General features: G+C 70.5%; 47 protein-coding genes and 2 pseudogenes (1 of these 49 only partly in view). 29 read left to right on the top strand and 20 right to left on the bottom strand.

Annotated features, from left to right (window positions below; translation table 11 throughout):
• Positions 1-1,614 carry the 3' portion of a transglycosylase domain-containing protein gene (locus tag ACYVMZ_RS18875; RefSeq protein WP_461081046.1) on the top strand. It extends 711 nt beyond the left edge of the window, so only the last 1,614 of its 2,325 coding nucleotides appear in the window; its start codon lies off the left edge, out of view; the stop codon is at positions 1,612-1,614.
• Positions 1,615-1,684: 70 nt separating this feature from the next.
• Here ACYVMZ_RS18875 and ACYVMZ_RS18870 read toward each other — a convergent pair whose 3' ends face one another.
• From ACYVMZ_RS18870 to ACYVMZ_RS18855, 4 genes are all read right to left on the bottom strand, one after another.
• A complete protein-coding gene (locus ACYVMZ_RS18870; protein WP_461081044.1) occupies positions 1,685-3,853 on the bottom strand; it encodes a SpoIIE family protein phosphatase in 2,169 nt (722 codons plus the stop codon).
• Between the two features lie 285 nt (positions 3,854-4,138).
• A complete protein-coding gene (gene fomD, locus ACYVMZ_RS18865) occupies positions 4,139-4,831 on the bottom strand; it encodes a cytidylyl-2-hydroxypropylphosphonate hydrolase (protein ID WP_461081042.1) in 693 nt (230 codons plus the stop codon).
• 84 nt (positions 4,832-4,915) lie between these two features.
• Positions 4,916-6,304 (bottom strand): class II fumarate hydratase, encoded by a 1,389-nt coding sequence (locus ACYVMZ_RS18860; RefSeq protein ID WP_461081040.1) that lies wholly within the window; start codon positions 6,302-6,304, stop codon positions 4,916-4,918.
• Positions 6,305-6,536: 232 nt separating this feature from the next.
• On the bottom strand, positions 6,537-8,222 hold the full coding sequence (locus tag ACYVMZ_RS18855) for a fumarate hydratase (RefSeq protein ID WP_461081038.1): 1,686 nt from the start codon (positions 8,220-8,222) through the stop codon (positions 6,537-6,539).
• 165 nt (positions 8,223-8,387) lie between these two features.
• Between ACYVMZ_RS18855 and ACYVMZ_RS18850 the strand changes: the two genes are divergently transcribed.
• Positions 8,388-9,059: a DUF1707 SHOCT-like domain-containing protein gene (locus ACYVMZ_RS18850; protein WP_461081036.1), complete on the top strand. Its 672-nt coding sequence runs from the start codon at positions 8,388-8,390 to the stop codon at positions 9,057-9,059.
• 163 nt (positions 9,060-9,222) lie between these two features.
• On the top strand, positions 9,223-9,600 hold the full coding sequence (locus ACYVMZ_RS18845; protein WP_461081034.1) for a WhiB family transcriptional regulator: 378 nt from the start codon (positions 9,223-9,225) through the stop codon (positions 9,598-9,600).
• 95 nt (positions 9,601-9,695) lie between these two features.
• Here the strand turns inward: ACYVMZ_RS18845 and glpX are convergent, their stop codons facing one another.
• On the bottom strand, positions 9,696-10,730 hold the full coding sequence (gene glpX / locus ACYVMZ_RS18840; RefSeq protein ID WP_461081032.1) for a class II fructose-bisphosphatase: 1,035 nt from the start codon (positions 10,728-10,730) through the stop codon (positions 9,696-9,698).
• Positions 10,731-10,856: 126 nt separating this feature from the next.
• Here glpX and ACYVMZ_RS18835 point away from each other — a divergent pair, with 126 nt between their 5' ends.
• Complete coding sequence (locus ACYVMZ_RS18835) at positions 10,857-11,381, top strand: DUF4245 domain-containing protein (RefSeq protein WP_461081030.1); 525 nt, start codon at positions 10,857-10,859, stop codon at positions 11,379-11,381.
• Positions 11,382-11,457: 76 nt separating this feature from the next.
• Here ACYVMZ_RS18835 and ACYVMZ_RS18830 read toward each other — a convergent pair whose 3' ends face one another.
• From ACYVMZ_RS18830 to xseA, 3 genes are all read right to left on the bottom strand, one after another.
• Complete coding sequence (locus ACYVMZ_RS18830) at positions 11,458-12,048, bottom strand: malonic semialdehyde reductase (RefSeq protein ID WP_461081028.1); 591 nt, start codon at positions 12,046-12,048, stop codon at positions 11,458-11,460.
• Positions 12,049-12,225: 177 nt separating this feature from the next.
• Positions 12,226-12,516 (bottom strand): exodeoxyribonuclease VII small subunit, encoded by a 291-nt coding sequence (locus tag ACYVMZ_RS18825; protein ID WP_461081026.1) that lies wholly within the window; start codon positions 12,514-12,516, stop codon positions 12,226-12,228.
• Between the two features lie 9 nt (positions 12,517-12,525).
• Positions 12,526-13,734, bottom strand: a complete 1,209-nt coding sequence (gene xseA / locus ACYVMZ_RS18820) for an exodeoxyribonuclease VII large subunit (RefSeq protein ID WP_461081024.1) — start codon at positions 13,732-13,734, stop codon at positions 12,526-12,528.
• Positions 13,735-13,843: 109 nt separating this feature from the next.
• On the opposite strand from xseA, the gene ACYVMZ_RS18815 reads away from it, so the two are divergent.
• Together ACYVMZ_RS18815 and ppgK are read left to right on the top strand one after the other, a co-directional pair.
• On the top strand, positions 13,844-14,869 hold the full coding sequence (locus ACYVMZ_RS18815; RefSeq protein WP_461081022.1) for a 4-hydroxy-3-methylbut-2-enyl diphosphate reductase: 1,026 nt from the start codon (positions 13,844-13,846) through the stop codon (positions 14,867-14,869).
• Positions 14,870-14,926: 57 nt separating this feature from the next.
• A complete protein-coding gene (gene ppgK / locus ACYVMZ_RS18810; RefSeq protein ID WP_461081020.1) occupies positions 14,927-15,685 on the top strand; it encodes a polyphosphate--glucose phosphotransferase in 759 nt (252 codons plus the stop codon).
• A gap of 21 nt (positions 15,686-15,706) precedes the next feature.
• Here the strand turns inward: ppgK and ACYVMZ_RS18805 are convergent, their stop codons facing one another.
• Positions 15,707-16,303, bottom strand: a complete 597-nt coding sequence (locus ACYVMZ_RS18805) for a DUF6542 domain-containing protein (protein ID WP_461081018.1) — start codon at positions 16,301-16,303, stop codon at positions 15,707-15,709.
• A gap of 188 nt (positions 16,304-16,491) precedes the next feature.
• On the opposite strand from ACYVMZ_RS18805, the gene ychF reads away from it, so the two are divergent.
• The gene (gene ychF / locus ACYVMZ_RS18800; RefSeq protein ID WP_461081016.1) at positions 16,492-17,580 is read left to right on the top strand and encodes a redox-regulated ATPase YchF; all 1,089 of its coding nucleotides are present in this window, start codon (positions 16,492-16,494) and stop codon (positions 17,578-17,580) included.
• Positions 17,581-17,801: 221 nt separating this feature from the next.
• On the opposite strand, the gene ACYVMZ_RS18795 is transcribed toward ychF, so the two are convergent.
• The 4 genes from ACYVMZ_RS18795 to ACYVMZ_RS18780 form a co-directional block, all read right to left on the bottom strand.
• The gene (locus tag ACYVMZ_RS18795; RefSeq protein ID WP_461081014.1) at positions 17,802-18,629 is read right to left on the bottom strand and encodes a glutaminyl-peptide cyclotransferase; all 828 of its coding nucleotides are present in this window, start codon (positions 18,627-18,629) and stop codon (positions 17,802-17,804) included.
• 151 nt (positions 18,630-18,780) lie between these two features.
• Entirely contained in the window at positions 18,781-20,301 is a 1,521-nt protein-coding gene (locus ACYVMZ_RS18790; protein ID WP_461081012.1) for a tyrosine-protein kinase domain-containing protein, read from the bottom strand.
• Positions 20,302-20,532: 231 nt separating this feature from the next.
• Positions 20,533-22,353 carry a DUF4012 domain-containing protein gene (locus tag ACYVMZ_RS18785; protein WP_461081010.1) on the bottom strand — a complete coding sequence of 607 codons (1,821 nt, stop codon included), beginning with the start codon at positions 22,351-22,353 and terminating at the stop codon, positions 20,533-20,535.
• Positions 22,354-22,562: 209 nt separating this feature from the next.
• On the bottom strand, positions 22,563-23,222 hold the full coding sequence (locus ACYVMZ_RS18780) for a sugar transferase (protein ID WP_461081008.1): 660 nt from the start codon (positions 23,220-23,222) through the stop codon (positions 22,563-22,565).
• Between the two features lie 193 nt (positions 23,223-23,415).
• Between ACYVMZ_RS18780 and ACYVMZ_RS18775 the strand changes: the two genes are divergently transcribed.
• The 6 genes from ACYVMZ_RS18775 (at position 23,416) to ACYVMZ_RS18750 (ending at position 29,228) form a co-directional block, all read left to right on the top strand.
• The gene (locus tag ACYVMZ_RS18775; protein WP_461081006.1) at positions 23,416-24,417 is read left to right on the top strand and encodes a UDP-glucuronic acid decarboxylase family protein; all 1,002 of its coding nucleotides are present in this window, start codon (positions 23,416-23,418) and stop codon (positions 24,415-24,417) included.
• Entirely contained in the window at positions 24,414-25,364 is a 951-nt protein-coding gene (locus ACYVMZ_RS18770) for a WecB/TagA/CpsF family glycosyltransferase (protein ID WP_461081004.1), read from the top strand. The genes ACYVMZ_RS18775 and ACYVMZ_RS18770 overlap by 4 nt, the downstream gene beginning before the upstream one ends.
• Positions 25,361-26,563, top strand: a complete 1,203-nt coding sequence (locus tag ACYVMZ_RS18765; RefSeq protein WP_461081002.1) for a glycosyltransferase family 4 protein — start codon at positions 25,361-25,363, stop codon at positions 26,561-26,563. Before ACYVMZ_RS18770 ends, ACYVMZ_RS18765 begins: the two co-directional genes overlap by 4 nt.
• A 39-nt stretch (positions 26,564-26,602) precedes the next feature.
• Positions 26,603-27,376, top strand: a complete 774-nt coding sequence (locus tag ACYVMZ_RS18760; protein WP_461081000.1) for an O-methyltransferase — start codon at positions 26,603-26,605, stop codon at positions 27,374-27,376.
• 44 nt (positions 27,377-27,420) lie between these two features.
• Positions 27,421-28,293 (top strand): glycosyltransferase family 2 protein, encoded by an 873-nt coding sequence (locus tag ACYVMZ_RS18755; protein ID WP_461080998.1) that lies wholly within the window; start codon positions 27,421-27,423, stop codon positions 28,291-28,293.
• Positions 28,294-28,436: 143 nt separating this feature from the next.
• Positions 28,437-29,228: a class I SAM-dependent methyltransferase gene (locus ACYVMZ_RS18750; protein WP_461080996.1), complete on the top strand. Its 792-nt coding sequence runs from the start codon at positions 28,437-28,439 to the stop codon at positions 29,226-29,228.
• Between the two features lie 11 nt (positions 29,229-29,239).
• Here ACYVMZ_RS18750 and ACYVMZ_RS18745 read toward each other — a convergent pair whose 3' ends face one another.
• The gene (locus ACYVMZ_RS18745; protein ID WP_461080994.1) at positions 29,240-29,974 is read right to left on the bottom strand and encodes an FkbM family methyltransferase; all 735 of its coding nucleotides are present in this window, start codon (positions 29,972-29,974) and stop codon (positions 29,240-29,242) included.
• 302 nt (positions 29,975-30,276) lie between these two features.
• On the opposite strand from ACYVMZ_RS18745, the gene ACYVMZ_RS18740 reads away from it, so the two are divergent.
• The 6 genes from ACYVMZ_RS18740 (at position 30,277) to ACYVMZ_RS18715 (ending at position 38,037) form a co-directional block, all read left to right on the top strand.
• Positions 30,277-30,609, top strand: coding sequence for a hypothetical protein (locus ACYVMZ_RS18740; RefSeq protein WP_461080992.1), 333 nt, complete (start codon positions 30,277-30,279; stop codon positions 30,607-30,609).
• A gap of 4 nt (positions 30,610-30,613) precedes the next feature.
• Positions 30,614-31,930 (top strand): O-antigen ligase family protein, encoded by a 1,317-nt coding sequence (locus tag ACYVMZ_RS18735; RefSeq protein ID WP_461080990.1) that lies wholly within the window; start codon positions 30,614-30,616, stop codon positions 31,928-31,930.
• Between the two features lie 220 nt (positions 31,931-32,150).
• Positions 32,151-33,047, top strand: coding sequence for an FkbM family methyltransferase (locus ACYVMZ_RS18730; RefSeq protein WP_461080988.1), 897 nt, complete (start codon positions 32,151-32,153; stop codon positions 33,045-33,047).
• Positions 33,044-34,525, top strand: coding sequence for an oligosaccharide flippase family protein (locus ACYVMZ_RS18725; protein ID WP_461080986.1), 1,482 nt, complete (start codon positions 33,044-33,046; stop codon positions 34,523-34,525). The genes ACYVMZ_RS18730 and ACYVMZ_RS18725 overlap by 4 nt, the downstream gene beginning before the upstream one ends.
• Before the next feature lie 1,132 nt (positions 34,526-35,657).
• Positions 35,658-36,335: a class I SAM-dependent methyltransferase gene (locus tag ACYVMZ_RS18720; protein WP_461081358.1), complete on the top strand. Its 678-nt coding sequence runs from the start codon at positions 35,658-35,660 to the stop codon at positions 36,333-36,335.
• A gap of 544 nt (positions 36,336-36,879) precedes the next feature.
• On the top strand, positions 36,880-38,037 hold the full coding sequence (locus ACYVMZ_RS18715; RefSeq protein WP_461080984.1) for a glycosyltransferase family 4 protein: 1,158 nt from the start codon (positions 36,880-36,882) through the stop codon (positions 38,035-38,037).
• 624 nt (positions 38,038-38,661) lie between these two features.
• Here the strand turns inward: ACYVMZ_RS18715 and gmd are convergent.
• Together gmd and ACYVMZ_RS18705 are read right to left on the bottom strand one after the other, a co-directional pair.
• Positions 38,662-39,705 (bottom strand): GDP-mannose 4,6-dehydratase, encoded by a 1,044-nt coding sequence (gmd, locus tag ACYVMZ_RS18710; protein WP_461080982.1) that lies wholly within the window; start codon positions 39,703-39,705, stop codon positions 38,662-38,664.
• Between the two features lie 69 nt (positions 39,706-39,774).
• Positions 39,775-40,428 carry a class I SAM-dependent methyltransferase gene (locus tag ACYVMZ_RS18705; RefSeq protein ID WP_461080980.1) on the bottom strand — a complete coding sequence of 218 codons (654 nt, stop codon included), beginning with the start codon at positions 40,426-40,428 and terminating at the stop codon, positions 39,775-39,777.
• A 236-nt stretch (positions 40,429-40,664) separates the two neighbouring features.
• On the opposite strand from ACYVMZ_RS18705, the gene ACYVMZ_RS18700 reads away from it, so the two are divergent.
• Positions 40,665-41,705: a GDP-L-fucose synthase family protein gene (locus ACYVMZ_RS18700; protein ID WP_461080978.1), complete on the top strand. Its 1,041-nt coding sequence runs from the start codon at positions 40,665-40,667 to the stop codon at positions 41,703-41,705.
• Positions 41,706-41,951: 246 nt separating this feature from the next.
• Here ACYVMZ_RS18700 and ACYVMZ_RS18695 read toward each other — a convergent pair whose 3' ends face one another.
• On the bottom strand, positions 41,952-42,455 hold the full coding sequence (locus ACYVMZ_RS18695) for an LPXTG cell wall anchor domain-containing protein (protein ID WP_461080976.1): 504 nt from the start codon (positions 42,453-42,455) through the stop codon (positions 41,952-41,954).
• A 294-nt stretch (positions 42,456-42,749) separates the two neighbouring features.
• Here ACYVMZ_RS18695 and ACYVMZ_RS18690 point away from each other — a divergent pair, with 294 nt between their 5' ends.
• Together ACYVMZ_RS18690 and ACYVMZ_RS18685 are read left to right on the top strand one after the other, a co-directional pair.
• The gene (locus ACYVMZ_RS18690) at positions 42,750-43,313 is read left to right on the top strand and encodes an arsenate reductase/protein-tyrosine-phosphatase family protein (protein ID WP_461080974.1); all 564 of its coding nucleotides are present in this window, start codon (positions 42,750-42,752) and stop codon (positions 43,311-43,313) included.
• 123 nt (positions 43,314-43,436) lie between these two features.
• Complete coding sequence (locus ACYVMZ_RS18685; protein ID WP_461080972.1) at positions 43,437-45,650, top strand: DEAD/DEAH box helicase; 2,214 nt, start codon at positions 43,437-43,439, stop codon at positions 45,648-45,650.
• Between the two features lie 203 nt (positions 45,651-45,853).
• On the opposite strand, the gene ACYVMZ_RS18680 is transcribed toward ACYVMZ_RS18685, so the two are convergent.
• Entirely contained in the window at positions 45,854-46,765 is a 912-nt protein-coding gene (locus ACYVMZ_RS18680; protein ID WP_461080969.1) for a LysR family transcriptional regulator, read from the bottom strand.
• Positions 46,766-46,825: 60 nt separating this feature from the next.
• Positions 46,826-47,214, bottom strand: a pseudogene (locus ACYVMZ_RS18675) (proteinase inhibitor I4 serpin); the annotation flags it as partial.
• Positions 47,215-47,298: 84 nt separating this feature from the next.
• On the opposite strand from ACYVMZ_RS18675, the gene ACYVMZ_RS18670 reads away from it, so the two are divergent.
• From ACYVMZ_RS18670 to ACYVMZ_RS18645, 6 genes are all read left to right on the top strand, one after another.
• On the top strand, positions 47,299-48,459 hold the full coding sequence (locus ACYVMZ_RS18670) for a DUF4190 domain-containing protein (protein WP_461080967.1): 1,161 nt from the start codon (positions 47,299-47,301) through the stop codon (positions 48,457-48,459).
• A gap of 146 nt (positions 48,460-48,605) precedes the next feature.
• Positions 48,606-49,358: a GntR family transcriptional regulator gene (locus tag ACYVMZ_RS18665; RefSeq protein ID WP_461080965.1), complete on the top strand. Its 753-nt coding sequence runs from the start codon at positions 48,606-48,608 to the stop codon at positions 49,356-49,358.
• 343 nt (positions 49,359-49,701) lie between these two features.
• On the top strand, positions 49,702-49,896 hold the full coding sequence (locus ACYVMZ_RS18660) for an SPOR domain-containing protein (protein WP_461080963.1): 195 nt from the start codon (positions 49,702-49,704) through the stop codon (positions 49,894-49,896).
• A 67-nt stretch (positions 49,897-49,963) separates the two neighbouring features.
• Positions 49,964-50,389 (top strand): (deoxy)nucleoside triphosphate pyrophosphohydrolase, encoded by a 426-nt coding sequence (locus ACYVMZ_RS18655; protein WP_461080961.1) that lies wholly within the window; start codon positions 49,964-49,966, stop codon positions 50,387-50,389.
• A gap of 179 nt (positions 50,390-50,568) precedes the next feature.
• A complete protein-coding gene (locus ACYVMZ_RS18650; RefSeq protein WP_461080959.1) occupies positions 50,569-50,994 on the top strand; it encodes an ATP-binding protein in 426 nt (141 codons plus the stop codon).
• A 297-nt stretch (positions 50,995-51,291) separates the two neighbouring features.
• Entirely contained in the window at positions 51,292-53,901 is a 2,610-nt protein-coding gene (locus tag ACYVMZ_RS18645; protein ID WP_461080957.1) for a SpoIIE family protein phosphatase, read from the top strand.
• Positions 53,902-53,989: 88 nt separating this feature from the next.
• Here the strand turns inward: ACYVMZ_RS18645 and ACYVMZ_RS18640 are convergent, their stop codons facing one another.
• Entirely contained in the window at positions 53,990-55,522 is a 1,533-nt protein-coding gene (locus ACYVMZ_RS18640; RefSeq protein ID WP_461081356.1) for a coiled-coil domain-containing protein, read from the bottom strand.
• Between the two features lie 211 nt (positions 55,523-55,733).
• Between ACYVMZ_RS18640 and ACYVMZ_RS18635 the strand changes: the two are divergent.
• A pseudogene (locus ACYVMZ_RS18635) lies at positions 55,734-56,843 on the top strand (glycoside hydrolase family 18 protein).
• Positions 56,844-56,976 lie beyond the last annotated feature (133 nt).

Here is a 56,976-nt window from a genome sequence, read left to right as displayed (position 1 = left end):
CCGCAGGGCGCCTATCTCGCCGCGCTGCTCCAGGCGCCGAGCCAGTACGACTGGGCGGTCGCCTCCGAGGCCGGTAAGAAGCTGGTGAAGGCCCGCTGGAACTACGTCCTGGACAACATGGTCGAGGAGGGCTGGCTCAGCCGGTCCGAGCGCGACGCGATGAAGTTCCCGGTGCCCGATCCGCCCAAGGGCGACCCCGGCCTGGAGGGTCAGAAGGGCTATCTGGTGAGCGCGGCCAACGCCGCGCTGGAGCGGCAGCTGATCGCCGAGGGCGCCGCCGCCAACGCCAAGGAGGCCGAGGGGATGGTCAGCGCCGGCGGCTGGACCATCACGCTCAACATCGACAAGAAGAAGCAGGCGGCCCTGGAGAAGGCCGTCAGGACGCAGCTGACCAGCAAGCTCGAACCGAAGAAGCGCAAGGTCGACGCCAACGTCCAGGCCGGCGCGGTGTCCGTCGACCCGAAGACGGGCGCGGTCGTCGCGATGTACGGCGGCGTGGACTACCTCAAGCACTACACGAACAACGCCACCCGCGACGACTACCAGCCCGCCTCCACCTTCAAGCCGGTCATCCTCGCCGCGGCCCTGGAGGAGAACGCGCAGACGCAGGACGGCACGCCGATCAGGGCCAACACGATCTACGACGGCACGAGCAAGCGCCCGGTCGTCGACAACGGCAGGAAGGTCGGCTTCGCCCCCGAGAACGAGGACGACAGGAGCTACGGCAAGATCACCGTCCAGACGGCGATGAACAAGTCCGTCAACTCCGTCTTCGCACAGATGGGCGTCGACGTCGGCATGACCGACGTGGTGGACGTCGCCGGCAAGCTCGGCATGGAGACCAAGGGCATGCAGGCGGTGCCCGCGCAGACCCTGGGCTCCATGGGCGCGAGCCCCCTGGAGATGGCCGGTGTCTACGCGACCCTCGCCAACCACGGCGAGAAGGTCACCCCGACCATCGTCAAGTCGGCGGAGCACCTGAGCCGCACGGTCACGATGCCCGACCCGATCGGCGACCAGGTCATCACCCGTGAGGCCGCCGACACGGTGACGTCGGTGCTCACCGGCGTGGTCGACGACGGTACGGCCCAGCGGTCGGTGCGGGACAACCCGCTGCGCGACGGACAGCAGGTCGCGGGCAAGACCGGTACGTCCGACAACAACAAGTCGGCCTGGTTCACCGGCTACACGCCCGACCTGGTGACCTCCGTGGGCCTGTTCGGCGAGGACGCCAAGACCTACGCGCAGGTCGCGATGTACGGCGCGGGCGGCGAGGAACGCGTCAACGGCGGTGGCTTCCCGGCGGAGATCTGGGCGGCGTACACCTTCGGCGTGATGAAGGAGACCAGCAAGTTCGACCTGGAGACCGAGCAGGGCGCGGCCGTCCAGCCGACCCGGACGCCGACGGCCACCCGGCAGCCGACGACCGAGCCCCCGACCCGGGAGCCGACCACCAAGGCCCCGACGTCCGAGCCGCCGACGCAGACCCCGTCCCCGACCCCGACGAGCCAGTCGCCGACCCAGACGCCGACGACCCGTCCCCCAACGACGACGTCGGCACCGCCCACGTTCGGCATCCCGGAGCAGCCGCCGGACCCGAGCCGGGGGCAGTAGGCGACGCGAAGGGCGCCCGGCACACGCCGGGCGCCCTTCGCTGTGTACGGGATGTCGTGTAACGGGGGTGTCATGTGCGGTTCAGCTCGAACCACACCACCTTCCCGGTGCTCAGCCGGGTGGCCCCCCACCGCCGAGCCAGCCGGTTCACCAGGTACAGCCCACGCCCGCCCTCGTCCGTCGCCCGGGCCTGCCGCAGCCGCGGCAGCTGCGGCACGTCGTCGCCGACCTCGCAGCGCAGTACGTCGGTGCGCAGCAGACGGAGCGTGACCGGCCGGGTCGCGTACCGCACCGCGTTGGTCACCACCTCGCTGACCAGCAGCTCCACCGAGTCGGTGAGGTCCTCCATGCCCCAGCGGGCGAGCGCCCTGCGGGCCAGGCGACGGGCCCGCCCGGGGGCGGCGTCCTCCGGCTCCAGGAACCAGTACGCCACGTCGCTCGGCGCGATCCCGTCGAAGCGGGCGGCGAGCAGCGCGATGTCGTCGTCCCGGTCGCCCGGGCCGAGCATGTCGAGGACCTCGTCGCACAGGGCTTCCAGGGGCGGCGGATGGTCGGGGCCGGTGAGCTGCGCGGTCGCGGCGAGCTTCTCGCGCAGCTGCTCTATGCCGGTCCACACATCCCTCAGACGCGACTCGACCAGGCCGTCGGTGTAGAGCAGGAGCGTCGCCCCGGCGGGCGCGTCCAGCTCCACCGCCTCGAAGTCGACGCCGCCGACGCCGATCGGGGCGCCCGCGGGCACGCGCAGCACCTCGGCCCGGCCGCCCAGGTGCAGCAGGATGGGCGGCGGGTGGCCGGCGTTGGCGATGGTGATGCGGTGCGAGACCGGGTCGTAGACCGCGTACAGGCAGGTCGCCATGCGGTCCACGCCGAGCCGCTGGGCCTGCTCGTCGAGGTGGTGCAGGACCTCCTGCGGCGGCAGGTCGAGCCCGGCCAGGGTCTGGGCCGTCGTCCGCAGCTGGCCCATGATCGCGGCCGAGGTCATGGAGTGGCCCATGACGTCGCCGACGACCAGGGCGACCCGGCTGCCGGGCAGCGGGATCGCGTCGTACCAGTCGCCGCCGACCCGCGCGGTCTCCGCGGCCGGCAGATAGCGGGACGCCAGCCGCACGCCCGTCGGGCGGGGCAGGGTCTCGGGCAGCATGGTGCGCTGCAACTCGTCCGCGATGTACGCCTCACGGCCGTACAGCACGGCCTTGTCGATGCCGAGGGCGCTGTGCGTGGCGAGCTGGGCGGCGACCAGCAGGTCGTCGGCCTCGAAGGGGATGCGCTCCGGGCGGCGCAGGAACAGCGCCGCGCCGATCACCCGGCGCCGGCCGCGCAGCGGGGCCAGGATCGCGCGCTGTCCGCCGGGCACGGCGAACTCGCCGCCGTCCCCGAGGAGTTCGGGCAGCGCGGCCCGCGCGGCGGGGGCGTCCGTGAAAACGGGCCGCACGCCCCGCAGCACCTCGGCGAGCGCGCTGCCGGGCCGCACCTCGCACAGCTCGCCGCCGACCGAGTCCAGCTCGGACGGCTCCGGCTGGACCGCCGGCATGAAGCCGTTCTCGGTGTCGCGCTCGGCCGGGATCCGGTCCGTGCGGCGCAGCCGCAGCACCAGCGGACCGGTGGGCCGCTCGTCGCCGACCGGCAGCGGGTCGCGCAGATAGACCAGGATCGCGTCGGAGAAGGTCGGCACGGTGGCCCGGCACAGCCCCATCACGATCTCGTCGAGGTCGATGCCGCGGGCGATCCGCCGGGTCGCGGCGCCCACGAACCTCAGCCGGTCCCCGTCCCGCCGCATGGGCGTCGGCCGGCCGGGCGGCAGCACCTGGCCGGTGCGCCGCTCCTGCCCGTCGGGGCTCTGCGCCGGCTGGTCGGGCTCGCCGGCCGGCTGCACCGGAATGCCCTCGGGCACCGGCCGCGGCCGATGGATGTCGGGCTCGGCGGTCTGCTCGGCACCCGACTGGGAGTGCTCGGAGCCGGGGTCGCTCGCGGGGTTCATACCGTCCATGCCCTTGTCGCGGGGTCCGGCCGTACCCGGCGCGGCGGAGCTCTGCGTGGTCGTACCCGTCGTGCCCGGAGACGTCGTCGTGCCGGGACCGGTGCTCTCGCCGCCGGAGCGGGCCTGTGCCGGTAAGGCGGACGCGCCGGGCGCGTGCATCGGCGTCGAGGTACGCACGAGTGCCCCGCGGAGATCCGCGGGGTCGACGCCCGGCTGGGGGCGCTCGAAGGTCGGCTGCTCCGTCACGCGTGTCGAATCCATCCGTCCGGGGCTGCGTCTGCGCGCGGCGCGTGCAGTTCGTCCCGCCGAAACTCCGATACCCGGAATACGTGCCCCAGGAACGGAATTCCCGCGTGGTCAGAGGTTGTTCCTGTGCAATCGGCGGACCTCTCGCGGTCTGTACCGGTATTGCCCTCGTGCCCCTCGCTCACGTCCTGCCGCCCCTCGGTGACGATCGGTCAGCCCAGCGCGGGCTCCGGTAGTTGCCGCCGCGCGCCCTCGCGGAGGACGATCCTACGTTTCTTGCCCGGGGGCGCAGCAAGGGTCTCATGAGGACACACGCGCGGGCGTTCGATCCCAGTCCTCCGGCAGTGACGGTACCGCCCAGGACGGGTCGGGGCGCCAGTGCTGCCAGCCGTCCGAGAACGGCGGGCCCCAGGCGCGGATCACCTCCACCGCGGCACGCCCCGCCGCCCGCACCCGTTCCGCCTGCCGGTCGTCCATCAGCCCGTCCCGCTGGGCCTGCGTGAACTCGTCCTCGTCCCGCCAGTGCCAACTGCCGTCGGGGTGCACGGAGATGTCCAGGAAGTGGTCCTCGGAGTCGACCCCGCCCTCCCAACGGTCCAGCGGCTCCTCGAGGTTCACGTACCAGTTCTTGAACCGCCAGCCCGGCTCCCAGAACAGCCACACCGACCACGGCTCACCCGGCCGCGCCAGCTTCAGCACACCCGTGCCGAACCACCGGTCGCGCTGCACGGTCCGCGGCTTGGTGTAGCGGGACCGCAGCGGCTCCAGATGCACGGGAGTTCCGTCGGCGAGCACCGGCTTCACACACTCGGTGCCGGGGGCCATCCACACGGCGAGCAGCTCTTCGTCGTCCCGAACGACGGTAACGGGGCGCGCGATGTGGAAACGCGCGCCGCCGTTCTCCCGGTACCGCCACAGGATCGGTGTCCCCGGCGCCCAGAAGCCCGCCGCACCACCCGTTTCCACGCGTCTCACCGCTCCACCGTCTGCCATGCACAGATATTAGGTGCCATGGGCATACGACGCTGCGGCGCGTGTCACGGTTCACGCGCGGGCGTGACCAGGGGGCGCGACCTTTTACGGGTGGGTCATCCGCAGGACATCCAGCGCCTCGTCGAGCTGCGCCTCGGTGAGGTCGCCGCGCTCGACGTACCCGCTCTCGACGACGACCTGACGGATCGTCTTGCGCTCGGCCAGCGCCTTCTTGGCGACCTTCGCGGCCTCCTCGTAGCCGATGTACTTGTTGAGCGGCGTGACGACGGACGGTGACGACTCGGCGTACTCGCGGGCCCGTTCCCGGTTGGCGGTGATGCCGTCGACGGTGCGGTCGGCCAGCAGCCGGGAGGCGTTGGCGAGCAGCCGGATGGACTCCAGCACGTTCTTCGCGATGACCGGCAGCATCACGTTGAGCTCGAAGTTGCCGGCGGCCCCGGCGGTGGCGACGGTCGCGTCGTTGCCGACGACCTGCGCGCAGACCATGAGCACGGCTTCCGGAATGACCGGATTGACTTTGCCGGGCATGATCGACGACCCCGGCTGGAGGTCGGGCAGGTTGATCTCGGCGAGCCCGGTCCGCGGCCCGGAGGACATCCACCGCAGATCGTTCGCGATCTTCGTCAGCCCGACGGCGATGGTCCGCAGCTGCCCGCTGGTCTCGACGATGCCGTCCCGGGCGCCCTGCGCCTCGAAGTGGTTGCGGGCCTCGGTGAGCGGCAGCCCGGTGGCGCGGGCGACCTCCTCGATGACGGCGGCGGAGAAACCGGGCGGGGTGTTGATGCCGGTGCCGACGGCCGTGCCGCCGAGGGGCAGCTCGGCGAGCCGGGGGAGGGAGGCCTGGAGCCGCTCGACGCCGTACCGCACCTGGGCGGCGTACCCGCCGAACTCCTGCCCCAGCGTCACGGGTGTGGCGTCCATGAGATGCGTACGCCCCGACTTCACGACGTCGGCGAACTCCTCCGCCTTGCGCTCCAGTGAGGCCGCGAGGTGCTCCAGGGCCGGGACGAGGTCGCGGGTGACGGCGGCGGTGGCGGCGATGTGGATGGAGGACGGGAAGACGTCGTTGGAGGACTGCGAGGCGTTGACGTGGTCGTTGGGATGCACGTCGCGGCCCAGCCGCTCACTGGCCAGCGTGGCGACGACCTCGTTGGTGTTCATGTTGGACGAGGTCCCGGACCCCGTCTGGAACACGTCGACGGGGAAGTGCTCGTCCCACTTCCCCTCGGCGACCTCCCGGGCCGCCTCCTGAATCGCCTCGGCGATGTCCTTGTCGAGCACCCCGAGCCGCGCGTTCACCTTGGCCGCGGCGCCCTTGATCCGGGCCAGCGCCTCGATGTGCGCGCGTTCGATGCGCTGCCCCGAGATGGGGAAGTTCTCGACGGCGCGCTGCGTCTGCGCCCGCCACTTGGCGTCCGCCGGGACGCGTACCTCGCCCATGGAGTCGTGCTCGATGCGGTATTCGTCGCTCATACCGGCTACAGCGATCGAGGTGGCGTGGATGTTCCGGGCCTCGGCCGAACGGGGCCGCCGGCCCGTGGTGCCGGGATGAGACGTGGGGCGGTACGAGGCGGCGGGGGCGAGAACAACCCCCGCCGCACCCGGCGTACTACGCCGGCCCCGGGCCCGCACCGGTTGCGATCCCCGGTGCCGGCCCCGGCCCCGCACCGGTTGCGGTCCCCGGCTGCCTTCGGCAGCCGCCAGGTCAGGACGAGCGCACCGGAATGCTCGTGAAGGTCGGCTGCGGCGCCGGGTCCTGGAAGAAGTCGTTGCCCTTGTCGTCGACGACGATGAACGCCGGAAAGTCCTCGACCTCGATCTTCCAGACGGCCTCCATGCCGAGCTCCTCGTACTCGACGACCTCGACCTTCTTGATGCAGTCCTGGGCGAGGCGGGCCGCCGGGCCGCCGATGGAGCCCAGGTAGAAGCCGCCGTGCGCGGCACACGCGTCCGTGACCTGCTTGCTGCGGTTGCCCTTGGCGAGCATGACCTTGGAGCCGCCCGCCGCCTGGAACTGCTCCACGTAGGAGTCCATGCGGCCGGCCGTGGTCGGGCCGAAGGAACCGGAGGCGTACCCCTCGGGAGTCTTGGCCGGACCGGCGTAGTACACCGGGTGGTCCTTCAGGTACTGCGGCATCTCCTCGCCCGCGTCCAGCCGCTCCTTGATCTTGGCGTGCGCGATGTCACGGGCGACGACCAGCGGACCGGTGAGCGACAGCCGGGTCTTGACCGGGTACTTGGTCAGCTCGGCGAGGATGGCCTCCATCGGCTGGTTGAGGTCGATCCGGACGACGTCGCCCTCCGACTCCAGGTGCTCGTCCGTCGTGTCCGGCAGGAACCGCGCCGGGTCCTTCTCCAGCTGCTCCAGGAAGACGCCCTCGGGCGTGATCTTCGCCAGCGCCTGGCGGTCGGCGGAGCAGGACACCGCGATCGCGACCGGGCAGGACGCGCCGTGCCGGGGAAGCCGGACCACCCGCACGTCGTGGCAGAAGTACTTGCCGCCGAACTGCGCCCCGATCCCGATCTTCTGCGTCAGCTCGAAGACCTTCTCCTCCAGCTCCTTGTCCCGGAAGCCGTGCCCGAGCGGCGAGCCCTCCGCCGGAATCTCGTCCAGGTAGTGCGCGGAGGCGTACTTCGCGGTCTTCAGCGCGTACTCGGCGCTCGTACCGCCGACGACGATCGCGAGGTGGTACGGCGGGCAGGCGGCCGTACCCAGCGAACGGATCTTCTCCTCCAGGAACTTCATCATGGAGGCCTCGTTCAGGACGGCCTTCGTCTCCTGGTACAGGAACGACTTGTTGGCGGAGCCGCCGCCCTTCGCCATGAACAGGAACTTGTAGGCGCCACCGTCGGTCGCGTACAGCTCGATCTGCGCGGGGAGGTTGGAGCCGGTGTTCTTCTCCTCCCACATCGTCAGCGGGGCCATCTGCGAGTAGCGCAGGTTGAGCTTGGTGTAGGCGTCGAAGATGCCGCGCGACAGGTGCTTCTCGTCCTCGCCCTCGGTGAGGACGTTCTGCCCGCGCTTGCCCATGACGATCGCCGTACCTGTGTCCTGGCACATGGGGAGCACGCCCGCCGCCGCGATGTTCGCGTTCTTCAGCAGGTCCAGGGCGACGAACTTGTCGTTGGCGCTCGCCTCGGGGTCGTCGATGATGCGCCGCAGCTGCGCGAGGTGGGCCGGGCGCAGGTAGTGCTGGATGTCGTGGATGGCCTCCTCGGCCAGCTTGCGCAGCGCCTCCGGCTCCACCTTCAGGAACGTCCGCCCGTCCGGTCCCTCGACCGTGGAGACACCCTCGGAGGTCACCAGCCGGTAGGGGGTGGTGTCCTCTCCCATGGGGAGCAGATCGGTGTACGCAAACGCAGGGCGGGTTGGGGGGGAACTAGTCGGCATCTCGCCCATTCCTCACTCGACAGACGGCCGCTGGCCTCCATTGGCAGCGCCCACCAGCGTAGAACCCGCCTCCGACGGCGAGCTTGTGAGGTAAGGCTCAGTTCGTTCCCCACGGCTTGTCCACAGCCCTAGTCGCGATCTATCGCGTTTGGGTACGCTGCTGCCGTGGACCTTCAGAAGCACACCGAACTGCGCGCCTCGGACGCCGACCGCGACCGCGTCGCCGACATCCTGCGTGAGGCCATCGCGGAGGGCCGCCTCACCGCGGACGAGCACGCCGAGCGGGTCGAGGGGGTGTTGAACGCCAAGACGGTCGGCGAGCTGGACGTCTTCATACGGGACCTGCCCGTCGCCCACCGGCAGCGCATCGCCCCGGCGCACGCCCCGGCCCCGTACCGGCCCACGGCCGGCGCGATCCCGGTGTACCCCGACGACAACGTGGTCGCGGTCTTCAGCGCCGCCGTCCGCAAGGGCCGCCGGCGCACCGGGCGCCGCATCCACGCGTACGCGATCTTCGGCAGTGTGGAGATCGACCTCAGCGAGGCGCTCTTCGACCACCAGCAGGTCGTGGTCAAGGCGGTCTCGGTCTTCGGCAACGTCGAGGTCCGCGTCCCGGAGAATGTGTCGCTGCGCGGCATGGGCGGCGGCGTGCTCGGCAACTTCGAGGTGGACACGCTCGATTCGGCCGACGCCGAAGCCCCCGTGGTCTACGTGGACGGCTGGGCCGTGCTCGGCAACGTCGAGGCGCGGGCCAAGCGCGGCAAGGTCGTGGCGGACATCCTCGATCGCGTGCAGCACAAGGTGGACAAGAGTTTGCGCAAACACATGGACCGTTGACGGTTGTGAAGCGGACCGGGTTCGCAGCGGGCAGGTCGGGCGACGGCGGCGCACGGTTCCCCCGGGGGTCCAGCGGTTCGGAACTCAGTGCATAGGCGCGCGTACAGCGGGTAGGCCTTGCTGCATCGTCTCTCGCTCGCGAAGCCGTCGTCAGGAGTAGACCGTGCTGCAACCGCCGCATTCGTCCCTGCAGGTAGCTGCCGTTCCGGCCCAGCGGGTGCCAGCGCGAGACAGGGACCAAGACGCCCCGTGGCACACCGAGGCGGTGTGCCGCCGCGACGAGGCCGGCCTGTTCTTCGCACCCTCCAAAGAACCCACCGCCGCCCGGCTCTCCCGCGAGGAGGCCGCGAAGCGGGTCTGCGCACGGTGTCCGGTGATGGTCGAGTGCCGCGAGCACGCGCTGCTCCAGCCCGAGCCGTACGGCGTCTGGGGCGGCCTGACGGCCGCCGAACGCCGCGTGGTCCTGGCCCGGCGCCGCCGCCGCGAACTGGAACTGAAGAAGGCGGCCCGGGCAGCCGACCGCATAGCGGCGGCCGGCTAGGACGTACGTCGAAGGGCGCCCCCTCCGCACCGGGGGCGCCCTTTCAACGCCGGTGAGCGCGTCAGTCCACGGTCGCGCGGACCCGCTCGGCGGAGTTACTTGGCCTTGTCGAAGTCGATCGCGCTGTACGCCCGCAGCTTGCTCAGCCGGTGCTCGGAGTCGATCCGGCGGACCGTGCCCGACCTGGACCGCATGACGATCGAGGAGGTCGTGGCGGTCTCGGACCGGTAGCGCACCCCGCGCAGCAGCTCGCCGTCGGTGATGCCGGTCGCCGCGAAGAACACGTTGTCGCCGGCGACCAGGTCGTCGGTGGTCAGGACGCGGTCGAGGTCGTGCCCCGCGTCGATCGCCCGCTGCCGCTCCTCGTCGTCCTTCGGCCACAGTTTGCCCTGGATGGTGCCGCCCAGGCACTTCACGGCACAGGCCGAGATGATGCCCTCGGGGGTGCCGCCGATGCCGAGCAGCAGGTCGATGCCGGTGCCCTCGCGCAGCGCCAGGATGGAGCCGGCGACGTCGCCGTCCGAGATCAGCTTGATGCGGGCGCCGGTCTCCCGGATCTCCTTGATGAGGTCCTCGTGCCGGGGCCGGTCGAGGATCACCACGGTGACGTCCTCGGGCGTGGACCGCTTGGCCTTGGCGACGCGGCGGATGTTCACGGACACCGGCGCGGTGATGTCGACGAAGTCGGCGGCCTCCGGCCCGGTGACCAGCTTGTCCATGTAGAACACGGCCGACGGGTCGAACATCGAGCCCCGCTCGGCGGCGGCCAGCACCGCGATCGCGTTCGTCATGCCCTTGGCGGTCAGCGTGGTGCCGTCGATCGGATCGACGGCGATGTCGCACTCGGGACCGGTCCCGTCGCCGACGCGCTCCCCGTTGAAGAGCATCGGGGCCTCGTCCTTCTCGCCCTCCCCGATGACGACGACGCCGTTCATCGAGACGGTCGACACGAGGGTCCGCATGGCGCGCACCGCGGCACCGTCGGCGCCGTTCTTGTCCCCGCGCCCCACCCAGCGGCCCGCGGCCATCGCCGCGGCTTCGGTCACCCGGACCAGCTCCAGGGCGAGGTTGCGGTCGGGAGCCTCGGAGGGCACATCCAGTTCGGACGGCAAGTGATGATGCTCGGTCATCGGAGCGCACCTTTCTGTACGACGACGGCCGGATGAGGGTGTTGTCGCCGACTCTATCGTCAGGCAGACAAAATGAGCAGGGGCCCCCACGGATGAGCACTCCGGGGACCTGCGACGATAGGGGGCGTGGCAGGTACGAACGGCATGCAGAAGTCGGCCCGGGACATGGTCCTCTCCCTGGCTGTCATCCTGCTCGCGGCGGGGGTGATCTACCTCTTCATCCCGCACGACGACCGCGAGCCCGAGCTCAAGAGGGTCGACTACCGCGTGGAGCTCCTCACGGCGCGGCGCGCCGCGCCGTACCCGGTCGCCGCGCCCGAGGGCCTGCCGCAGAGCTGGAAGGCGACCTCCGTCCGCTTCCAGGGCGACGACTTCGACTCCTGGCACCTGGGCTTCCACAGCCCCGAGGGGCAGTACGTGGCGATCGAGCAGTCCACCGAGAAGCCGGCCGTCTTCATCGACGAGGCGAGCCAGGGCGCGCAGGAGACCAAGGTCACCCAGAAGGTCGACGGCCGGACGTGGCAGCGCTACGAGGGCGACCGGTACGACGCGCTGGTGCTCCAGGGCACCGAGGGCTCGACCACGGTCGTGACGGGCTCGGCGTCGTTCGCGGAACTGACGCGCATGGCCGAGGCGCTGAAGATGGAGTGAGGCCCGTACGCCCGTACGCACAGGACGGCGAAAGGCCCCCGGCGGTGTGCCGGGGGCCTTTTCCTGTCCGCGTGTCTCAGACGGTGGTGACGACCTGGTCGTACGCCAGGCGCGGCGAGCGCGGGTACCAGGCGTCCGGGCCCGGCCGGCCGATGTTGACGACCATCAGTGGGGTGTGGTCGTCGTCCAGGAACTCCTTGCGGACGCCCTCGAGGTCGACGCCCGTCATCGGGCCGGCGGCCAGGCCCGCGGCGCGGACGCCGATGATGAAGTACGCGGCCTGGAGGGCGGCGTTGAGCGCGGCGGCGTTCTCGCGTGCCGGACGCTCGGCGAAGAAGACGTCCTTGGCCTGCGGGAAGTGCGGGAAGAGGTGCGGCAGCTCCTCGTGGAACTCGTTGTCCGCGGAGAGGATCGCGACCAGCGGGGCGGTGGCCGTCTTGGCCTGGTTGCTCTCGGCCATGTGCTTCACCAGACGCTCACGGGCCTCGGGGGAGCGGACCAGGGTGATGCGCAGCGGGGTCTGGTTGAAGGCGGTCGGACCGTACTTGACCAGGTCGTAGATCGCCTGCACCTGCTCGTCGGTCACCGGCTCGTCGGTGAAGGTGTTCGCGGTACGGGCCTCGCGGAACAGCAGGTCCTGGGCGGCGGGGTCAAGAACGAGGGACATGGGTGAACTTTCTCGCGATGTCGTTCCGGAAGATCGGCTGACGGCACCGACGCTACGCGATGGAAGTTCAACGTTCAATTAAAAGGGGAGGGGGTGATCCGCTTCACAGCGCAGGCGAGAACCACCAGCACAGGCGAGAACCACAGCACCGGTGAGCACCACAGCACCGGCGGGCAACTACTCGGCGCCCCCGGCCTCCCCTTCCTTCTCGGCCTCCTCGGCCTCCTCCGCCAGGGCCGCGTCCAGCCGGGCCCGCGCCCCCTCCAGCCAGCGCCGGCAGACCTTGGCCAGCTCCTCGCCGCGCTCCCACAGCGCCAGGGACTCCTCGAGCGTCGTACCGCCCGCCTCCAGGCGCCGTACGACCTCGATCAGCTCGTCCCGGGCCTGCTCGTAGCCGAGCGCCTCGGGCGCGCCCGCGGTCTGCGCGGTCTCCGCGCTCTCCGCGCTCTCCTCAACGTTGCTGGTCATCCACCCACCCTATGCGTCGACTCGTACCGTGAACTCACCCTCGGACACCCGCGCGCGCAGCGCTTCCCCGGCCTGCACCTCGTCCGGGGCGCGCACCGCGTGCCCGTCGGACCGTTGCAGCACGGCGTACCCGCGTTTCAGGGTCGCGGCGGGGGAGAGGGCCACCACGCGCGCGTGCGTGTGCGTCAGCTCGGAGTCGGCGCGGTCGAGCTGATGCCGCAGGCAGCGCTGGCCCCGCTCCAGCAGCGCCGCCACCTCGTCGGCCCGCACGTCGATCATCCGGTGCGGATCCTCTATCGAGGGCCGGGCGAGCGCGTGGGCGAGCCCGCGCTCCTCCCGCTCGATCAGCGCCTGGACGCACCGCCGCGCACGGTCCCGCAGCAGCCGCACGCGCTCGTACTCCTCGCCCACGTCCGGGACGACCTTCTTGGCCGCGTCGGTCGGCGTCGAGGCGCGCAGGTCGGCCACGTAGTCCAGCAGCGGGTTGTCGGGCTCGTGCCCGATGGCGGACACGACGGGCGTACGGCAGGCCGCGACCGCGCGGATGAGCTGCTCGTCGGAGAACGGCAGCAGATCCTCCACGCTCCCGCCGCCCCGCGCCACGATGATCACGTCCACGTCGTCGATCGCGTCGAGGTCCTTCACGGCCTGCACGACCTGCGGCACGGCGTGCACCCCCTGCACGGCCACGTTGCGCACTTCGAAGCGGACGGCGGGCCAGCGGTGCCGGGCGTTCTCCAGGACGTCCCGCTCGGCGGCGGAGGCCCGCCCGCAGACCAGCCCGACGAGCTGCGGAAGGAACGGCAGCGGCTTCTTCCGCTCCGGGGCGAACAACCCCTCCCTGGCCAGCGCCTTCTTCAGCTGCTCCAGCCGCGCGAGCAGCTCCCCGACCCCGACGGGCCTTATCTCGGCGGCCCGCAACGACAGCTGCCCGCGCGGGGCGTACCACTCGGGCTTGGCGAGTACGACGACCCGGGCGCCCTCGCTGACGACATCCGCGACGGCGTCGAACACCTGCCGGTAGCAGGTGACGCTCACGGAGATGTCGTACGACGGATCCCGCAATGTCAGAAACACGACCCCGGCCCCCGGCCGCCGCGACAACTGCGTGATCTGCCCCTCGACCCACACCGCCCCGAGCCGGTCGATCCACCCGCCGATGAGCCGTGACACCTCACCGACGGGCAGCGGGGATTCGGGAGACGTGTTGACAGCCATGCCGCGAGGGTAGCGGCCGGTACCGACAACACCGTGCGCAGCCGGATGCGGTGAAAGGCCTGTGACCGCACCCGGACGCGATCTTCGACCCGCCTGACGCGGCCTTACGATGGGGGGCATGACTGCTTCGCCTGGCCGCCGTGTCCTGCTCGCCGCCCCCCGGGGCTACTGCGCGGGTGTGGACCGCGCCGTGATCGCCGTCGAGAAAGCCCTGGAGCAGTACGGGGCTCCCGTCTACGTCCGGCACGAGATCGTCCACAACAAGTACGTCGTGCAGACCCTGGAGAAGAAGGGCGCCATCTTCGTCGAGCGGACGGAAGAGGTCCCGCCGGGCAACATCGTGATGTTCTCGGCGCACGGCGTGGCCCCCGTCGTGCACGAGGAGGCCAAGCGCGGCCGGCTCGCCACCATCGACGCCACCTGCCCGCTCGTCACCAAGGTCCACAAGGAAGCCGTGCGGTTCGCCCAGGAGGACTACGACATCCTCCTGATCGGGCACGAGGGCCACGAGGAGGTCATCGGCACCTCCGGCGAGGCCCCCGATCACATCCAGCTCGTCGACGGCCCGGGCGATGTCGACAAGGTCGAGGTCCGCGACCCGTCCAAGGTCGTCTGGCTGTCCCAGACCACGCTGTCCGTCGACGAGACGATGGAGACCGTCGACGCGCTGAAGGAGAAGTTCCCGCAGCTGATCTCCCCGCCCAGCGACGACATCTGCTACGCCACGCAGAACCGTCAGCTCGCGGTGAAGCAGATGGGCGCCGAGGCGGACCTGGTGATCGTGGTCGGCTCCCGGAACTCCTCCAACTCCAAGCGGCTGGTCGAGGTCGCCAAGCTGGCGGGCGCCCGCGAGGCGTACCTGGTGGACTTCGCCGACGAGATCGACGAGGCCTGGCTGGAGGGCGCGTCGACGGTGGGCGTCACCTCCGGCGCCTCCGTTCCCGAGGTGCTCGTCGAGCAGGTGCTGGAGTGGCTCGCCCGGCGCGGCTTCGAGGACGTGGAGATCGTCAAGGCGGCCGAGGAGTCCATCACCTTCTCCCTGCCGAAGGAGCTGCGCCGCGACCTGCGCGAGGAGGCGGCGTCGCTGGTGGCGCAGCGCGGCGGGGCCGGATCCGGTGAGGATTCCGGGGAGTGATCAGGCGGGAACGGCCCCCCGGCCGTGACTGTCAGTCCTACGCCGTAACGTAGGGCCATGCAGATCTTCGGCGTGGACATCGGTGGATCCGGGATCAAGGGCGCCCCGGTGGACCTGGACAGGGGCGACCTGGCGGCGGAGCGCTTCAAGGTGCTCACGCCGATCCCGGCCACGCCCGACGCGGTGGCCGACGGCGTGAAGCAGGTCGTCGAGCACTTCGGCTGGACCGGGCCGGTCGGGATCACGTTCCCGGGCGTGGTCACCGGCGGCGCCACGATCCGTACGGCGGCCAACGTCGACAAGGGCTGGATCGACACAGACGCGCGCGTGCTGCTCGGCGAACGGCTGGGCGGCCTGCCGGTGACGGTGCTCAACGACGCGGACGCGGCGGGCGTCGCCGAGATGCACTTCGGCGCCGGCCGGGACCGCAAGGGCACGGTCATCCTGCTGACCTTCGGCACGGGCATCGGCAGCGCCCTGTTCGTCGACGGCGTCCTCGTCCCCAACACCGAGCTGGGCCACCTGGAGCTGGACGGGCACGACGCGGAGAAGCGCGCCTCCAGCAAGGCCCGCGAGGACCACGACCTGACGTGGGAGCACTGGGCGGCGCACCGCGTGCAGAAGTACCTCGCCCACGTCGAGATGCTGTTCTCCCCGGAGCTGTTCATCATCGGCGGCGGCGTCAGCCGCAAGGCCCACAAGTTCCTGCCCCACATCCACGGCATCAAGGCGGAGATCGTCCCGGCGCAGCTGCGGAACAACGCGGGGATCGTGGGAGCGGCGATGCGGGCGGCGACTCAGAGCGAACCGGGTTAGAACCGTCGGGTTGGAACCGGGTCAGCGGACGGGGCGGCCGGGTCCGGGGATCCTCCTGCGGCTGTTCATCCGGACCCTGCGGACCAGCACGATCAGTCCCGCGACCAGAGTGCCCCCGTACAGCCACCCCGCCTGCGTGGCGAGCGCGGTGAACAGCCCCATCAGCCGGCTCCCGGTCCCCCCGTCGCCGTCGGCCACCGGCACCAGCCCCACCGCGAAGGCGATCGGCACCACGACAGGCGCGGTCAGCAGATCCCCCCTGCGCATCCACAACGCGGTCAGCGCGCACACCGGCAGGAACAGCACGCCGTACACGATCGGCGACGCCCCGAACAGCGCCGCGTCGAGGCACCCGAGCAGGACCATCACCACACCACAGAACAGCCCGCCGCCCAGCCCCGTGAGCCGGGGGTTCGGCATCCGCCGTACCGCCGGGGGAGCGGTGCGCCGCACCGGTGCCGGACGTCGCTGGGCCATGCCCCGGGCCGCCGCGCCGGACGGCCGGGCGGACCGCACCGCACCACCGCCCGCCCCCCGCCCCGCCTGCGGGGGCAACGGCGGCCTCGGGCTGTCGCTTCGTAGTCCGTGCTGCGCGGGTCGCGTCCTTTGTTGCTCCATTGGACCAACTTAGGTCGGTTTATGTGCCGAATAGGCCGTCTGACACGCCGGGGCCCGATCTTGGCCAGGCGTTCGATACGCCGCCGGGCCGCGACGGGGCACGCCGTAGACTGGTGGATCGGCCCACGCAGCCCAGTCGGCCGGTCCTCGTCCGCCAGTCCTCATCCTCACGTACGGGAAGTCGCAACGTGTCGCTCACGATCGGAATCGTCGGTCTGCCGAATGTCGGCAAGTCGACCCTGTTCAACGCCCTGACCAAGAACGACGTGCTGGCGGCCAACTACCCGTTCGCCACCATCGAGCCCAACGTCGGCGTCGTGGGCGTGCCCGACGCCCGGCTCGCCAAGCTGGCCGAGATCTTCAAGTCGGAGCGGATCCTCCCGGCGACGGTCGACTTCGTCGACATCGCGGGCATCGTGCGCGGCGCCTCCGAGGGCGAGGGCCTGGGCAACAAGTTCCTGGCGAACATCCGCGAGTCCGACGCCATCTGCCAGGTCATCCGAGCCTTCAAGGACGAGAACGTCGTCCACGTCGACGGCAAGGTCTCGCCCAAGGACGACATCGAGACGATCAACACCGAGCTGATCCTGGCGGACCTCCAGACGATCGAGAAGGTCCTGCCGCGCCTCCAGAAGGAGTCGCGGATCAAGAAGGACGTCGCCCCGAAGGTCAAGGCGGTCGAGGAGGCCAAGGAGATCCTGGAGAAGGGCGACACGCTCTTCGGCCACGGCATCGTCCAGGGCAGCGAGCGCGCGGAACTCCTCCACGACCTGCACCTGCTGACGACGAAGCCCTTCCTCTACGTCTTCAACGTCGACGAGGACGAGCTGGTCGACGAGGACTTCAAGAACGAGCAGCGCGCCCTGGTCGCCCCCGCCGAGGCGATCTTCCTCAACGCCAAGCTGGAGTCGGACCTCGCCGAGCTCTCCGACGAGGAGGCCCTCGAACTCCTGGAGTCCGTCGGCCAGCACGAGCCCGGCCTCGCCACCCTCGCCCGCGTCGGCTTCGACACCCTCGGCCTGCAGACGTACCTGACGGCCGGCCCGAAGGAATCCCGCGCCTGGACCATCAAGAAGGGCGCCACCGCCCCCGAGGCCGCCGGTGTCATCCACACCGACTTCCAGAAGGGCTTCATCAAGGCGGAGGTCATCTCCTTCGACGACCTGGTGGCGGCGGGCTCGGTCGCGGAGGCCCGCGCCAAGGGCAAGGCGCGTATGGAGGGCAAGGACTACGTCATGCAGGACGGGGACGTCGTGGAGTTCCGCTTCAACGTCTAGCGGGCGCCTTGGCACCACGTCCCTGATCTGACGAACACGCAGGTCAGGAGGGGCCCGGCTCTTCGAGGTCGGGCCCGCACCACCGGCCGCCCGGGTGGGCACATTGCCAGGACCTGGGCGTTCACCGGATGCGCGCCTGCCACCCCTGGGCGCCGGCCGCCCCCGCCCTGATCCGTGCCCGGCCCTTCCGCGCGTCCCTGCCGACCGGACCGGAGACCGGATCACCTGGCGACGAAGACCACTCGGAACATCTTCGGCCACCATTTGCCGGTGAGCAGGAACTCATCGGTGCCGGGGACGGCGGCGATGCCGTTCAGCACCTCGGCGTGCTGCTGCTCCTTCGAGGTCAACAGCCCTGACGCGTCGATCTGAGCGGTCACCGCGCCGGTGACCGTGTCGACGCGCACGATCCGGTGGGAGGGCCAGACATTGGCGTACACACTGTCGCCCACGCATTCCAGCTCGTTGAGCCGCGGCACCGGACGGCCGTGGAGGGTGACGAGGAGTTCACCGGTCGCGGCCAGCGTCCGCGGGTCCCGGAAGGTCAGCCGGGCGGACCCGTCACTGGTGACCAGTCGCCCGCGCCCCGGCTGGTGGCATACCCCCCAGCCCTCCTGCGCGTAGGGGAGACGACGCAGCTCGGCCAGGGTCCGGGCGTCCCGTTCGATCGCGATGTGGTCCCGCCAGGTCAACTGCCACAGCGTCCGTCCGAGGACGGTGATCCCCTCCCCGAACAGCGGCGCCGGCAGGTCGACGCGGACGGTGGGAGGCCGGCCGGGCGGGCCCAGACGGATCGACGACTCGCCGGCCAGGCCCGTACCTTCGTAGAGCGTTCGCCCGGCCATCTCCAGGCCCTGCGTGTAGGCCTTCGGGTCATGGGGCAGGACGTCGAGGACCCTGACCCCGAGTTGCTCGACCCGCCCTGCGGCAGACCCGGCCGCGGCCCGCGTTCGCACCGGTGAGCGGCCGTCAGCCTCACACGAGGTGAGCACCATCGCGCCCGCCAGGGCCGCGGCCGCGATGGCCGGGAGCGCCAGGAGCGCACGCATCCGCGCGGACCGGGCCATCGGCCCGCAGACGCGAACCGCCGCGCCGGATCCCCGGCGCCCGCGAACGCCGGGCCGACGACGCGACGCCTGCCGGACGCCGACGCCCGGGCCGGCCGTACGGTCCCGGGCGTCCGCGGCGTCCCCCCTTCGCTCAGCGATGCTCTCCGCCCTCCGTGGCGGCCGCCGGGGTGGTGTCCTTCCCCGCCGGCGCGGTCGGCGCGGGGAAGACGCCGATCGTCGCCGTCGGCCTGCCGCGGCGGCGGAGCCGGAGGCGGCTGAGCCGGAGGCGGCTGAGCCGCCAGCCTCGGCGCCCCGAGGTTCTGGGCCGGTACGCGTACCCGTAGCCGTACTGCTCGCCGTCGCGCTTGGCGGGCACCATGTTGAGGACGCTGCCGAGCAACGTCGTGCCGACGTCCTGCAGGGCGCGCACGGCCTCGGTGAGCTGGCCCCGGGTGCTCTTCGCGTACCGGGCCACCAGCAGGTAGCCGTCGACCGCCGAGGCCATCGCCGGTGTGTCCGCCACCGGGAGCACCGGCGCGGTGTCGATCACCACGTGGTCGAACTTGTCGGCGAGCGAGCGCACCACGGTGCGGAACTGCGCCGAGCCCAGCATCTCCGCCGGGTTCGGCGGCAGCACTCCGCTGGCCAGCACCGAGAAGGAGCCGGCCGTCTGCATCACGTCCTCGGCGTTCGCCTGGCCGATCATCACGGTGGTCAGTCCGGCGTCCTGTACCAGGCCGAGCGCACGGGCCACGCAGGGGCGCCGCAGGTCCGCGTCGACCAGGCAGACCGAGGAGCCGAACTCGGCCAGGGCGGACGCCAGGTTGATCGAGATGCTCGTCTTCCCCTCGCCGGGCACCGCGCTGGTGACCGCGATGACCTTGGGCGGAGCGTCGATGTCCACGAACCGGAGGCTGGTGCGCAGCCGTCTGAAGTCCTCCGCCCGCCGACCGAACGCGTCGTCGTCCGTCGCCACCGCGTGCCGGGAGACACGCTGGTCGAGGACGACGCTGCCGAGTACGGCCGGTCCGCCGGCGTCGGCGAGACACCGGGTCAGGTCGTTGCGGCTGCGCACCGAGGTGTCCAGCGACTCCCGCGCGGCCGCCAGGCCGGTACCGAGGGTCAGACCGGCCACGAGCCCGAGCGCGAGGTTGAGCACCGGGTTCGGGGAAGCCGGCGTGTTCGGTCTGTTGGCGGGCTCGGTGAGGCTCAGCCGGACGGGCGAGAGCCGGGCTTCCTCCGGTCGTTCGATCTCGGCGATGACGTCGGCGAAGCGGTGGGCGATCGCGTTGCTGATCCGGGCCGCCCGGGACGGTTGGGTGTCCGTGACGGTGATCTTGAGAAGTACCGTTTCGAGGGGTACCTCCGTGGTGATCTTCCGGGCCAGCTGTGAGGGCGTCATGTCCAGGCGCAGAAGCTCGGCGACCGGCTCGGTCACGTGGGGGCTGGTGACCACTTCCGCGTAGGAGCGGACGCGAGCCTGGGCGAAGCTGTTGCCCTGATTGAGCTTGACCGTGTCGTCCCAGTCCTGAAGAGATACGAAGAGTGTCGAGGTGGCCCGGTACTGCGGTGTGGTGGCGTTGGTGACGAACGCGCCGACCGCTGTTCCCAGCAGGCCCAGCGCCGCGATGAGGCGCCAACGCCTGACCAGGAATCGAAGGTAGTCGGACAAATCCAAGGTATCCATCCCAGGTGCGCGAGTAGGCGGCAATAACGACATTCGTTAACTGAGTGATCATATCCGTGATATCAGGCGAAAACGGGCAGGAGGTGCGGCTTCCGCTGAGTCAGCCGGAGTCGTGTACAGCCATCTGTCCGGTGGTGGCGTGCCGACGGCGATGGAGGGGCGGTGCACACCAGTTGTCCGGAACGACGTCGGTATCCATGCCGTCGGTGCGGGAAATCAGCCGACGCACGGACCGTTCGGGAGCACCGTGGCCCGCAGGGGATGCACCAGCGGCTGACGCAGCACGACGGGAGAACGGTCCCAAGGGCGCTCCAGCAAGTGGAGTACGAGGGTGCGCGTGCCGCGCGCGGGCAGCTCGACATCGAGGGTGAAGACCGGGTGGCCCCGCTCGGCACCGTGGCCGACTTGAGTGGGGCGGCCGTCCAGGGTGGCACGGGACAGGGTGGCCTCCGCACTGGCGTAGTAGGACACCAGCAGGCGGTTGTCACCGGGCCGGGTGTCGTAGGGCGGATCGTCCACCCGCTGGACGACGTACGGCGGGAGCCCCGACACCGGAGCCCGGTTGGTCAGGCGGACGGTCACGGTGACCTCGCGCCGGCCGCCGACGCACCGGCCCGGTGCCCACACGAGTCGGCGGTCGAGGTAGTAGTCGAGCTTCGTACCCGCCGCGTTGTTGACGACCAGTCCGGCCAGCGGACCGGACCCTTCGGGCAGCGCCCCGCCGAACGACCGCGCCAGGAGTTCGCGCTGCTCCGCCGAGTGGGCACTCCACACCTTGATCCGTCCCTCCTCCAGTTGCCGGTGCAGCGCCGAGAAAAGGGGGGCCCGGCGCGCGGGGTCGGTCGAGGCGCCGAGCAGCCGGACGGCCACCGCACGCGCCACGTCGAGGAAGTACGCCTTGCGCCGCTTGAAGTCCGGGTGGAGCGCGTAGCTGGCGCGCTCGCTGAGATCCACGACGTTGTGGGCGGTGACGGCGCTCCCGTCGGGCAGCCGGGCGGGGCCGGAGGCGGCGAGGAGCCCGGAGACCGCGCCGGGGTCCAGGCCGAAGGCACCGTCCACACGCTGGCCGCTGTGCCGCTGCCACGCCGCGGCCCAGATCCGCGCCGCGTAGGGGAAGTGCGGGCTCATGTTGGAGTTCACCCAGGTCCGGGTGGGGGCGCTGGGTCCGTACAGCGCGTCGAACTCCGCTCCCAGGTCGACGTCCGCATGTGCCTCGCTCAGTTCGGTGTCGTTCCCGAAGTACTCGAAGCCCAGTCGGCCCCGGTCCGCCTTGAGCACCGCGAAGGCCCCGGGAAGCCCGCCCGTTCCACGCGCCTCGGCGGTGTTCTCGAACACCGCCAGGTACCGCCGCGGTCCGTCCGCTCCGAGCATCGAGGGCATCAACCGGGCCGCCGCGGCGGCATCGTGGGTGAGAGGGGCGATCCGATCGAGCTGCCGGGCGAGTTCGGTGCGCGCCCGGTCGGTGGCCGGCAGCCAGGTGCCGTGCGGGAGGTCGTCGACATCGGCGCGGACCTGCGATGCGCTGCGCGAGGCCTGTTCGAGACGGGGAGCCACACGGCGCAGCGCGGAGAGGTTCAGGTGTCCGCCGTCGTCCGTGCCGGTGGAATGGAGTTCCGCGACGGTACGCGCCATGGGGGAGAGCACGTCGTGGGTCAGCCGGTCGGAGGCCTCCGCGATACCGCGTACGGTACGGAAGGGGCCGCCGAGAACGGGCAGATGGGCCGCCGGGAACCAGGCGGGGCCGGTGGTGAGCCGATGCGCCCGGGCGGCGTGGCCGGCGGCGCTGCGCACCGCGTCCTGCGCTGTCGCGGCCCGCGTCGTCGGCGGGCCGGCCGCGGTGGTCGGCTCCGCCGCGGGCTGCGCGAGGTGCTGCCGCCGCAGCGTCTCCAGACTCCGCTGGGCGGCCAGCAGTTCATTGCGGGCGAGCACTCCGGTGACCGCGATCCAGGCGGCACCGGCCAGGAGCAGTCCCGCCGCGGCGTACACCGGCATCCTGACGCGGCGGTCGCGCAGCCGGCGGACGATGACGGCGGGCACGACCCGCTCCTTCCACCGGCGCGGAATCCGTCCGGCCCGCTCGGCACTGAGCGGGGGTTCCTGCACACGCGACCCATCCCGGCGAGTCTCGGACATCTGGTGTCACTCCCTGGCTGATCTCGTTCGCTGGGTCCCGTGGCCGTCCCGCAACGCCCTCCGGGGCGCCGGGTGCAAAGGCGAGCCCCTCCGTGCGACGCGCGGGCGCCGGCTCAGTAGGCGCCGTCACCGCGCAGCACGGCGGGAAGGGTCCGCCAGAGGATCGCCAGGTCCAGCCTGATCGACCAGGTGTCGACGTACTCCAGATCCAGGCGCAGGGCGTCCTCCCAGGCGAGGTCGGACCGTCCGCTCACCTGCCACAGTCCGGTGATCCCGGGCCGGACCACCAGGCGGCGGCGGGCCTTCCCGGTGAACACCGAGTCCTCGACCGGGAGCGGACGGGGACCGACCAGGGACATCTGCCCCCGCAGCACATTGACCAGCTGCGGCAGCTCGTCCAGGGAGTAACGGCGCAACCACCGCCCGACCGCGGTCACCCGCGGGTCCTCGCGGATCTTGAAGAGGTGCCCGTCCGCCTCGTTGCGCACCTCCATGGCCGCGCGCATCCGCTCCGAACCGACGTGCATCGTCCGCAACTTGAGGACGTGGAACTCCTTGCCCCGCCAGCCGGTGCGGCGCTGGCGGAACAGCAGCGGGCCCGGAGTGTCGAGCTTCACCGCGACGGCCGCGGCGAGGAGCACGGGCGCCACCAGCAGGAGCAGGACGGCGGCCCCCACACAGTCGATGGACCGCTTGGCCGCCCGGACTCCCCAGTGCGCCCGCTCACACGGAGCCGCCCGGTGATGAGCCGTCTTCGCAGTGGACACCGGCATTCCGCAATCCCTTCGCCTGCTGCGGCAGAACGGGTGAAACGTGCCCTGGCTAGGGGCATTTCGACCCGCACGACGTCTCATTCGGACCATTTCTGACTAATGAATAGAAACACGACATCGTTCCGAGCTTCGGCAATGACACCGAAGCTTGCCCTCGTCCACCAGCCCGGGCGGGGCGGCCGAGAGGACCTGCATGCGTGCAGTAGTGACGGGTGGGGCCGGGTTCATCGGCTCACATCTGTGCGAGCGGCTGCTTCAGGCGGACCACGAAGTGGTCTGCCTGGACAACTTCCTGACTTCCAGCCCCGAGAACATCGAGCACCTCATGGGCGACCGGCACTTCCAGTTCCGCCGCTGGGACATCACCCAGGGCCTGGACGAGCCGGGGCCGGTGGACGCCGTCGTTCACATGGCTTCACCAGCCTCGCCCGCGGACTACCTGAAACTGCCTCTGGAGACACTCCGAGTGGGCTCGGCCGGCACCTGGCACGCCCTGGACCTGGCCGCCGCCAAGGGCGCCCGCTTCCTGCTGACCTCCACCTCCGAGTCGTACGGCGACCCCCTGGTCCATCCTCAGCCGGAGAGCTACTGGGGACATGTGAACCCCGTGGGCCCGCGTTCGGTGTACGACGAGGCGAAGCGCTTCAGTGAGGCACTGACGATGGCGTACCGCAGGAGCCGCGGTGTGGACGCCAAGATCGTGCGCATCTTCAACACCTTCGGGCCGCGGATGCGCCCGGACGACGGACGGGCGATCCCCACCTTCATCCGCCAGGCGCTGCTCGGGGAGCCGATCACGGTCACCGGCGACGGCAGCCAGACCAGGTCCCTGTGCTACGTCGACGATGTGGTCGAAGGCCTGCTGCTCATGCTGGCCAGTGACCACTGCGGACCCGTCAACCTGGGCAATCCCCACGAGGTCTCCATGCTGGAGCTGGCGCAGTGGATCGGCAAGCTCACCCGGTCCCGCTCCGAGATCACGCTCACCCCCCGTCCCCAGGACGACCCCGAGCGACGGCGTCCGGACATCAGCCTGGCCCGCGAGCTGCTGAACTGGGAGCCCACGACTCCCCTGGAGCGCGGCCTGTGCGACACCATCACGGACTTCCGCCGGCGTCTGGCCCTCGGGGAGTTCGCCGGGAACGGCACGCGGCCCGCCGGATCCACGCCGGACTCCGAAGCCGCCCGCTCATGACCGCCCCTCCGAGCAGCCGGACGACATCGGTGACGGCGGCTCCCGTGGTCGAGTGCCTCGGTGTGCCCATCACCGCGCACACCCGCGACAGCGCGGCCCGCCATGTCGTGCACCTGGCCGGCCGGATGCGCGAGGCACGCCATGGGCTCACCGACGGACCCGGCGCCTCCGGCGTCCAGCTCGGCAGTGACGTACACCTGTCCAACGCCTACACGCTCGCCCTGGCCGGCCGGGACCCCGAGCTGCTCGGCATCCTCCGCTCCGCCTCCCTCAACCTCCCCGACGGGCAGCCGGTCGTGTGGGCCAACCGGCTGCTGCACCCGAGCGCCGCCTTGCCGGGCACCCGTGTCTACGGCCCCGACCTCCTCACGGACGTCTTCGCCCTGACTCAGCACACGGACCTGAACCACTACCTTCTCGGCTCCACGCCCCAGGTGCTCGACGCACTGCACCGGGAGCTGCGGCGGCGCTATCCCGGGGCGCGGATCGTCGGCACCTGCTCCCCGCCCTTCAGGCCCCTGACCGTGCACGAACGGCTGCAGCAGGTGGAGGAGATCCGTTCCGCCGCAGCGGACATCGTCTGGGTCGGACTCGGCACGCCCAAGCAGGACCGCTGGGCCGCCGAACTGTGCGACGCACTGCCCGTGGTGGCCGTGGCCGTGGGCGCGGCCTTCGACTTCATCGCCGGCAACAAGCCGCAGGCACCGCACTGGATGCGGCACAACGGGCTGGAATGGCTGTTCCGGCTCGGCTGCGAACCACGCCGCCTGTGGCGCCGGTACCTGTTCGGCAACGCGCGCTTCGTCCACGGGGTGGTGCGCCAGGCGACACGTCCCGTACGAGCGGACGGCGGTGCGGTGCACGTGGCATCCGATCGCCTGAATTCGGGCCGACTCGTCGGCCAGGGCCGGGAAATTCCCGACATCGTTCCTAAGGTGCGGCCATGACGATCACTCCGGCGAGGCCCCCAGAGACCCGGCGGCGCGTCGTCGTGGTTCAGCCCTACGTCCCCGGGTATCGGACGTCGTTCTTCAACCACCTGCAGGACCGGCTCAACTCCGCGGGTGTTGACCTGGAAGTGCTGTACGGGCTCGTACCACCGCAGCAGGCGGCCCGACGCGACGCCGCGCCCTGCGCCTGCGCGGTACAGGTCCCCTCGCGGCGGCTGCCCGCCCCTGGCGGCCGGTCCCTTCTCTGGCGTCAGGTGACGGACCGGGCCGCTTCCGCCGATGCGGTGGTACTGGAGCAGGCACTGCGAAATCTTGAGGCGTATCCGCTGTTGTTGCGTCAGCTGATCCGGCGGACCGGCGGGCGCCCGCCGCGGGTCGCGTTCTGGGGCCACGGCCGCACCTACACCAAGAAGACGAGCCGGCTCCAAGCAGCCGCCAAGGACACCGTCACGCGGCAGGCCGCCTGGTTCTTCGCCTACACCGAGGGGGGAGCCTCATACGTCGCCTCGCGGGGCTTCCCCCGCGACAGGATCACCGTCCTGCGCAACTCCGTGGACACCACGGAGCTGACCGCCGCGCGTGACCGCGCGGACATCCACGGTACGCCCGAACATGCCGCAGCCGCCGAGCTGCGCGAACGCCACCACCTCGTGCCGGGACGAACCGCCCTGTACGTGGGGGGACTTGACGCCCCGAAGCGGATCCCCTTCCTACTCCGATGCGCGCGACGTCTCGCGACCGGCCTGCCGGGCTTCAAGCTGCTGGTGGCCGGAGACGGTGTCGACCGGCCCCTGGTGGAAGCCATGGCCTCCGCCCCGGACAGCCCGGTGGTGGCTCTCGGCCACCGCGCCGGACAGGACGTCGCGGTGCTCGGAGCGGTATCGGACGTCATGCTGATGCCCGGGCGGGTGGGACTGTGCGCGGTGGACTCGTTCGCCCTGCGGACACCCATCGTCACCACCGACTGGCCATGGCACGCACCCGAGTTCGAATACCTGGAGCACGGACGGAACGCAGTGGTCAGCCGAGACGATCCGGAGGCCTACGCGGTGGCGGTGCAACAGGTACTGAACGACCGCTCCCACCTGGAATCCCTGCGCGAAGCGTGCCGCGAGGACGTCGCCGACTATACGGCGGACGGCATGGCAGAGCGTTTCTGCGACGGCTTGCTGCATATGCTCGGAAGAAGTGCGTGAGCCGACCTGAGGAATTCCGCAGACCGGCGAGCCGATTCCATGAAGGGTGTCAGTGAAATGACTGTTCCAAGGCCGGCGGACAGACGGACGAAGCCGCCTGCATACGGCGTCCTGCCCGTTCGGCTCCGGCGCTCGATCACCAAGCCCGTCCGCGTCATGCGGCCATGGCTCTACGGGCCGTGGCCCGCCGCCCTCAACGGGCAGCGATTCCGTCAGAACCTGTTCCGCTCCCTGGTCCGCGAACTCCAGCCCCGGGCGATCTTCGAATCCGGTACCTACTGCGGAGGGTCGACGCAGTTCCTGTGGCATCTGTCCGGCGCTCCCGTGTTCACCGTCGAGAAGAATCGCGGATTCGCCCGCTGCGCCGAGAGGCGTTTCCGTGGAAATCCAGAGGTCCGGGTGCTCAACGAGGATTCCCGGGACGCTCTGCGGACGCTGCGCGACTCCGCCCGGTTTCCCCGGTCGCGGGTCCTGTTCTACCTGGATGCCCACTGGGAAAAGGACCTTCCCCTGCGGGAGGAAGTCGACATCATCACGAAGGCGTGGACGGACTCGGTCATCGTCATCGACGACTTCAAGGTTCCCGACGACGACGGTTACGCATTCGACACCTACGGCGATCTGCAGCTGTCGATGGAGTATCTGGGAAAGACCGTCGCGTCCTACGAGACGTTCTGGCCGAACTGCCCGTCCAGCATGGAGAGCGGGCGCCGCCGCGGTTGCGTGGTGCTGGCCGCCCCGGGCGTCGCACAGCAGGTGTCCGAGCTCCCTGAAGTGCGTCGCGCCGAAGCTCTCGCAGTGCCCAAGCGGTGAGGCGTGAACCCGGAGAGACGGCCCTGGGGTGGTCGACGGCGCCAGTGACGCGGGTGGTCGTGCTGATCGCCTGTCACAACCGTCGCGAGACCACGATCCGGTGCCTGCGGTCGCTGATCGGGCAGGGCGGGCCCGAGGTATCCGTGCGTGTCGTGCTCACGGACGACGGCAGCACCGACGGCACCGCCCACGCTGCCCGCGAGGTATGGCCCGACATCCACGTGCTCCAGGGCAGCGGCAAGCTGTTCTGGGCGAAGGCGATGGCACTCGCGGCGTCGGCCGCGGGCGACTACCACTTCCTCCTCTGGCTCAATGACGACGTGACCTTGGACCCCGGAGCGCTGTCGTGCTTGCTCCGGACCCACGCATCGCTCTCCGGTTCGGACAAGGGCGACCTGATCGTCGTGGGCGGTGTGCGTGATCCGCACACCGGCGCGGTGACGTACTCGGGTGTTCACCGGCGCAGCCGTCTGCGCCCGGTGCACTTCACCATGGTCGCTCCGGCCGACAGACCGGTTCGGGCCGAGACCATGAACGGGAACCTGGTGCTGATTCCCCGTCCTGTGGTCCAACGTGTCGGGCAGATCGACACGGGCTTCAGCCATGGGCTGGCCGACTTCGACTACGGCCTGCGCGCCGGGCGTCTCGGATGTGCCGTCTGGGTCGCCCCCGGAACGCTGGGCACCTGTGCACGCAACCCCACAGCGGGGAACTGGACCGACCCCGCACTGCCCGTCCGGCAGAGGTTGCGTCTGGCGTGCGCCCCCAAGGGCCTTCCACCGGGCAGCTGGTTGCGGTTCACGCGGCGGCACGCCGGTCCCGTGTGGCCGGTGTACTGGCTCTCGCCCTACGCGCGGCTCCTCGCCGGTGCTGCTCTCGTCCGAATGCGCAGTGCAGCGCGGGTCGTTGTCAGATAGTTCCGGAGCAGTCCGGGAATTCCGATCGCCCGACGGCCGGCAATCCCGACTTCATGTCCGCGCGGCGCGTGAGAAGGATTCATTGCATACAGTCGTGACAAACTGATCCGGCGTGGGCGACCACGCGCTGTGGAGGAGGAACCGTGACAAGCGGAATTGATATGCAGCGTGCCGCGACGGCGGAAATCTGCAGCAACCGGGACGACTGGTCCTTTCACGTCACCAGCGATCCGCTGACCCGTTTCCTGCGCGATCGGCGCTTGCGGATCGCTCTGCGCATGCTGCGTGTGCGGGGACTGCTCGATCCAGCAAGACAGAGCGTTCTGGTCGTATGCGGCGGTGTGGGCGGAGAAGGTTTGTTCCTCAGCCGCAGTGGGTTCACCGACGTCACTGTCAGCGATCTGTCCGAAGAGGCACTCGGAGTCTGCCGCAGCCTGGAACCAAAAATTCGGACCATGCCTCTGAACGCGGAGAACATGGCTGAGATTCCCGACTCCAGTTACGACCTGGTCCTGGTCCAGGATGGTCTGCACCACTTGCCGCGCCCGGTCCTGGGTTTCACGGAGATGCTACGGGTGGCCCGGAAGGCCGTCATCGTGATCGAGCCGCACGACGGTCTGGTGGGCAGGCTCATCGGCACCGAATGGGAGCGGCAAGGAGAATTCGTCAACTATGTCTTCCGGTGGAATCACTCGCTGGTGAACCAGACCACCCGAAGCTATCTCCTGTGCCCGCAGGCCGTGGTGCTGCTCCGCAGGCTGTGGGACCACAACCTCGCCGTCGGCAAGGTGGCGGGCCGCTTCCCGGAGCGTTGGCGCCTGACAGTGGCCAAAGCGATCTATCAAGTGCTGCGCCCGGTGAACCGGCTCGGGAACATGATGGTCGCGGTGGTGGTGAAGCCGGAAGGCGACCCGACGCATCGGAGCGGACGGTGAACCATGACGAGTCACAGCCTCGGCGGGTGACGAAGGAACACCGCGTCGCACTGCAGCATCTGCCCGGTCCGGCTGTCGCTGAAGCCTGGCACCAGCGCCGCCAGGGTCATTCCGTACCGGCGCTGCGCCATTTGTAGCGCGTCTTCCAGGAGCAGACCGCCCTCGTACAGCGGCACACACGAGACTTCCATTTGCAGCCCCGCGCAATGACCGACGTGTTCTGCGGCCCCTTCCAGGACGGCTCCTTCATATCCCTGGACGTCAAGTTTGAGAAACACCCGTTCCTCCGGCCCGGCCACCTGCGGCCAGACTGCGTCGAGGCGATGCTGCTCGGTTTCCTGGACGTCCACGTAGCGGGATTCCGGGCAGGCTTCTGCGTGCCTGGACAGCATGGGCAGTACGGAACTACTGGCACATCCGTTACCGGCAACGTTGATAGTGACGGTGCGATTGCTGTCACCGAGGGCATATGGAAACACCTTCCACAGAGGGTCCGCCGCGGCGCGACAGCGCAGAGTTCGCAAGGGATCGTGGAGCGGCTCGAACGAAGCGATGCTTCCCCGGTACCCGAACCGCCTGAGCATCGTCCCGTACTGACCACGGTTCGCCCCGACATCGATCACCACATCGATGCGGTTGTGCAGAATCAACTGCACGATGCGGTAATCGAGTGAGCACTGCGGAAAGCGGTTCACGTCAAGGCCGATGCGCTGAGCGGCGACACGGGCGCGATGAAAGAGAGTCATTTCCCCATTGTGGGGCCTACTTCCCTTCTTTCATGGCATTTACCGTGTTCCCGATCTGCTCCTCTCCTGTGACATGTCTGCGGGGAGACGAACGACTGTATTCGCACATCGCGGAAGCGGGCTGCCGCGTCTGCAGGCACCTGCCACAGACGCCGCCCGGGGAGGACCTGCGTAAAGACTCCGAGTGGGGGCGGTTTGGGGCAGCAGCGGCCTGGTTGGACAGTCGTGGGCGATTCATCCGGTAATGATGTGGTGCTTGAGCTGAGGAGTCTCACGTGCCACCAGCCCGTCTCGCTGTACTGATGACCAGTCGTAGTCGCTGCAAGGAGACCCTGTCCGCGCTTGCCGGGCCTGCCGGACAGCATGGGCTGCCGGACGCCGTACGGACCGAGGTGGATGTCACCACAGTGGGCACCGACGTCTACACGGTCGGCCCGGGCAAGGTCGTGGTCGACGCCGTACGCGCCTTGGACTGCGGCGGCACCACCACATACTCGGGTCGCGAACTGCCTCCCCGACCACCGTGGGGCTACTGCCTGCGGCACTGTCGGCCGAGGGCCCCGCTGCTGATGTTCTCGCCGTATGTGAAGACTGCGGCGCCGGCCTCAGTCCGTCGCTCCCCCGCGGGGGGATGATCCCTTGCTGCTCGATCTTCCGGCAGTGTTGCTTGGCTGCACCGCGCTCGCCACCTGCGCGGCGCTCACCGCGAGCTTTGTCCGCTGGCCGGTGTGGGGAATCGGCCTGTACACCGCCGTCCAGCTCTGGCAGTCGCAGCAGAGTATGCACCGGCCCCGCAACGCCACAGGCCTGGATCTGTTGCCCGCCGATGTACTGACCGTTTGTCTGCTGGTCGCTGCGCTCGTTGTGCTCGGAAGGGATCGAGGGCGCCGTGCTCCTGCCCCGCTTCTGGCCCTGCTGGTCCTGACTGCCTGCGCGCTGATCCGCGGGGTCCGACTCTTCGGCATCGAGACGGCGGGCAACGAAGCCCGTACCAGTTTCATCCAGCTCTTCTCCGTCGCGTTCTTCGTCGCCGTCCTTTCCACCGGTCGGAACGTGGTCCGTGCGGTCACCCGCATTTGGGTCGCAGCCGCCTGCGCGCTGTCCTGCATGGCCCTGATGTGGTGGCTGAAGTCCGGCATCGGTTCCAACTCAGACACGATCATGGTCGACGGAGTGCTCACCAACGCACGCCCGGTGAGTTCTGCCGAAGCCCTGATCATCAGCCAGGCAGCCGTGGCCCTTCTTTGTGGGCACGGCTTTGCAAGGGCCAGAGTCCTGGCCTGGCCGCTCCTGGTGATCGTCGTCCTGCTCCAGCACCGTACAGTCTGGTTGGCCACGGGCATCATGCTCACGGGTTGGCTACTGTCCCGCCGCCAACAGGCAGGATCCCGTGCCGCGGCACTGACCGTTCTGGGCTCCCTCAGCATGCTCTCCCTGCTGGCCGTTTCCTGGGGAGCTGCCGAACAGGTCACCTCAAGTCTCGCCGCCTCCAGTGAAGATGACAGGACGCTGCTATGGCGCATGGAGGGCTGGCGCGCACTGCTGGGGCAGCTCGACGATGTTCCGGACTGGCTACTGGGCCTGCCCTTCGGCTTCGGGTACGACCGCCTGATCGACGGAAACCTCATCGTCGTGACACCCCACAACTACTACCTTGAGGTTCTCCTGCGCCTTGGCATCTGCGGCGTCGCGGCACTCCTCCTGCTGTACGCCACAGCCTGGCGTGCGGCCGGTGTGGATCGCGATCACGGACTACTGGTCAGGCTGCTCATCTGTGGCCAGTTGGTCTTGGCGATCACCTACGCGCCCTCTCCCGAACAGGCCGTGATCCTCGGCCTGCTGGCGGCCTATGCACGGCCGCGCAGCGTACTCCGTCTCCATACGACCCAGGAACCGCCGTGCCCCACAGAACTGCGCCCACCACCGGCATCACCGGCCAAGACGGCTCGTATCTAGCCGAGCACCTCTTCAAGGGCTATCTGGTGCATGGCTCGACGACCGCCATCTGCGCTCCTCCGAGGTCCCAGCCCTGGCCGGTGACACCTCCAAGGCCGAACAGGAACCGGGCCGGAGGGCAGCCGTCCATCCTCCGGAACCCGCCCGGACCATGGCCGACGCCGAGCTGTCCGCCGTCCCGGCCCCGGTCCACGAACGCTCGCTGATGGGAGCCTGAGTGATGACTGCCCCCCTCGTCCCGCAGCTAAGCTCTGTCAAGCCCTTGCTGCGCGGTACCCGTGACCTGCTGATGCGCTCGCACACGTTTCAGCGGGCGGTACGGGCCGGAACCGTACGCGGTCATGTGCCGATCGCTGTCTGGCAGCATCTGCGCCCTACGGGCGTCTGGCAGCTGCATGCACCCGACGGCAGTACTTTCCGTTACCACTGCGGCCGGGACGATGTACTCGCAGGGCCGGTGGTCTGGACGGATCTGCGGCTGTGGGAGGAGGCCACTCACCCACTTTTCTACCGGCTCGCCCGTGATGCACGTGGATTCCTGGACGCCGGGGCCTACGCCGGCCTGTACACCCTGCTGGCCTGTCAGGCCAATCCGCGGCTGCACGCCGTCGCGGTCGAGCCCAACCCGGTCGCGGCTCGGATGCTGCACCGCAATCTCGACGTCAACGGCTTCGGATCCAGGGTGCACGTCGTCGCCAAGGCACTCTCGGAGGCGCCGGGCCGGGCACGGCTGACCGTGCCCGAGCGCATCACCACGGCCACCCTGCGCAGCGGATCCGACGTCCAGGGGCGCAGCGCTGTCGACGTGGAGGTGACCACGGCGGACCTCGCGGTCGGCGACCGGCCCGTCGACCTGGTGAAGATCGATGTGGAAGGTCTCGAACCGGAAGTGCTGCGCGGCATGTCTGGGATTCTGGCCGCACACCGTCCGACCGTGATCGCCGAGTGCCTCGACCAGCCCGCTCTGGAACGGCTGCGCTCCACGGCCGCCGAGTTCGGCTACCACCACGTCCACCACATCGCTCCACAGGGACCCGTCGCCGTAACGCCCGGCTTCGTCCCTCCCCGACGCCACCAGAACTTCCTGCTGGCGACCGCCCCCTTCACCCACTCATGACCGATGCCTCGAAATCCGTAGGCCGCGTCGTCTCTGTGCTGAGCTGGAGCTACGGCGGCGCCGCCGTATCCGTCGTCCTGCAACTCGGCTACACCGCCTGGAGCGCGCGCGCGGCGCCGCACAGCGCCTTCGGTGCTTATGCGATCGCCCTGACAGTGACCCAGCTGCCCGGGCTCATCGCCACGGCGGGCCTGGCGACATGCATCCTTCGTGCCGAGCAACTGAGCCGCGCCCTCTTCCGCACCGCACTCCGGCTCTCGCTGCTGACAGGCGTGGCCTGCTGGGCGGTCATCGAGGTCGCTGCCCCGTGGTGCGCCCAGCTGTGGGATATTCCCGGACTCACGTATTTTCTACGGCTGTTGGGCTTCCAGTATCTGGTGGCGCCGACAGGTTGCGTATTGCTGTCCGCGCTACGCCGGGTCGGCCTGCCCGGCTATGCAACGGTCGCCGAACTCACTGGGCAGGCGGCCGGCTGCGTCGTCGCAGCCGTCGTGCTCACCCGCACGGGTTCCCCGACCGCCCTCGCCCTGGCCCTTCCGGTCGCAGCGTTCACCACCTTCAGTCTCTCCCTGGTGGGATCGGCGAAGCTAGTTCTGCCGCGCGACTCGGGTACTCCGCCCGATTCCCTGCTGGGACTCTCCGCGTTCCTCACCGGCTTCGCGCTGCTGCGCACCCTCGCGGCAAGCGCCCCACTGTGGATGGCGGGCCGGCTGCTGGGCCCCGGAACGGCCGGACTCTGGTCCCGCGCCCAACTGCTGTCCGACGTACCAGTGAACGTCATGGTCAAGGCTCTCAACCAGGCAGCTGTACCACTGCTCGCCGACCGCCGCGCTCAGGGCCTGCCACTGACACGGCCGGCACAGCACCTGCTGTACGCCGCCTCCGCGAGCTTCGTCGCTTTCGGCGCCCTGGCCGGCGTAGGGCCCGCTGCACTCGCCCTGCTGCTCGGCCCGGGCTGGGAAGGGGCCGTAGCGTTGGTACCCGCCTTTGCCGCAGCTGCCGCGATGCAGGTCGTGTACTCAGCCGGGTGTGCGCTGAACCTGGCCTGCGGGGCCCGACGCGATCTCGTCCAGACCCAGCTGGTTCTGCTCGCGGTCACCGGAGTGGGGCTCGCCGGTGCCGTCGGCCGGCGGGAGCCGTTGCCGCTCATCGCGGCCGGAGCGGCCGGATTGGCTGTTGGCCACGTGGTACAGCTGGTCCGATGGTACCGGACGGACACGCTCGGTGCCGGCGACGTGGTACGCGCCCATCTCACGCACATTGCGGCCGGCGCCTGTGCGGCCGCGGCCGGCCGTTGGGGCGACGCCGCTCTGGGCGGTCTGCCCGGCGCGGTGCTTGCCATGTCTCCGGTGCTGCTGAGCTGTCTGCTGCTGCGCGGTCGACTGCCGGCCTACCGGGCGGCAGCCGATATGGGACTGGTGCGCCGCCCGGGTAGGCGAGCGAAGAAACCCACGACCGTGCCGGTGTCCCGACCATGATGAAGTGGTGGAGACGTTCCATGTACCTCGGCCTCGCAGGCCCGGCAGCTCGCAGTTGCCGGTGGCCTGCTCAGCTGAGTCTGTCGTGGGCCGTTCCTTCGCCGCCATCGTGGGCGCTCCGCCGCCGGGTTCGGCGTCGCGACCGTCTACCGCGGCACCGTGAGGTCATTGAAGTCCTGGCCGCCTTTCCGCTCAGCCTGGTGCTGTGACCGGAAGGTTCACCGGCGTGCGACTTCCGGCACGGCAGCTCGCCGCGTTGTCTCATCATCCGAGTACATCCAGTACACGGGCGATGCTCCGCCTTGCGACGCACCGCACCGGACGCCGCGAGCTTCCCAGCAAACCCTTCCGGCCACGGCACCAGCCGACACAGGGGAGCGAGCCGCTGACGTTCGTGATCCTGCCCGGGACTCTGCTGCCGATTGACCGGATCACCGCCGTCATTCCGACCTATTCCGGCACGCACATGCGCCACGGCACGAACATCGAGGTGCTGATCGAGCTCTTGGGCGGGTGCCGGGGCCTTGCCCGCCCTGCCGGCTCCACCACGACCTTACGGCCTCCTCCGAACCTTGGCCGATCCAGGGTCCGGTGCTTGGCGGACGTCGGCCGTGCCGTTCGCGGCCGACGGCTCAAGCGATGGCAGCGCCGCTACAACTGCCCGCCCGCCAAGATCCGCTCCATTGGCGAACAGGTCATCTGGTCCGCCCTACGACGCGCCACCCTGGCCAACCGTGCTTTCGCCGACCGCGATGATTTGATCAGTGCCGTCCGACGCGGCCTACGCCAGCCCCAGTACTGCCACGGCGTCCTCGACGGCTGCCTCACCGGCACCGGCCTCCGACGCCGGTCAAGGCCGTCCGTCCTTCACTACGCCCCTGCGCGAGGTCGAAAAGGCTCCGTGCCCAGGTCGGGAACGTGGCGGAGACCAGCGGGAGCGGATCCGCAACCGGTCAGCGACAAACCCCGATGACGAACTCGGGACCTTACCCGAATGGTCGAATTTACAAGGGTAGGGCGTGGTACGGCTGAGGAGTTCTGAGCAGTGTCACTAGAATAGTGTGCGAGTCTCTTGCTGATTGGCTCATCTCTCAGTGATGCGACGACGATGAGAGCGGATAACTAGGTGAAAATGGCGAAGTCTGGTCTGAGGCTGGATTCGAGGACAATTTTTCAGCTCAAATACGAAGCCACCCGTGCGTTGACGCGGCTGCGCCCTGGCCCCACACCATCGGCGGAGGTGGCTCACCGCGTGCATCTTGGCTGCGGTACACGGCGTGTGGCAGGGTGGCTCAACTGCGACATCTCCCGCTCGGATTTGAATATCGATCTGCTGGCACGTCGGCTTCCGTTGCCCGATAACTGTGCCGATGTCATCGTCTCGCAACACGTCATCGAACATCTCGAATTGCACGAGCAACTCATCCCGCTTTTCCATGAGATGCGCCGCATCCTAAAGCCCGACGGCAAGGTGTGGCTGTCGTGCCCGGACATGGAAAAGATCTGTGCCGCATATATGCATGACAGGGGGGCTGGACTATGGGAAGATCGCCGCAAGCGTTTTCCCCATTTTACGCTGAATGGGGCGCCTGTTCAGCATCTCGTCAACGACTTCTTTCATCAGAAAGGTCAACATAGGAATCTGTTCGATCTCGAACTCCTGACATGGGCACTCGGCAAGGCCGGGTTCCAGTCCGTGCGCCGAGTCTGCGAGGCTGATTTGCTCGCTGCACATCCCGAGTTCCCCGAGCGCAACGACGATATGCAGTCACTGTATGTGATGGCGGGTTCGGACAGTGGTTCCACATGATCGAAGGGATCGGACTGTTCTTACTCCTGATAGCGCAACGAGACGGGTGGCATTGAATGCTGCAGCCCGCTGCTTGACCCAGCGTCGACTGCTCTTCCCCGCCCTGGTCGGGAAGGTGCGGCCGCGCTGGTGCCTACATTCGCCGCGACCGGTGCACTGCACTTCGGCGGGGCCCGGCGTGCCACTCGATGACACCATCTCCCGGCGCTCGTCGCGGCCGGAGCGGCCGGACCGGCCGTCGGCCATGCGGTACAGCAGGTCCCCTGCATGGGACCGGTGCGACAAGTGCCCGTGCCGTGGTCCACGCCCACACCACGCACTTGGCGGCCGGGACTGTCCCGCTGGGTCCGGCGGCTGACGGTATTTCCCGGGTGGTCCGCCCGGCGCGGTGCTTGCCCTGTCACCGGTGCTGCTGGGCCGTCTGCGGTCGCGAGGCAAGCTGCCGATGTACCGGGCGGGGGCCGAGACCGGACTGCTGGATGCCTCGGCCTGCGAGCGACGTGGCCCACGACGATGCCGGTGTTCCAGCCCTAAAGGAGTCTCAATGCACATCGGCCTCGCAGGCCCAGTAGACCTCAGCCCGCTGCGCTCCGCGCTGGACGGTACGCTCCCAGCCGTCCAGCAGGGTCCCTCCACCGGGTGGCTGGCCCGCACTTGGCTCGACCAGGGCCATCACGTCACCGTCTTCGCGCTGAGCGACAGAGTCACATCCCGCGCGGTGTCCGGCTCAGGGCCGCTGCGGCTCGTCGTCACGCCGATGCGCCCGTCCGGCCGGGCACGCGATCTCTTCCGGTACGAGCGGCGGCAACTGGCGAACGCGATTCGCGAGAACCCCACCGATGTGGTCAGCGCCCACTGGACGTACGAATATGCGCTCGCCGCCATCGCCAGCGGCCGACCCGCCTTCGTAACCGCCAGGGACACCCCGCTGCGCTATGCCTGGGAGATGCGCAGTGCCTATCGTTGGGTGCGACATACCCAAGCACTGCCCGCCGTTCACCGTGCCACCGCTCTCAGTGCCAACAGTCCGTACACAGCACAGCACTTGAGGCGCTGCCTGGGGGTGCGCCGACCGGTCGAGGTGATTCCCAACGGAGTACGGATCGAGGCCCTGCCCACCTCGTCGCCGCCGTTGCCCGGTGACGCGCCCGTGTTCGCCGCAGCTATCCAGGGCTGGACGCCGATGAAGAACACCAAGGCGCTGCTCCGGGCCTTCGCCCTTGTACGAAGCCGGATCCGGTGCGCCCGGCTGCTGCTCCTGGGTGCCGGCCACGGTCCCGGCGGCCCCGCGCAGGTATGGGCGACGGCCCGAAGACTCACCGCCGGGGTCGAGTTTGCCGGACAACTGCCGCACGCCGCTATGCTGGACCGTCTCGCGACCGAAGCACACGTGCTCGTTCACCCGTCTCGCCTCGAGTCATTCTCCATGATCTGCGCCGAGGCCATGGGTATGGGGCTACCGGTCGTTGCCGGTCGGCGCAGCGGCGCCGTGCCCTGGGTCGTCGCCGACGCGGGCCTGCTCGTCGACATCGACCGACCCGACCGGATCGCGGAGGCCATGACCATGCTGGCCAGAGACGGCGAGCGACGGATGGCCCTCGGAGCAGCCGGGAGAGCCCGGGTCCGTACGCACTTCTCCCTCGACGACACCGCGCGCGCCTATACCGACTGGTTCAGGGCGGCCGATCAACCTGCGTCGTGACGTGCCGTACGCCATCCCGCTGCCCAGGGCCGGCCGAATCGACGACGGTGTGGGAAAGCAGTGTCCAGGTTGTCAAGTGCCCGTCGAGCCGCAGGTGTGACCAGAGCCCGGCTGCCGTTGCAGGAGTCGCAGGAAGCAGGGGCCGGTGGGGATCCGGTTCGACCCGCTCAGACGCGGTGGGCGCCAGGGGGCGCGACGGAGCCGGTGGCCGCCGTGAGTGGTGCGGCTTCCGTCGGCGGAGAGCATGGCGCCGACGACCACGGCCGCCGGTTGGAGCGGGGCGGCGGTGCGCAGCAGCAAGGCGAGTGCGTTCGGAGCGAGGACACGTCGTCGTTGGGACACAGCACGTGGGCGCCGGGGTCCGCTCGTGCCGCCGCGGCCGTGCCCGTACCCCAGTACACATCAGGGTCCGCCCTGACCACATCGGTGCCCGGAAGGGCGCGCGCACGGCGGCGCCGGTTCCGTCGGCGCTTCCGGCGTTGACGAGGTGCACGGTCAGGGCTGTCCTGGCCGGGCAGCCCGAGCTGCCCGTCCAATGACGCCAGGGCTGCACAGTGCGCTCCAAGCGGTGTTTTGCAGGCCATCAGGACGGCCACCTTCCGTGGGGCCGGGCTCCCGCGCGTGTCACTGCCCGACCAACTCCGGCGCCGTCGCAGCGGCGGGTGCACCGACGGGAGCGGCAGGCGCCGGGGACAGGGCCGCGATCTCGGCGTCGACCATGAGGCGGGCCAGTTCCGGGGCTCGCACCTTCGGCTGCCATCCCAGGACCCGCTCGGCCTTGGAGGCGTCTCCGACGAGGTCGTCCACCTCGGTCGGCCTCAGGTATCGCTCGTCGAACCGCACATGGTCGCGCCAGTCGAGGCCGACATGGGCGAAGCACTGCTCGACGAAGTCGCGCACGCTGTAGCTGACGCCTGTGGCGACCACATAGTCGTCCGGTTCGTCCTGTTGCAGCATCCGCCACATCGCCTCGACGTATTCCGCCGCGTATCCCCAGTCCCGTCGGGCGTCGAGATTGCCCAGGTAGACGACGTCCTCCAGGCCGGCCTTGATGCGTGCGGCAGCCGTGGCCACCTTGCGGGTGACGAAGGTCGGGCCACGGCGAGGAGACTCGTGGTTGAACAGAATGCCGTTGACCGCGTACATCCCGTACGCCTCCCGGTAGTTGCGCGTCGCCCAGTACGCGTACACCTTGGCGACCCCGTACGGGGAGCGCGGGTGGAACGGGGTGCCCTCGTGCTGAGGCGGCGGGGAGGCGCCGAACATCTCCGAGCTGGACGCCTGGTAGAACCGGCAGGGCAGGCCCGTCGTCCTGATGGCCTCGAGCAACCGCGTGGTGCCCAGCCCGGTGGAGTCCCCGGTGAACTCCGGCTCGTCGAACGACACCCGTACATGGGACTGGGCGGCCAGGTGGTAGACCTCGTCGGGCCGCAGCCGCTCGAGCAGCCCCGCGATCCGGGTTCCGTCGGTCAGGTCGCCGTAGTGCAGGAAGAGACGCGCCTCGGGGTCGTGCGGATCCCGGTAAAGATGGTCGATGCGTTGCGTGTTGAAGGTCGAGGCGCGGCGGACGATTCCGTGCACCAGGTACCCCTTCTGCAGCAGCAATTCTGCGAGGTAGGAGCCGTCCTGGCCGGTGATGCCGGTGATGAGCGCGGTCTTGTCCGTCATGCGGACTCCTTCTGCTGGGCTGTGGGGGCTGGAAAGCGCACCTGAGCGGGGAAGGACGGGGGGCACGGCTCACTTCCTCGCGACCAGTGATTTGGGAAGTCCGGCGAAGCGTTCGAACCAGATGGTGGAAGCAGGGAAGTAGGACCGCATCTCGGCCGCGGACAGGAGCTCGACCTCCTGGACGTCGCGGGTGGCCTGCGCATGCCCCGCGCGTGGGACGTGTCCGTGCGGCCAGTGCCGGGAGACGGCCACGCGAGCCCGGAACGGGAGCCATTGCAGCCCTGGGAACAGCCAGTGGGGTTCGACGGGGAAGTAGCGGTAGGGGGTCTGTACCCAGTGGTGGTCCGCGTGGCTGTGCACCGTGTCGGCGAACTGCTGCCGCCGGTAGTGCCCTCCCACGTGCTCCAGCACGGAGTTCGAGTACACGAGGTCGAATCGCCGGGGGACCAGGTGCGTCGGCAGCGAGAGGCTGCACGCGTCCGCGACGACCGGCGTGATCCCGGACTCGGCATGCCGGGCGGTGCGCGGGTCGAGATTGACGGTCACCACGTGCGCCGGCCGGACAGGTGCGCCACGCCAGGCGGTCGGGGTGCCGCCGAGGTCGAGAACGTGCATCTCGGCCAGATCGGGAAAGCATCGCAGCAGTTCGTCCCAGCGCTTGGCGCGAGCCGAGTGGGCAAGGGATCCGGGCATCGTGGGATCGGCGATCTTCGTCTTCAACATGCTGCTGCTTCCTCTTGGCCACGTGACGTGCGGCGCTGCCCGTCTCGACGGCCACGGGCCTTCTCTTTCGGCAGAGCCGTCAGGACGGACCGGATGCGACCCCGAACTCCAGCACCTCCGGCATCTCCGGAACCTGGGCACCCGTCAAGAATACGGATATCGGCGCTATCGTCCGTATCATGACGTTGTGTCGCTTTTTGGGGATTGCATGTCGGTGAAGGAGGACGTCGAGGTCCATGGCCGCCTGTACTGATGCCGGTGCCACAGTCCCGGTCGCCTCGGTGGTGAACACCCCTGCCGCGGTGCGCGACGACAGGGTGCACCGCCCCCTCGACCGCTCGGCGCGCGTGTTCGTGGCCGGGGGGTCGGGGCTGGTCGGTTCGGCGGTGCGCAGGGAACTTCGCCGTGAAGGGTTCACCGATGTGGTCGCGCCCGGCTCGGCGGAGCTGGACCTGACGCAGCGCCAGGCGGTGTTCGACTGGTTCGCGGCCATGCATCCGGACGTGGTGGTACTGGCCGCGGCGCGAGTGGGCGGGATCAAGGCGAATGCCACCCGGCCCGCCGAGTTCCTCTCCGACAACCTGCGCATCCAGGTGAACGTGCTGGACGCGGCCCTGGAACAGGGGGTGGAACGGCTGCTGTTCCTGGGTTCCAGCTGCATCTACCCGAAGTTCGCCGAGCAGCCCATCCGTGAGGAGGCGCTGCTGACGGGTCCTTTGGAGCCGACCAACGACGCCTACGCCATCGCCAAGATCGCCGGCGTTCTGCAGGTGCAGGCGGTACGACGCCAGTACGGTCTGCCCTGGATCTCCGCCATGCCGACCAATCTGTACGGGCCGGGCGACAACTTCCACCCCGAGCACGCTCACGTGCTGCCGTCCCTGATGCGGCGCTTCCACGAGGCGAAGGAGTCGGGTGCGCGGCGGGTGGTGAACTGGGGCAGTGGCACGCCTCGTCGGGAGTTCCTCCATGTGGACGATCTGGCACGGGCGTGCCTGCACCTGATCGAGCACTACGACGCGGACAGTCCGGTCAACGTCGGCACCGGCACGGACCTGACCATCCGGGAACTGGCGGAGCTCGTCGCGGACGCCGTCGGGTACCGGGGGAGCGTCGAATGGGACACGAAGCAGCCGGACGGTACCCCGCGCAAGCTCCTTGACGTGTCTCGGCTCACCGCGCTCGGCTGGGCTCCTGGTATCGGCCTGCGGGAAGGAATCGCCCGGACCTACGCCTGGTACGTGGACAATCTCGAGTCCGGCACGCTGCGGCACTGACAGACTCCACGGCGGCCGGGGTGGGGGACGAGATCCCAGGTCACGACGGTGGGCTGCGTGCTGTGCCGCACCGGGCTCCGGTCGCCCGGGCTTCGACGCCTTCTCGGAGGAGCTTGCTTCGGGCGGTCAAAGCGGCGGCGGCCGATGGCGGTACCCCGACGACGACGTGAGGTCATGCGCCGGAAGGTCCGCTGCCGGCCGCCGGTAGTGCTGTGGGCTTCGCAGCCGCCCGATGGAGCGGGGTGGTCAGTTCTGCTTCCGTCGCCGGACGGCCATCATCGTGCCGGCTCCGAGCGCCAGCATCCCTGCGGCTCCGCCCAACAGAACGGACGAGTGGTCCTCACCGGTGTCGGCGAGGTGAGGCTTGTTCGGGCGTACGGTGATCTCGGCGGAGAGGGTCAGTTTCGATTCCTCTCCCTTGAGACGGAAGATGTGTTCGCCCGGATCGGTCCACCTGGGGATGGTGACGGTACCCTCCACCGTCCCGTTCGCGTCGGCGGTGAAGTGGCCCAGCTTGATCGGCTTGGAGAGGAGGAATGCGTCCACCCCCTCGAACGGGATGAACCCGGTCGCTGTGAAGTCGAGGGTGTCTCCTGCGTCGACCGTGGTGGCGCTGAGGGTCAGGCTCGGGGCATCGGGTGGATACGGCTGGGAGTGGGCAGGTTGGGCCCCTACGACTGGGACTGCGGCCAGGACAGCAGAGGCTGCCGTGGCCGCGAAGGCGGCACGACACTTCGATGAGGCCGTCATCGCATTCACGCTCCTCAAATGGAATCGGGCGACGGCATGGTCCGGCCCGCGAGTACGGTATGTGTATAGATAGCGACACATGGCGCGTATTAAGCGGTTTCGGGCGATAAGGTGCCGTATGGCGTATGCAGATCACCGGACCGGCCGCCAGATCCCCGGATGCGAGGAGCGAAGCTGCCCGATATGTGCCATTCGGTTGGTCGTCCTGTGGTGACCGCCCTGACCGGCGAGGCCCTGGTCGGCTCACTCCGCTCAAGGTGATGCGACTCCTCTTCTTCCTCTCCTGGAGGGTGTGTGCCCCCGTTCCGCGTACTTGTGGTGTGCACCGGCAACGTCTATCGCTCTCCGCTTGCCGAGTGCCTGCTCAGGCACCGGCTGCTCGAGCATCGGCAGGTGATCCATGTGAGCAGTGCCGGCACCCGGGCCGTCGCGGGTATGCCCATGGCGGCTGCTGTTGCCTCCTTCCTCCTCGGGCGTGGCGTGCAGCCCTGTGGGATGGGCTCCCGCCGACTGACCCAGGAGATGGTCGAAAACGCGGACCTGGTGCTGGGCGCTGCGACGGAGCATCGTGAGGCCGCTGTGCGGCTGTCCCCTGTGCGGGCGTTGTCCCGTGCGTTCACCTTCCGTGAGTTCGCCCGGCTGGTGCGTTCAGAGGACGCCGCGGGTGTGGCGGATCCGGCCGCACGGTTTGTGACCCTCGTCCGGGGCGCGGCCGCTCGCCGTGGCGCCGTGTCGACAGGCACGGGTGACGTAGACGTAGAGGACCCTCTTGGCGCACCTCCACCGCAAGTGCACGAGTGCCTGGTCCAGATCGAGGAGATCGTCGAGCGGATCGCCGCACCCATGCGGTCCGGATAGCATCCGCCCTCGTCAACTGCGAGCTCGCTCAAGCGCCGGTGGTGATCCTGCCTCGGCCTCCGCCCCCGCCGTCCGCCGCGCAATGGCACCATGCCCTGAGCACGGTGAGGAAGGCGGGGCGGGATGGGGCGTGCGGAGCGCGACGTGGTCCGGCGGGGTGAGCGGCTGGCGGAGGCCGCCGTGCGGGTCGCCGGGGACTACGAACGAGCCGTCGGGGGTGTGCGGGAGGCGCTGCGGCCCCTGCACGACGGGCTGGCCGAGCAGGAGCTGAAGAGCATTCCCGTCGCGCGGCTGCGGGACGTCACCGAGGGGCGGCTGAGGTTCGGGGAGCTGGAGAAGGGCGGCTTCCGGACCGTCCAGGACGTGCTGGACGCGGGAACGTACCGGCTGCGGCAGACACCCGGGGTCGGGCAGCGCACCGCGGACCAGGCGGTCGCGGCGGCCCGGCAGATCGCCGACGCCGTCCGGGAGTCCGTCGCCGTACGGATCGACGTGGACCGCCCCGAGCCCCGGACCACCGCGCTGGTCGTCGCCCTGCACGTGCTGGTGGAGGCCGGGCCGTCGGCGCGGCGTGCGGCCGAGGCCGGTTCGGCGCTGGCGGCGCGGCTCGGGCCGCTGCTGGCGGACGCCCGGCCCGCCGCCGGGCGCTGGCGGATGCTGGTGGCGGGCCGCGAGGGGCGGGAGCGTGCGCTGGCGGCCGTCGCCGAGCTGCGGGCGGTCACCGAGGAGGCCGAGCGGGACGACGTACCGGAGCGGTTCGCCCAGGCCTCGGTGGACCTGCTGCGCCGCCCCGACGGCGAACTCGCCGCATGGGTCGACTTCGAGCTGCGCTCGGCCGAGTACTACGGCCTGCTCGCGGAGATCTCCGGCCGCGGCCCCGACAGCGCGGCAGCTGAGGGTTTCCTGCCCGACGAGGTGGCCGACCGGGTCCGGGAGCAGCGGCTGGACGACGCGCACTGCCGGGTCTCGCTGCGCGGCTACCAGGCGTTCGGCGCCCGTTTCGCGCTCGCCCAGCGCCGGGTCCTGCTCGGCGACGAGATGGGACTCGGCAAGACCGTGCAGGCCATCGCCGCCCTCGCGCACCTCGCGGCCGAGGGGCAGAGCCACTTCATGGTCGTGTGCCCGGCGAGCGTGCTGATCAACTGGACCCGGGAGATCGAGACCCGCAGCACCCTGCGGGCCCTGCCGCTGCACGGACCCGACCGGCAGGAGGCGTTCGCCGACTGGAAGGGGCGCGGCGGCGTCGCCATCACCACCTTCGACGCGCTGCGCGGATTCCCCACCCCGGGCGGCGGCGAGATCGGCCTGCTCGTCGTCGACGAGGCGCACTACGTGAAGAACCCGGCCACCCGGCGGGCCGAGGCCGTGACCGCGTGGGCCGAACGCTGCGAGCGGGTCCTCTTCCTGACCGGCACCCCCATGGAGAACCGGGTCGCGGAGTTCCGCAACCTGGTGCGGATCCTCAGGCCCGACTTCGCCGACTCGGTCGACGACCAGGACTCGGTGGCCGGCTCCAAGGCGTTCCGCAAGGCGGTCGCGCCCGTCTACCTGCGCCGCAACCAGCAGGACGTGCTCGCCGAGCTCCCCGCGCTGCAGCACACCGACGAGTGGGAGGAGCTGAGCGCCGCGGACGAGGAGGCGTACCGGGAGGCCGTAGCCGCCGGAAACTTCATGGCGATGCGCCGCGCTGCGTACGCGCGGCCCGAGCGGTCGGCGAAGCTCGGGCGGCTGCGCGAACTGGTCGGGGAGGCCGCTGAGAGCGGGCTGAAGGTCGTGGTCTTCTCCGCCTTCCGCGATGTCCTCGACGTCGTGCTGGACGCGCTCAGTGCCGTGTCCGGGCCGACGGCCGGACGGGTCTTCGGGCCGATCACCGGCAGCGTCCCGCCCGGGCGCCGACAGCAACTCGTGGACGAGTTCTCCGCCGCGCCCGGTCACGCGGTGCTGCTCGCCCAGATCGAGGCGGGCGGGGTCGGGCTCAACATGCAGGCCGCGTCCGTCGTGATCCTGTGCGAACCGCAGATCAAGCCGACCATCGAGCACCAGGCCGTGGCCCGCGCCCACCGCATGGGGCAGGTCCGCCCGGTCCAGGTGCACCGGCTGCTCGCCACCGGGGGTGTGGACGAGCGCATGGTGCGGATGCTGGAGAACAAGACGCGCCTGTTCGACGCGTACGCGCGGCGCAGCGCGGTCGCCGAGTCGACACCGGACGCCGTCGACGTCTCCGACGTCTCGCTGGCCCGCCGCATCGTGGAGGAGGAGCAGGCCCGGCTGGGGGTGACGGACGCGGGGCTTTCCGAAGCGAGGGTGGTGGACGCGGAGGCTGTGGGGGATTCCTGAGGCGTGTCGGGCCCGAGGGCTGTGGGGGAGTCCTGGCCGGTGACGGATGTGGGGGCTGTGGGGGAGTCCTGACGTCGGCGGGCGCGAGGGCTGTTGGGGGATCCTGACGTCGGCGGGCGCGAGGGTTGTTGGGGGATCCTGACGTCGGCGGCCCCCAGGGCTGCGGGGGACACCTGAGGCGCCGTGTTCCTCACCCCGACACGTCACCCCGCCCTCGCCACCTCCCGGCACGCCTCCGCATAGCCCCGCACCAGCGGCCGGCGTCCCTCCTCCTCGCGCCACGCCAGCGCGTACCGGCTGGGGGAGAGGCCGCGGACCGGGCGGGTCACCACACCCCCCAGTGTGATCAGCGGCGCGTTCCCCTCCGCCACCAGGCACACGCCCAGCCCCGCGACCAGCGCCTCGTACGTCTCCTCCGTGCCGGCGATCTCCGCGCCGATGCGCGGCGGGTGGCCGGCGCGTTCGTCGAGGGCCAGCCAGAAGTCGCGCAGGACGCCCGCGCCGGGCGGCAGGGCGAGGAACGGTTCGTCGGCCAGGTCGGCGAAGTCGAGCTCCGGGCGGGCCGCCAGGGGATGCGTGTCCGGGAGGGCGGCCAGGCGGGGTTCCTCCGCGACCACCGTCCAGGCGTAGCGGCCGGCGTCCGGCAGGGGCAGCCAGACGAAGGCGACGTCCACCTCGCCGTCGGCGAGGCCCGCCGTCGGGTCCTCCCAGCCGACCTGCCGCAGCCGGACGACCGCCTCCGGGTGGGCGGCCGTGAAGCGGGAGCGGATCGCGGGCAGCAGACCGCCGCGGCCCGGGCTGGTGCTCATGCCCACCACCAGCGTGCTGCGCTGAGCCGCCCGCGTCGACTCCACCACGCCCGCGCCCTCCGCCCAGGCGTCCAGGACCCGCCGGGCGTGCGGCAGCAGGGCCGTGCCGGCCTCGGTGAGCGCCACGCCCTGCCGGTCGCGCCGGAACAGCTCGACGCCCAACTGCCGCTCCAGCGCCCGCACTTGTTTGCTCAGCGCGGGCTGGGAGACGTACAGGCGCTCGGCGGCGCGCGTGAAGTGCAGTTCCTCGGCCACCGTCACGAAGTAGCGCAAGTCCCGCACGTGGACGTCCCTCGTCATAACCATCGGTTATCAGCATAAGTCTTGGACGGGCAACGGGCCTTGCTCGCAGGCTTGTTCACGCGGCTGGTCGGCGTCCGGGTTCCCGGTGAGCACCCCGTGCGCCTCGGCCGGCAGTCCGGTCTCCCAGGCCTCCTTCAGTTCCAGGGTGCGTTCGGTCCACAGCCCCAGGGCGGAGTCGAGGCTGCGCATCGCGTCCAGTGCGGCGAGCAACTCCCGTCCGGCGGCGGCCGATCGCCCCGCGGGCATCCCCACCGCCTCGGCCAGCTCCGCCCGCGCCCGGCCCCCGCCCCGTCCGCCAGGAAGGCCAGCAGCGGCCACACTCCCGCCGCCGAGAAGACCGTGCCACCGGACAGCCCGGACAGCCCGGGCAGCCCAGACGGACCGGACAGTTTCGACGCCCAACGCGCCGTCAGATCGTTCACTGCCCGGATCGTCGCATTCGTGACCGGCATTCCACCCCCGCTCGCCCCGCGCTTACGATGCGCCCAGCCGTACGTCAGTTCAGCACCTACGTCCGCCTCAGGAGCACGGTACCCGTGTCGATACCCCCGGCCCCCGGGCCCCACCAGCCGCAAGATCGGCCTCCCCACCCCTGGGGCCAGGGCCACGGCCAGGCCGGCCCCTACGGACCGTACGGACCGTACGCGCCGTACGGCGCCCGGCCCGCCCTCAACGCCGTCGCCGTCGCCGCACTCGTGCTCGGCATCCTCTGCTTCCTGCCCGCCGTGGGGCTGGTGCTGGGGCTCGTCGCGCTGCGGCAGATCAGGCGCAGGGGCGAGCGCGGCAAGGGCATGGCGGTCGCCGGGACCGTGCTGTCCTGCGTGGGGCTCGCCCTGTGGGCGGTGTCGCTGTCCACCGGTGTCGTGAGCGACGCGTGGCAGGGCATCAAGGACGGCGTGACCGGCGAGGGCACCGCCTACGCACTCGCCAAGGGCGACTGCTTCGACTCCCCGACCGGCTCCCTGAAGGGCGACGCCTACGACGTCGAGGAGGTGCCGTGCGGCGGTGAGCACGACGGCGAGGTCTTCGCCGTCGTGGAACTGCCGGGCGGCTCCTTCCCCGGGGACGACAAGGTGACGGAGCTGGCCGACGACAAGTGCTACACGCTCCAGGACCGCTACGCCATGGACACCTGGGCCCTGCCCGAGAACGTGGACGTCTACTACCTCGTGCCGTCCCGGCAGAGCTGGCGCATCGGAGACCGTGAGATCACCTGCCTGTTCGGCAGCACGGACGAGAAGGGCAGCCTGACCGGCTCGCTGCGCACCGACGAGACCACCCTCGACGCCGACCAGCTCGCCTTCCTGAAGGCGACCGGGGCCGTCGACGCGGTGCTGTACGAGGAGCCGGAGGACCATCCCGACAACGACCTGGCGGGCAGCCGCGCCTGGGCGAAGCAGGTCCACGGCGTGCTCGGCGACCAGATCGAGGCACTGCGCGCGCACACCTGGCCGGCCGACGCCGAGCGGCCCGTCGCCGACCTCGTCACGGACATGGAGGACGCCCGCGAGGAGTGGGCGAAGGCGGCCACGGCCGGTGACGTCGACACCTACTTCGAGCACTACGAGCAGGGCTACGCGTACGTCGACGGCCCCACGACCGTCACCGCGCGCAAGGCCCTGGGACTGGCCACGACCCCGCCGTCGTACGAGGACGACAGCAGCGGCGGGGGCGGGGAGTCCGGCACGGAGGTGTGACGGCGGCCATAGCGGGGAGAAAGTGCTGCGTAAAGCCTCCTGAGGGCGCATGTCATCACATCGAGTGATTCTCTGGCCTTTGCTTGCCCGGCACAACCTTCGGTTGCCACGCTGTTGCTGTCTGTACAACCTGATGGGAGCGGCCAGTGACATTCGGTGAGCAGCCGGCGTACCTGCGCGTCGCGGGTGATCTCCGCAAGAAGATCGTCGACGGCTTGCTGCCACCGCACACCCGCCTCCCCTCCCAGGCCAGGATCCGCGAGGAGTACGGCGTCTCGGACACCGTCGCCCTCGAGGCGCGCAAGGTGCTCATGGCGGAGGGGCTGGTCGAGGGCCGCTCCGGCTCGGGGACGTACGTACGGGAGCGTCCCGTCCCCCGGCGCATCGCCCGCTCCGGCTACCGCCCGTCCGGCGGGGCCACGCCGTTCCGCCAGGAGCAGGCCGATGCCGAGGTGCGCGGCACCTGGGAGTCCAGCAGCGAGCAGGCCGAGGCGAGCGTCGCCGTCGCCGAGCGACTGGGCATCGAGCCCGGCGACCGCGTGATGTGCACGAAGTACCTCTTCCGGGAGGGCGGCGAGGCGATGATGCTCTCCACCTCCTGGGAGCCGCTCGCCGTGACCGGCCGTACGCCGGTGATGCTGCCGGAGGAGGGCCCACTCGGCGGCATGGGCGTGGTGGAACGGATGCGTGCCATCGACGTGATCGTCGACAACGTCACCGAGGAGGTCGGCGCCCGCCCCGGCCTCGCCGAGGAACTCTGCGTCCTGGGCGGCGTCCCCGGGCACGTCGTCCTCGTCATCTCCCGCACGTTCTACGCCTCCGGCCGCCCGGTGGAGACGGCCGACGTGGTGATCCCGGCCGACCGGTACCGGGTCGCCTACCACCTCCCTGTCAAGTAACGAACACTTCTTCGCACACCTCCCGCACGCCCCTTGTGCGCCGCCACTCCCAGGCGTACGGCGCGCCGGGCCCCGTGCCCCCGCCGTAGCAATCTGGCCGTTCTCGCAGGTCGCCCCAGAGGTGCGCCCGGGCGCGGGCCACGCCCCTGACCGGACGCGTCGGCGTACCCGGACGGCGCGTTCGTCGTCGTGCGCCCCCTGTGTACTGGCCGGTTGCGTACCTCTTTGTAAAAAGCCGTATTCGCTGCGTGAAGGTTAGGCGTAGGCTCGGGCATATGCGGATTGCGGTTTCCTTACTGGGTGGGGCGCGGTGCAGGCCGCGGGCGGGAAGCGGAGGGGCGCGATGAACGACGGCACGGTCACTCTTCCCTGGCTCGTGATCCGGCAGGACGACAACGGCAATCGCTACCGCGTCGGCAGGTACGCGACCCGCGCCGAGGCCCAGAAGATCGCGGACAGCCTCGACAGCCGCGGCCCCAAGCGGCTGTACTGGGTCGAGAAGATCGGCACGAACGGAACGGCCGCGGCTGAGAACTGAGCGGGCACGATTCCTGATTCCGGCTTGGGCAGAAGGCACCCTGCCGACCTCCCGTACGCTCGCGCGTATGACGGAACGGATCGTGGTCGTGGGCGCCGCTCTGGTCGACGGTGGGCGGCTGCTCGCCGCGCGGCGCAGTGCGCCTGCCGAGCTCGCCGGCCGGTGGGAGCTGCCCGGCGGCAAGGTCGAAGCAGGGGAATCGACGGATGTGGCCCTCGTGCGCGAACTGCGCGAGGAGCTCGGCGTCGAGGCCGAGCCCGGTGAGCGCGTCCCGGGGGAGTGGCCCCTGAAGGCGCCGTACGTCCTGCACGTGTGGACCGCGCGGCTGCGCCCCGGTTCCGCCGCCCCCAAGCCCCTCCAGGACAACGACGACCTGCGCTGGCTCACCCCCGCCGAGATCTGGGACGTGGACTGGCTCGACCAGGACGTACCGGCCGTCCGCGCGACCCTCACCCACCTCGGCCGCACGGCGCACAACGCCTGGGGTGGGTGACGGCAGCCCGCCACCCGAGCGCGCCGCGGCGCGCGCGAGGCTTCAGGAAGGCGTGCGGTGTACGGGGGACGGTTGCGTGGGCGCGGCCTACGCCGTTGGTGCCACCGTGCGCCCTTCCGCGCGGTACTCGGCCCTGGATATCGGGTATGTGCCCATTAACCCCATGAAACCGGACATGGGTGGGCTCGCTGGCCTGGGAAGTGATCGGCGTGATCGACACCGAAGGTGACTGCGCCGAGTGGACCTTTCCCGCGGACCCGGGCGCCGTGCGCACCGCCCGCACCGCCGTCCGCGGCCAACTGCGCAGATGGAACCTCGACAGCATCGGCGACATCACCGCCCTGCTGGTCAGCGAGCTGGTCACCAACGCCCTGCGGCACGCCACCGGCCCCATCGGCGTCCGCCTGGTACGCCCGTCCGCGCTGGACGGCATCCTGCTGGTGGAGGTCTCCGACCCGCTCCCGGACCCGCCCCGCGAGCGCGTCGCCCGGCCCGAGGACGAGAGCGGCCGCGGCCTGCAACTGGTGGCCTCCTCCTCGCGCCGTTGGGGCACCCGGCCCGGAGGCGTGGGGAAGACGGTGTGGTTCGAGCTCGCGGTTCCCTGACGAACCGGCCTCGCGGGCCCGCCATCACCGCCCGCCGCACGACCGCCCGTCCCTGTACAGCCGCACTTGCCGTGTCGACCGGGTGGTTCAGGCCAGTGGCGGTTGTCGACGTAGGTGGTTCGACGACGTGTTCCCTGGTTAGAAGACTGGAAGTGTTCTCACGGCCCGGTCCGAAAACCGCCGGAACCGTGCTGTGATCGTGAACACCGTGTCGTGCGGCGCCGTAGTGCTGGATACTGCGGGCAGCCGCCATCGGTGACCGGTGCCGGACGCGGTGAGCTGGAGGGGACGGTTCGCGTGAGCGAGATACCAGCGAAGGCCACGGAGTCCGAGGACCCGTCGGACGGCGCGAGGGCGCGAGGCGCCGAGCGATGGTCCGGCGAGGTGCCGTCGGGTGACGCCATGTGGCAGAGCAGTCCGCCCGGCTCCATCTACGACTACATCAAGGTCGCGTCCTTCTCCATCGGCCCCGACGGGCTGGTGGACCAGTGGAGCACGCGCGCCGAGCAGCTCTTCGGCATCCCGGCCGAGCGCGCCGTCGGCATGGACCCGATAGAGGCCTTCATCGACCCCGACCTGCGCGAGCAGGGCCAGCGCAAGATGGCCGAGATCCTCGACGGCCGGGAGTGGACCGGCGTGGTCCCCTTCCGGCTGCCGGACGCGCCGGACGGAGGGCGCGGCAAGGAGGGGCTCGCCGAGGTCTACGTGATGCCGACGCGCACCGAGGACGGGGAGAAGGCCGCCGTCTGCATCGTCGTCGACGTCCGCACGCTGCGCCGCATCGAGACCGACCTCGCCGCCTCGCAGGCCATATTCGGCCAATCTCCGTTCGGTTTCCTGCTGATCGACTCCGACCTGCGGGTTCGCCGCGCCAACGAGCGGTTCGCCTCCACCTTCGGCGGCACGCCCGACGACCACCGCGGCCGCGGTGTCCACGACTACCTGCCGCGTGGCGAGGCCGAGCGGGTCGCCGCGACCCTGCGCCGGGTCCTGGAGACCGGTGACTCCATCACCGACATGCACATCACGGGCTTCCTGCCGGGCTCCGACGAGCGCCGCCACTGGTCCGTCAACCTCTACCGCGTCAACAGCGGTTCGGGCCGCCCCATCGGCATCGCATGGCTGGGAACCGACATCACCTCCCGCCGTGCCGCCGCCCGCGAGGCCGCCGCCGCGCGGCGCAATCTCGCCCTCCTCAACGAGGCCGGCGCCCGCATCGGCAACTCCCTCGACCTGGAGACCACCGCCCGCGAACTCCTCGACGTCGTCGTGCCGGGCTTCTGCGACCTGGCCACCGTCGACCTCTACCAAGGCCTGCTGATCGGCGACGAGACCCCGCCCGGACTCGCCGACGGCAGCGCCGAGTTGCGCCGCGTCGCCTTCGCCAGCGCCGTCTCCGACGCGCCGTTCAGCGGCATCGGCGAGCCCGTCTCGGTCGGCGCCGTCCACCACTACCCGTTCAACTCGCCCTGCGCCGACGCCCTGCGCACCGCCCGCTCGCGGACCGTCCCCGGCGAGGACGGCGGCCTCGTGCAGTCCACGCTCGCCGTGCCGATGGTCGCCCACGACACGGTCGTGGGCCTGGTGCAGTTCGCCCGGACGAAGGGCAGCGAGCCGTTCGGCGACCGGGACCGCGACCTCGCCGTCGAGCTCGCCGCGCGCGCCGCCGTCTGCATCGACAACGCCCGCCTGTACCGGCGCGAACACGAACGCGCGTTGATACTGCAACGGTCCCTGCTCCCGCCCGGCGACCCGGAGGCCTCCGGCCTGGACATCGCCTGCCGCTACCTGCCCGGCAACGCGGCCACCGGCCGGCCCAGCGAGGTCGGCGGCGACTGGTTCGACGTCATCGAACTGCCCGGCCACCGCACCGCGCTGGTCGTCGGTGACGTCATGGGCCGCGGCCTGCGCGCCGCCGTCGCCATGGGCGAACTCCGCACCGCCGTGCGGACGCTGGCGCTGCTCGACCTGGAACCGGCCGAGGTGCTCTCCCAGCTGGACGAGATCGCCCGCGGCCTGGGCGCGCCCGGCGGCATCCAGCAGGCGACGCGGGCGGCGCGCCGCCCCCGCGAGGCCGACCTGTCGGAGGTCTACCTCGCGACCTGCATCTACGCGGTCTACGACTCGGTGACCAGGCGCTGCACCTTCGCCAACGCCGGTCACCTGCCGCCCGTCCTCGTCGAACCCGGCGAGCAGGCCCTGATGCTGGACGTGCCGCCGGGCATGCCACTCGGCGTCGGCGGGGAGCCCTTCGAGGAGGTCGAGGTCGAACTCCCCGAAGGCGCCCTGCTCGCGCTCTACACGGATGGACTGGTCGAATCCCGCGACCACCCCCTCGACGACGGACTCCAGGCCTTCGTCGGGGCGTTGACGGACCCCGTCCGCCCCCTGGAGGACGTCTGCGACCACGTCCTCAACACCCTCGACACGCACCACGGCGAGGACGACATCGCGTTGCTGATGGCACGGGTCCAGGGGCTGCCCGCCGAGTCCGTCGGCGACTGGACCCTGCCGCGCGAGCCGCGCAGCGTGGGCCGGGCCCGCGAGTACGCCCGCGCGCAGTTGCTCAGCTGGGACCTGGAGCCACTGGTCGACACCACGGAACTGCTGGTCAGCGAACTGGTCACCAACGCGCTGCGGTACGGCGAGGGCGAGATCCGGCTGCGCCTGCTGCTGGACCGCACGCTGGTGTGCGAGGTCTGGGACTCCGGCCTGGTCCAGCCCCGCCGGCGCCGGGCCCGCGACACCGACGAGGGCGGCCGCGGACTCCAGCTCGTCGGCCTGCTCAGCGCCGCCTGGGGCTCACGCCGGACGCCCCGCGGCAAGACGGTGTGGTTCGAGCTGCCCCTGCCGGGGGGTGACACCGGGCTGACGGATCCGGCGGAGGCGTTGCTGAGTCTGTTCTGAGTGGGGCCTCCGGCGGTGGGTGCGGGCCGTGGCTTCGAGTGCCTGCTGCGGCCTGCGCGGGCCCGGTGGGAGCACGGCCTAGCGGGCGTCAGGAGGAGGTCGCTCCGCGCCGGGTGCGGGTGCGGGGGCCGCCGAAGCTCGCGGGTGGGCCGCCGTCCGGGGCGCCGCCGAGCAGGATCCCGCCGAGCAGGGCGCCGCCCGCACCGCTCTCGTGCCCGGCCACCGTGGCGAGCGGAGTGCCGTGGGCGCGCGCGTCCCGCTCGGCGAGCTCGCGTGCCTGCCGGGCCAGGGCCTCGGCCGCCGGCCGGGCGTCCTCCTCGCCCGAGCCGAGCAGCCGCTGCGCCTCCGCCAGCAGGGTCCGCGCCTCACTGCCGACGACGCCCCGGTGTGTGGTGACGTAGTCGGCCGCGGTGGCGACGGCACCGCGGGCGATGAGCAGCGCCGCGGCGGGCAGCACCCCGGCCCGCCCGGCGGCGACCGGCAGGGCCGCGCGTACGATCCGCCGCAGTGCGTCGAGGGGGTCGTACGGTCCACCGGTCACCTCCTCCCGTACGGCGGCCAGCACGGCGTCGGCGTGCAGGATGCGTGCCCGCAGTTCTCCGGGCGGCACGCCCGGTACGCGCACGGGTGGTGCGGGTCGGAACGACCCGGCCGAAGGCGCGGCCGAGGCCGCCGGCCGCTGCCCCACCGCCAACCGCTCCCGCGCCCCCGCGATCTCCGCCTCCGCCCCCGTGAGCGCCGCAGGCACCAGCTTCGCGGCAGCCGTCAGCGCCGCGGCCAGGCGGTCGACGCCGGTCAGGAACACGGCGGTCTGGGCGATCGCGCCCTCGGCGGCGCGCAGGTGGCCGATCGCGCGGGTGGTCTCGCCCCGGTCGGCGCACTGGCGGGCCCGGTTGAGGCGGGAGGTGGCGAACACCAGCCTGTCCTTGGCCTGTTCAACGTGGCCGACGACCTGGGCGGTCGCGTACGCCGGGTAGCGCTCGCGCAGCTCGGCCATGAGGATCTCCGTGGTCCCCGTACGGGTGGCCAGGTCCCGGAACCGCCCCTCGGCGACCGCCAGCGCCTCGCCCAGCCCCTGCTCCAGACCCCGCAGCCCGTCGAACCCGGCGGCCTCCGCGTCCAGCCGCCGCCCGGCCTCCTGGCACCGTCCGATGATCCCCGCGAGCGCCTGCCGCCGGGCGGTCTCGTCCCCCGGGACGCCCTCGTCGTACCGCTGCCGCATCCGGAACGCGGTCGCCAGTTCGGCCTCCGCCTCCCGCAGGGCCCGTGCGAAGGGCTCGACGCCCGCGGTGCCGAACCGGGCCTCGGCGAAGCCGAGTTCCTCCCGGCTGGTGCGCACGCAGTCGTCCGCCTCGATCAGCAACGCCCGTGTCCGCTCGTCCAGTTCGGCGAGCGGGGGCCCGGCCGGCCGCAGCGGGGAACCGCCGGGCGTCGTACGGGTCCGCGCGCGCCGGGTGCGCCGTACGTAGCCGTATCCCGCCAGCGCCGCCGCGGCTCCCGCCACGACGAGCGGCAGCGCGAGGTCGGCGGCGGACGTCCCGTCCTCCTCGTCCTGCGCGGGCGCGACCGCGACCGGCCGGTCCGCCGTGATCGCAACCGGAGGATCGGCGTGCGTCGTCATCCCTGGCAACACCAGCCACATCACCCCGACCGCGCCACCCAGCACGGCATGCGCCACCCGCACGGACAGGGGCGACGTGGCGCGGCGCGGCCGGCTCCGGGACGAGGAAGACGTCACATTTCGGAGCGTATGAGCAGGAATGCGGCCGCGCGAGCGGGGTGCGTCCGTGGCGGGGTGCGCAGGGTGGGCCGAGGCGCGAGGGGGAGCGGGAATGGCAGCGACGAGGCAGACGGGGCCCGAGCCCGACGAGGCATCGGAGGAGAACCGGCCCGCGGACTCCGACGGCCAGGGCACCTCGCGGGGGTCCCGGCGGCCTCGGTGGCTTCGCTGAGCCCGCCGTACCGCCCTCGGCTTCGTCCTCGCCCTCCTCGTCCCGCTCCTCGCCGCCGAGACAGCGCTGCGCATCAACTACACGGGCGACCCGGCTGACGGCACGTACACGCGCCACCGTGACGCGCTCTGGCTGGGCCACGCCTGGGTCGACGGCCGCAAGGACGACGCCGACGTCAGCGCCCTCGCCCGCCGCCTGCGCGCCACCGGCATCCGCGACCTGTACGTCCACTCGGGCCCGCTGGAGCACGACGGCACCCTGCCCGAGTCGGCCTACACCAGAGCGCGTTGGTTCATCGCCGCCGTGCACCGCGAACTGCCCGGCGTCCGCGTCCAGGCCTTTCTCGGTGACGTGCTCGCGACCGAGAGCCCGGACGGCATGCGCCTGGAGAGGCCGGAGACCCGCGCCGCCGTCCTGCGCTCCACCCGGCAGATCCTGGACACCGGCTACGACGGCGTCCACTTCGACCTGGAACCCCTCCACTCCGGCGACCGCAACTACCTCACCCTCCTCGACGCCCTGCGCCGCGAGACCCGAGCGAGGAACGTCCCGCTGTCCGTCGCCGCCCACCAGATCGACCCGCTCCCGGCCCTCCACTCCTTCTGGGGCACCCTGACCGGGCACCCCAAGTGGTGGTCGCAGGAGTTCTTCGGCCAGGTCGCGCGCCGCGTCGACCAGATCGCCGTGATGTCGTACGACACGATGCAGCCGCTGCAGAGCACGTACGGCGGGTACGTCGCCCAGCAGACCTCCCTCGCCCTGGAGGTCACCCCGCCCACCACCGACCTGCTGATGGGCCTGCCCTTCTTCCACGAGAACCGCTTCGGCCACTGGAACCACGCCGAGACCGTGCCCGCCGCCGTCCGGGGCGCCCGCCTCGGCCTGTCCCGCACGGACCCCGGCCGCGAACGCTTCGGTGTCGCCCTGTACGTGGATTTCGCGGCGACCGAGGAGGACTGGCGGGCCTACCAGGAAGACTGGGTGCGGTGACCCGCGACCGACAGGCACTCACCCGCGCCGATCTCGCCCCGTTATGTTCTTCGCGGTTCCGCAAGGGGACCGCTGGCCTCCGGGCCCGGCATGACTGTTGCCCCCTGTCGAAGGGATGACCTGGGGGGTGGTG

It is taken from the genome of Streptomyces deserti (genome assembly GCF_054782695.1).
This window is presented reverse-complemented; position numbering and strand designations above follow the sequence as displayed.

What these genes read in the sequence shown, in the direction of transcription:
- ACYVMZ_RS18760 (WP_461081000.1), top strand. Translation starts at nt 26,603, where the DNA reads ATGAAGGGTGTCAGTGAAATGACTGTTCCAAGGCCGGCGGACAGACGG.
- ACYVMZ_RS18775 (WP_461081006.1), top strand. Translation starts at nt 23,416, where the DNA reads ATGCGTGCAGTAGTGACGGGTGGGGCCGGGTTCATCGGCTCACATCTG.
- ACYVMZ_RS18855 (WP_461081038.1), bottom strand. Translation starts at nt 8,222, where the DNA reads ATGCCGACTAGTTCCCCCCCAACCCGCCCTGCGTTTGCGTACACCGAT.
- ACYVMZ_RS18660 (WP_461080963.1), top strand. Translation starts at nt 49,702, where the DNA reads ATGAACGACGGCACGGTCACTCTTCCCTGGCTCGTGATCCGGCAGGAC.
- ACYVMZ_RS18830 (WP_461081028.1), bottom strand. Translation starts at nt 12,048, where the DNA reads ATGTCCCTCGTTCTTGACCCCGCCGCCCAGGACCTGCTGTTCCGCGAG.
- ACYVMZ_RS18655 (WP_461080961.1), top strand. Translation starts at nt 49,964, where the DNA reads ATGACGGAACGGATCGTGGTCGTGGGCGCCGCTCTGGTCGACGGTGGG.
- ACYVMZ_RS18715 (WP_461080984.1), top strand. Translation starts at nt 36,880, where the DNA reads ATGCACATCGGCCTCGCAGGCCCAGTAGACCTCAGCCCGCTGCGCTCC.
- ACYVMZ_RS18765 (WP_461081002.1), top strand. Translation starts at nt 25,361, where the DNA reads ATGACGATCACTCCGGCGAGGCCCCCAGAGACCCGGCGGCGCGTCGTC.
- ppgK (WP_461081020.1), top strand. Translation starts at nt 14,927, where the DNA reads ATGCAGATCTTCGGCGTGGACATCGGTGGATCCGGGATCAAGGGCGCC.
- ACYVMZ_RS18685 (WP_461080972.1), top strand. Translation starts at nt 43,437, where the DNA reads ATGGGGCGTGCGGAGCGCGACGTGGTCCGGCGGGGTGAGCGGCTGGCG.
- ACYVMZ_RS18780 (WP_461081008.1), bottom strand. Translation starts at nt 23,222, where the DNA reads ATGCCGGTGTCCACTGCGAAGACGGCTCATCACCGGGCGGCTCCGTGT.
- ACYVMZ_RS18815 (WP_461081022.1), top strand. Translation starts at nt 13,844, where the DNA reads ATGGGGGGCATGACTGCTTCGCCTGGCCGCCGTGTCCTGCTCGCCGCC.
- ACYVMZ_RS18720 (WP_461081358.1), top strand. Translation starts at nt 35,658, where the DNA reads ATGGCGAAGTCTGGTCTGAGGCTGGATTCGAGGACAATTTTTCAGCTC.
- ACYVMZ_RS18805 (WP_461081018.1), bottom strand. Translation starts at nt 16,303, where the DNA reads ATGGAGCAACAAAGGACGCGACCCGCGCAGCACGGACTACGAAGCGAC.
- ACYVMZ_RS18740 (WP_461080992.1), top strand. Translation starts at nt 30,277, where the DNA reads ATGACCAGTCGTAGTCGCTGCAAGGAGACCCTGTCCGCGCTTGCCGGG.
- ACYVMZ_RS18730 (WP_461080988.1), top strand. Translation starts at nt 32,151, where the DNA reads ATGACTGCCCCCCTCGTCCCGCAGCTAAGCTCTGTCAAGCCCTTGCTG.
- xseA (WP_461081024.1), bottom strand. Translation starts at nt 13,734, where the DNA reads ATGGCTGTCAACACGTCTCCCGAATCCCCGCTGCCCGTCGGTGAGGTG.
- ACYVMZ_RS18680 (WP_461080969.1), bottom strand. Translation starts at nt 46,765, where the DNA reads ATGGTTATGACGAGGGACGTCCACGTGCGGGACTTGCGCTACTTCGTG.
- ACYVMZ_RS18825 (WP_461081026.1), bottom strand. Translation starts at nt 12,516, where the DNA reads ATGACCAGCAACGTTGAGGAGAGCGCGGAGAGCGCGGAGACCGCGCAG.
- ACYVMZ_RS18770 (WP_461081004.1), top strand. Translation starts at nt 24,414, where the DNA reads ATGACCGCCCCTCCGAGCAGCCGGACGACATCGGTGACGGCGGCTCCC.
- ACYVMZ_RS18640 (WP_461081356.1), bottom strand. Translation starts at nt 55,522, where the DNA reads ATGACGACGCACGCCGATCCTCCGGTTGCGATCACGGCGGACCGGCCG.
- ACYVMZ_RS18795 (WP_461081014.1), bottom strand. Translation starts at nt 18,629, where the DNA reads ATGCGTGCGCTCCTGGCGCTCCCGGCCATCGCGGCCGCGGCCCTGGCG.
- ACYVMZ_RS18745 (WP_461080994.1), bottom strand. Translation starts at nt 29,974, where the DNA reads ATGACTCTCTTTCATCGCGCCCGTGTCGCCGCTCAGCGCATCGGCCTT.
- ACYVMZ_RS18860 (WP_461081040.1), bottom strand. Translation starts at nt 6,304, where the DNA reads ATGAGCGACGAATACCGCATCGAGCACGACTCCATGGGCGAGGTACGC.
- gmd (WP_461080982.1), bottom strand. Translation starts at nt 39,705, where the DNA reads ATGACGGACAAGACCGCGCTCATCACCGGCATCACCGGCCAGGACGGC.
- ACYVMZ_RS18695 (WP_461080976.1), bottom strand. Translation starts at nt 42,455, where the DNA reads ATGACGGCCTCATCGAAGTGTCGTGCCGCCTTCGCGGCCACGGCAGCC.
- fomD (WP_461081042.1), bottom strand. Translation starts at nt 4,831, where the DNA reads ATGGCAGACGGTGGAGCGGTGAGACGCGTGGAAACGGGTGGTGCGGCG.
- ACYVMZ_RS18725 (WP_461080986.1), top strand. Translation starts at nt 33,044, where the DNA reads ATGACCGATGCCTCGAAATCCGTAGGCCGCGTCGTCTCTGTGCTGAGC.
- ACYVMZ_RS18700 (WP_461080978.1), top strand. Translation starts at nt 40,665, where the DNA reads ATGGCCGCCTGTACTGATGCCGGTGCCACAGTCCCGGTCGCCTCGGTG.
- ACYVMZ_RS18705 (WP_461080980.1), bottom strand. Translation starts at nt 40,428, where the DNA reads ATGTTGAAGACGAAGATCGCCGATCCCACGATGCCCGGATCCCTTGCC.
- ACYVMZ_RS18870 (WP_461081044.1), bottom strand. Translation starts at nt 3,853, where the DNA reads ATGGATTCGACACGCGTGACGGAGCAGCCGACCTTCGAGCGCCCCCAG.
- glpX (WP_461081032.1), bottom strand. Translation starts at nt 10,730, where the DNA reads ATGACCGAGCATCATCACTTGCCGTCCGAACTGGATGTGCCCTCCGAG.